Origin of the sequence: Xanthomonas cannabis (genome assembly GCF_040616535.1) — a bacterium.
Taxonomy (GTDB): domain Bacteria; phylum Pseudomonadota; class Gammaproteobacteria; order Xanthomonadales; family Xanthomonadaceae; genus Xanthomonas; species Xanthomonas cannabis.
Genome location: NZ_CP136580.1, coordinates 4,141,166 through 4,197,052 on the forward strand (window position 1 = coordinate 4,141,166; position 55,887 = coordinate 4,197,052).

Annotated in this window: 56 protein-coding genes (1 of these 56 running past the window's edge); 31 read left to right on the plus strand and 25 right to left on the minus strand. The window is 66.6% G+C overall.

Annotated features, from left to right (window positions below; genetic code table 11):
- The first annotated feature begins 121 nt into the window (after positions 1-121).
- Entirely contained in the window at positions 122-1,531 is a 1,410-nt protein-coding gene (locus tag RZV17_RS17455) for a cytochrome ubiquinol oxidase subunit I (RefSeq protein ID WP_166749369.1), read from the plus strand.
- Positions 1,522-2,544 carry a cytochrome d ubiquinol oxidase subunit II gene (gene cydB, locus RZV17_RS17460; protein WP_355605276.1) on the plus strand — a complete coding sequence of 341 codons (1,023 nt, stop codon included), beginning with the start codon at positions 1,522-1,524 and terminating at the stop codon, positions 2,542-2,544. The genes RZV17_RS17455 and cydB overlap by 10 nt, the downstream gene beginning before the upstream one ends.
- 138 nt (positions 2,545-2,682) lie before the next feature.
- Here cydB and RZV17_RS17465 read toward each other — a convergent pair whose 3' ends face one another.
- The gene (locus RZV17_RS17465) at positions 2,683-2,868 is read right to left on the minus strand and encodes a hypothetical protein (RefSeq protein WP_039405975.1); all 186 of its coding nucleotides are present in this window, start codon (positions 2,866-2,868) and stop codon (positions 2,683-2,685) included.
- Positions 2,869-3,017: 149 nt separating this feature from the next.
- On the minus strand, positions 3,018-3,659 hold the full coding sequence (locus RZV17_RS17470; RefSeq protein ID WP_123137669.1) for a DUF6766 family protein: 642 nt from the start codon (positions 3,657-3,659) through the stop codon (positions 3,018-3,020).
- Between the two features lie 232 nt (positions 3,660-3,891).
- On the opposite strand from RZV17_RS17470, the gene RZV17_RS17475 reads away from it, so the two are divergent.
- The 6 genes from RZV17_RS17475 to RZV17_RS17500 all read left to right on the plus strand — a co-directional run bounded on the left by RZV17_RS17475 (position 3,892) and on the right by RZV17_RS17500 (position 11,852).
- Complete coding sequence (locus tag RZV17_RS17475) at positions 3,892-4,758, plus strand: SDR family oxidoreductase (protein ID WP_039405849.1); 867 nt, start codon at positions 3,892-3,894, stop codon at positions 4,756-4,758.
- A 493-nt stretch (positions 4,759-5,251) separates the two neighbouring features.
- A complete protein-coding gene (gene galE, locus RZV17_RS17480; protein ID WP_184367924.1) occupies positions 5,252-6,433 on the plus strand; it encodes a UDP-glucose 4-epimerase GalE in 1,182 nt (393 codons plus the stop codon).
- A 34-nt stretch (positions 6,434-6,467) separates the two neighbouring features.
- Positions 6,468-7,652: a glycosyltransferase family 1 protein gene (locus RZV17_RS17485; protein ID WP_123137671.1), complete on the plus strand. Its 1,185-nt coding sequence runs from the start codon at positions 6,468-6,470 to the stop codon at positions 7,650-7,652.
- The gene (glf, locus tag RZV17_RS17490) at positions 7,652-8,836 is read left to right on the plus strand and encodes a UDP-galactopyranose mutase (protein WP_355605281.1); all 1,185 of its coding nucleotides are present in this window, start codon (positions 7,652-7,654) and stop codon (positions 8,834-8,836) included. Before RZV17_RS17485 ends, glf begins: the two co-directional genes overlap by 1 nt.
- An 89-nt stretch (positions 8,837-8,925) precedes the next feature.
- Positions 8,926-10,077 (plus strand): beta-glucosidase, encoded by a 1,152-nt coding sequence (locus RZV17_RS17495; protein WP_355605284.1) that lies wholly within the window; start codon positions 8,926-8,928, stop codon positions 10,075-10,077.
- The gene (locus tag RZV17_RS17500) at positions 10,074-11,852 is read left to right on the plus strand and encodes an ABC transporter ATP-binding protein (protein ID WP_355605286.1); all 1,779 of its coding nucleotides are present in this window, start codon (positions 10,074-10,076) and stop codon (positions 11,850-11,852) included. The genes RZV17_RS17495 and RZV17_RS17500 overlap by 4 nt, the downstream gene beginning before the upstream one ends.
- A 105-nt stretch (positions 11,853-11,957) precedes the next feature.
- Here the strand turns inward: RZV17_RS17500 and RZV17_RS17505 are convergent, their stop codons facing one another.
- Together RZV17_RS17505 and RZV17_RS17510 are read right to left on the minus strand one after the other, a co-directional pair.
- Positions 11,958-12,140 (minus strand): DUF3606 domain-containing protein, encoded by a 183-nt coding sequence (locus tag RZV17_RS17505; RefSeq protein ID WP_039405862.1) that lies wholly within the window; start codon positions 12,138-12,140, stop codon positions 11,958-11,960.
- A 42-nt stretch (positions 12,141-12,182) separates the two neighbouring features.
- Positions 12,183-12,800, minus strand: coding sequence for a DUF4142 domain-containing protein (locus RZV17_RS17510; RefSeq protein ID WP_355605290.1), 618 nt, complete (start codon positions 12,798-12,800; stop codon positions 12,183-12,185).
- 255 nt (positions 12,801-13,055) lie between these two features.
- Between RZV17_RS17510 and RZV17_RS17515 the strand changes: the two genes are divergently transcribed.
- Positions 13,056-14,219 carry a zinc-dependent alcohol dehydrogenase gene (locus RZV17_RS17515; RefSeq protein WP_039564011.1) on the plus strand — a complete coding sequence of 388 codons (1,164 nt, stop codon included), beginning with the start codon at positions 13,056-13,058 and terminating at the stop codon, positions 14,217-14,219.
- Positions 14,220-14,394: 175 nt separating this feature from the next.
- Here RZV17_RS17515 and RZV17_RS17520 read toward each other — a convergent pair whose 3' ends face one another.
- Positions 14,395-14,562 carry a hypothetical protein gene (locus RZV17_RS17520; RefSeq protein WP_068835607.1) on the minus strand — a complete coding sequence of 56 codons (168 nt, stop codon included), beginning with the start codon at positions 14,560-14,562 and terminating at the stop codon, positions 14,395-14,397.
- Positions 14,563-14,915: 353 nt separating this feature from the next.
- Here RZV17_RS17520 and RZV17_RS17525 point away from each other — a divergent pair, with 353 nt between their 5' ends.
- Together RZV17_RS17525 and RZV17_RS17530 are read left to right on the plus strand one after the other, a co-directional pair.
- Complete coding sequence (locus tag RZV17_RS17525; RefSeq protein ID WP_228314837.1) at positions 14,916-15,263, plus strand: YkgJ family cysteine cluster protein; 348 nt, start codon at positions 14,916-14,918, stop codon at positions 15,261-15,263.
- A 9-nt stretch (positions 15,264-15,272) separates the two neighbouring features.
- A complete protein-coding gene (locus tag RZV17_RS17530; RefSeq protein WP_355605294.1) occupies positions 15,273-15,488 on the plus strand; it encodes a hypothetical protein in 216 nt (71 codons plus the stop codon).
- 374 nt (positions 15,489-15,862) lie between these two features.
- On the opposite strand, the gene RZV17_RS17535 is transcribed toward RZV17_RS17530, so the two are convergent.
- The 3 genes from RZV17_RS17535 to RZV17_RS17545 all read right to left on the minus strand — a co-directional run bounded on the left by RZV17_RS17535 (position 15,863) and on the right by RZV17_RS17545 (position 17,779).
- Complete coding sequence (locus tag RZV17_RS17535) at positions 15,863-16,180, minus strand: hypothetical protein (protein ID WP_355605297.1); 318 nt, start codon at positions 16,178-16,180, stop codon at positions 15,863-15,865.
- Between the two features lie 288 nt (positions 16,181-16,468).
- Positions 16,469-16,681, minus strand: a complete 213-nt coding sequence (locus tag RZV17_RS17540; RefSeq protein ID WP_039405875.1) for a hypothetical protein — start codon at positions 16,679-16,681, stop codon at positions 16,469-16,471.
- Between the two features lie 165 nt (positions 16,682-16,846).
- Complete coding sequence (locus tag RZV17_RS17545) at positions 16,847-17,779, minus strand: LysR family transcriptional regulator (protein WP_228314835.1); 933 nt, start codon at positions 17,777-17,779, stop codon at positions 16,847-16,849.
- A gap of 103 nt (positions 17,780-17,882) precedes the next feature.
- On the opposite strand from RZV17_RS17545, the gene RZV17_RS17550 reads away from it, so the two are divergent.
- The 5 genes from RZV17_RS17550 (at position 17,883) to RZV17_RS17570 (ending at position 24,068) form a co-directional block, all read left to right on the plus strand.
- Positions 17,883-19,145: an MFS transporter gene (locus RZV17_RS17550; RefSeq protein ID WP_355605301.1), complete on the plus strand. Its 1,263-nt coding sequence runs from the start codon at positions 17,883-17,885 to the stop codon at positions 19,143-19,145.
- 187 nt (positions 19,146-19,332) lie between these two features.
- Entirely contained in the window at positions 19,333-20,070 is a 738-nt protein-coding gene (locus tag RZV17_RS17555; protein WP_039405885.1) for a DUF3348 domain-containing protein, read from the plus strand.
- Positions 20,071-20,080: 10 nt separating this feature from the next.
- Positions 20,081-22,738 (plus strand): DUF802 domain-containing protein, encoded by a 2,658-nt coding sequence (locus tag RZV17_RS17560; RefSeq protein WP_355605304.1) that lies wholly within the window; start codon positions 20,081-20,083, stop codon positions 22,736-22,738.
- Positions 22,735-23,409, plus strand: a complete 675-nt coding sequence (locus tag RZV17_RS17565; protein WP_355605307.1) for an OmpA family protein — start codon at positions 22,735-22,737, stop codon at positions 23,407-23,409. Before RZV17_RS17560 ends, RZV17_RS17565 begins: the two co-directional genes overlap by 4 nt.
- Complete coding sequence (locus RZV17_RS17570) at positions 23,406-24,068, plus strand: DUF2894 domain-containing protein (RefSeq protein WP_355605310.1); 663 nt, start codon at positions 23,406-23,408, stop codon at positions 24,066-24,068. Before RZV17_RS17565 ends, RZV17_RS17570 begins: the two co-directional genes overlap by 4 nt.
- A gap of 158 nt (positions 24,069-24,226) precedes the next feature.
- Here the strand turns inward: RZV17_RS17570 and RZV17_RS17575 are convergent, their stop codons facing one another.
- The 3 genes from RZV17_RS17575 to RZV17_RS17585 are packed head-to-tail and all read right to left on the minus strand — an operon-like array spanning position 24,227 to position 27,682.
- Positions 24,227-25,495 (minus strand): DUF3526 domain-containing protein, encoded by a 1,269-nt coding sequence (locus RZV17_RS17575; protein ID WP_355605313.1) that lies wholly within the window; start codon positions 25,493-25,495, stop codon positions 24,227-24,229.
- Positions 25,495-26,931: a DUF3526 domain-containing protein gene (locus RZV17_RS17580; protein WP_355605316.1), complete on the minus strand. Its 1,437-nt coding sequence runs from the start codon at positions 26,929-26,931 to the stop codon at positions 25,495-25,497. Before RZV17_RS17580 ends, RZV17_RS17575 begins: the two co-directional genes overlap by 1 nt.
- Before the next feature lie 10 nt (positions 26,932-26,941).
- Positions 26,942-27,682 (minus strand): ATP-binding cassette domain-containing protein, encoded by a 741-nt coding sequence (locus RZV17_RS17585; protein WP_166752294.1) that lies wholly within the window; start codon positions 27,680-27,682, stop codon positions 26,942-26,944.
- A gap of 216 nt (positions 27,683-27,898) precedes the next feature.
- Between RZV17_RS17585 and RZV17_RS17590 the strand changes: the two genes are divergently transcribed.
- Complete coding sequence (locus RZV17_RS17590; protein WP_355605320.1) at positions 27,899-29,767, plus strand: M14 family metallopeptidase; 1,869 nt, start codon at positions 27,899-27,901, stop codon at positions 29,765-29,767.
- Positions 29,768-29,788: 21 nt separating this feature from the next.
- Here the strand turns inward: RZV17_RS17590 and RZV17_RS17595 are convergent, their stop codons facing one another.
- Entirely contained in the window at positions 29,789-30,733 is a 945-nt protein-coding gene (locus RZV17_RS17595; RefSeq protein WP_355609467.1) for a LysR substrate-binding domain-containing protein, read from the minus strand.
- Positions 30,734-30,839: 106 nt separating this feature from the next.
- Between RZV17_RS17595 and RZV17_RS17600 the strand changes: the two genes are divergently transcribed.
- The gene (locus RZV17_RS17600) at positions 30,840-31,253 is read left to right on the plus strand and encodes a Rid family hydrolase (RefSeq protein WP_039405908.1); all 414 of its coding nucleotides are present in this window, start codon (positions 30,840-30,842) and stop codon (positions 31,251-31,253) included.
- A 152-nt stretch (positions 31,254-31,405) separates the two neighbouring features.
- Here RZV17_RS17600 and RZV17_RS17605 read toward each other — a convergent pair whose 3' ends face one another.
- A complete protein-coding gene (locus RZV17_RS17605) occupies positions 31,406-31,561 on the minus strand; it encodes a hypothetical protein (RefSeq protein WP_355605324.1) in 156 nt (51 codons plus the stop codon).
- A 166-nt stretch (positions 31,562-31,727) separates the two neighbouring features.
- Here RZV17_RS17605 and RZV17_RS17610 point away from each other — a divergent pair, with 166 nt between their 5' ends.
- The 4 genes from RZV17_RS17610 to RZV17_RS17625 all read left to right on the plus strand — a co-directional run bounded on the left by RZV17_RS17610 (position 31,728) and on the right by RZV17_RS17625 (position 36,734).
- A complete protein-coding gene (locus RZV17_RS17610; RefSeq protein WP_355605327.1) occupies positions 31,728-32,897 on the plus strand; it encodes a hypothetical protein in 1,170 nt (389 codons plus the stop codon).
- Between the two features lie 10 nt (positions 32,898-32,907).
- The gene (locus RZV17_RS17615) at positions 32,908-33,336 is read left to right on the plus strand and encodes a substrate-binding domain-containing protein (RefSeq protein ID WP_039405919.1); all 429 of its coding nucleotides are present in this window, start codon (positions 32,908-32,910) and stop codon (positions 33,334-33,336) included.
- Positions 33,333-35,468 carry a methyl-accepting chemotaxis protein gene (locus RZV17_RS17620; protein ID WP_104579520.1) on the plus strand — a complete coding sequence of 712 codons (2,136 nt, stop codon included), beginning with the start codon at positions 33,333-33,335 and terminating at the stop codon, positions 35,466-35,468. Before RZV17_RS17615 ends, RZV17_RS17620 begins: the two co-directional genes overlap by 4 nt.
- A 528-nt stretch (positions 35,469-35,996) precedes the next feature.
- The gene (locus tag RZV17_RS17625) at positions 35,997-36,734 is read left to right on the plus strand and encodes a DNA/RNA non-specific endonuclease (protein ID WP_184367957.1); all 738 of its coding nucleotides are present in this window, start codon (positions 35,997-35,999) and stop codon (positions 36,732-36,734) included.
- A gap of 51 nt (positions 36,735-36,785) precedes the next feature.
- On the opposite strand, the gene RZV17_RS17630 is transcribed toward RZV17_RS17625, so the two are convergent.
- The 3 genes from RZV17_RS17630 to RZV17_RS17640 all read right to left on the minus strand — a co-directional run bounded on the left by RZV17_RS17630 (position 36,786) and on the right by RZV17_RS17640 (position 37,853).
- Complete coding sequence (locus RZV17_RS17630; RefSeq protein ID WP_355605331.1) at positions 36,786-37,118, minus strand: hypothetical protein; 333 nt, start codon at positions 37,116-37,118, stop codon at positions 36,786-36,788.
- A gap of 38 nt (positions 37,119-37,156) precedes the next feature.
- Positions 37,157-37,387: a DUF1653 domain-containing protein gene (locus tag RZV17_RS17635; protein WP_047694715.1), complete on the minus strand. Its 231-nt coding sequence runs from the start codon at positions 37,385-37,387 to the stop codon at positions 37,157-37,159.
- 295 nt (positions 37,388-37,682) lie between these two features.
- Complete coding sequence (locus RZV17_RS17640; RefSeq protein WP_068838522.1) at positions 37,683-37,853, minus strand: hypothetical protein; 171 nt, start codon at positions 37,851-37,853, stop codon at positions 37,683-37,685.
- A 319-nt stretch (positions 37,854-38,172) separates the two neighbouring features.
- Here RZV17_RS17640 and RZV17_RS17645 point away from each other — a divergent pair, with 319 nt between their 5' ends.
- The gene (locus RZV17_RS17645) at positions 38,173-38,388 is read left to right on the plus strand and encodes a hypothetical protein (protein ID WP_166752299.1); all 216 of its coding nucleotides are present in this window, start codon (positions 38,173-38,175) and stop codon (positions 38,386-38,388) included.
- Between the two features lie 56 nt (positions 38,389-38,444).
- Here RZV17_RS17645 and map read toward each other — a convergent pair whose 3' ends face one another.
- The 6 genes from map to RZV17_RS17675 form a co-directional block, all read right to left on the minus strand.
- On the minus strand, positions 38,445-39,221 hold the full coding sequence (gene map, locus RZV17_RS17650; protein ID WP_184375462.1) for a type I methionyl aminopeptidase: 777 nt from the start codon (positions 39,219-39,221) through the stop codon (positions 38,445-38,447).
- Complete coding sequence (locus tag RZV17_RS17655) at positions 39,218-39,445, minus strand: ParD-like family protein (protein WP_039405934.1); 228 nt, start codon at positions 39,443-39,445, stop codon at positions 39,218-39,220. Before RZV17_RS17655 ends, map begins: the two co-directional genes overlap by 4 nt.
- A gap of 189 nt (positions 39,446-39,634) precedes the next feature.
- Positions 39,635-40,168, minus strand: a complete 534-nt coding sequence (locus RZV17_RS17660; protein ID WP_355605335.1) for a hypothetical protein — start codon at positions 40,166-40,168, stop codon at positions 39,635-39,637.
- Positions 40,114-40,713: a chemotaxis protein CheB gene (locus RZV17_RS17665; protein ID WP_355605338.1), complete on the minus strand. Its 600-nt coding sequence runs from the start codon at positions 40,711-40,713 to the stop codon at positions 40,114-40,116. The genes RZV17_RS17660 and RZV17_RS17665 overlap by 55 nt, the downstream gene beginning before the upstream one ends.
- Before the next feature lie 417 nt (positions 40,714-41,130).
- Complete coding sequence (locus RZV17_RS17670; protein WP_355605341.1) at positions 41,131-41,700, minus strand: hypothetical protein; 570 nt, start codon at positions 41,698-41,700, stop codon at positions 41,131-41,133.
- 313 nt (positions 41,701-42,013) lie between these two features.
- Positions 42,014-42,937 (minus strand): LysR family transcriptional regulator ArgP, encoded by a 924-nt coding sequence (locus RZV17_RS17675; protein WP_166752302.1) that lies wholly within the window; start codon positions 42,935-42,937, stop codon positions 42,014-42,016.
- A 104-nt stretch (positions 42,938-43,041) separates the two neighbouring features.
- On the opposite strand from RZV17_RS17675, the gene RZV17_RS17680 reads away from it, so the two are divergent.
- The 5 genes from RZV17_RS17680 (at position 43,042) to RZV17_RS17700 (ending at position 48,934) form a co-directional block, all read left to right on the plus strand.
- Entirely contained in the window at positions 43,042-43,656 is a 615-nt protein-coding gene (locus tag RZV17_RS17680) for a LysE/ArgO family amino acid transporter (protein ID WP_355609470.1), read from the plus strand.
- A gap of 158 nt (positions 43,657-43,814) precedes the next feature.
- Positions 43,815-44,765, plus strand: coding sequence for a GGDEF domain-containing protein (locus tag RZV17_RS17685; protein WP_355605345.1), 951 nt, complete (start codon positions 43,815-43,817; stop codon positions 44,763-44,765).
- A gap of 299 nt (positions 44,766-45,064) precedes the next feature.
- Positions 45,065-45,223: a hypothetical protein gene (locus tag RZV17_RS17690; protein WP_166744162.1), complete on the plus strand. Its 159-nt coding sequence runs from the start codon at positions 45,065-45,067 to the stop codon at positions 45,221-45,223.
- A gap of 365 nt (positions 45,224-45,588) precedes the next feature.
- Positions 45,589-47,841, plus strand: coding sequence for a methyl-accepting chemotaxis protein (locus tag RZV17_RS17695; RefSeq protein ID WP_355609473.1), 2,253 nt, complete (start codon positions 45,589-45,591; stop codon positions 47,839-47,841).
- A gap of 541 nt (positions 47,842-48,382) precedes the next feature.
- Positions 48,383-48,934 (plus strand): type II CAAX endopeptidase family protein, encoded by a 552-nt coding sequence (locus RZV17_RS17700; protein ID WP_355609477.1) that lies wholly within the window; start codon positions 48,383-48,385, stop codon positions 48,932-48,934.
- Positions 48,935-49,130: 196 nt separating this feature from the next.
- Here the strand turns inward: RZV17_RS17700 and RZV17_RS17705 are convergent, their stop codons facing one another.
- Positions 49,131-50,930, minus strand: coding sequence for a methyl-accepting chemotaxis protein (locus tag RZV17_RS17705; RefSeq protein WP_355605349.1), 1,800 nt, complete (start codon positions 50,928-50,930; stop codon positions 49,131-49,133).
- Between RZV17_RS17705 and RZV17_RS17710 the strand changes: the two genes are divergently transcribed.
- Positions 50,929-51,777, plus strand: coding sequence for a YoaK family protein (locus RZV17_RS17710; RefSeq protein ID WP_355605352.1), 849 nt, complete (start codon positions 50,929-50,931; stop codon positions 51,775-51,777). The two genes, RZV17_RS17705 and RZV17_RS17710, sit on opposite strands and share 2 nt — an antisense overlap.
- 92 nt (positions 51,778-51,869) lie before the next feature.
- Here the strand turns inward: RZV17_RS17710 and RZV17_RS17715 are convergent, their stop codons facing one another.
- Both RZV17_RS17715 and RZV17_RS17720 read right to left on the minus strand, forming a co-directional pair.
- Positions 51,870-52,514, minus strand: a complete 645-nt coding sequence (locus RZV17_RS17715) for a response regulator transcription factor (protein ID WP_039405954.1) — start codon at positions 52,512-52,514, stop codon at positions 51,870-51,872.
- On the minus strand, positions 52,507-53,946 hold the full coding sequence (locus tag RZV17_RS17720) for a PAS domain-containing sensor histidine kinase (protein WP_123137678.1): 1,440 nt from the start codon (positions 53,944-53,946) through the stop codon (positions 52,507-52,509). Before RZV17_RS17720 ends, RZV17_RS17715 begins: the two co-directional genes overlap by 8 nt.
- A gap of 212 nt (positions 53,947-54,158) precedes the next feature.
- Here RZV17_RS17720 and RZV17_RS17725 point away from each other — a divergent pair, with 212 nt between their 5' ends.
- Together RZV17_RS17725 and RZV17_RS17730 are read left to right on the plus strand one after the other, a co-directional pair.
- On the plus strand, positions 54,159-55,067 hold the full coding sequence (locus RZV17_RS17725) for a bestrophin family protein (protein WP_047694694.1): 909 nt from the start codon (positions 54,159-54,161) through the stop codon (positions 55,065-55,067).
- A 14-nt stretch (positions 55,068-55,081) separates the two neighbouring features.
- Positions 55,082-55,887: the 5' portion of a universal stress protein gene (locus RZV17_RS17730; RefSeq protein ID WP_047694692.1), read on the plus strand. It continues 109 nt past the right edge of the window; 806 of the gene's 915 nt are visible here — the first part of the coding sequence; its start codon is at positions 55,082-55,084; the stop codon falls past the right edge of the window.

The window sequence follows — 55,887 nt, forward strand, 5'->3', positions numbered from 1 at the left end:
GCGCGCGGCGCCCCATGCAGGCGGCACCGACATGCCCCGGTGTCATCTCGCGCCCGCCCTGACCACCACGCCGTGACCACCGTGACCACGCTCACGCGCACCCGGCACTAGGGAGACCCCCGTGGAAGCGCTGCTGCTATCCCGTATCCAGTTTGCTTTTGTCATCTCGTTTCACGTGCTGTTCCCCGCGTTCACCATCGGGCTGGCCAATCTGCTCGGGTTTCTGGAGTGGCGCTGGCTGCGCACGCACGATGCGCTCTGGAAGCGGCTGTATTTCTTCTGGCTGCGCATCTTCGCGGTGTCCTTCGGCATGGGTGTGGTCAGCGGCATCGTGATGGCCTTCCAGTTCGGGGCGAACTGGCCCGAACTCAGCCGCATCGCCGGCAGTGTGATCGGGCCGCTGCTGAGCTACGAGGTGCTGACCGCGTTCTTCCTGGAGGCCAGCTTCCTGGGCGTGATGCTGTTCGGCTGGGGACGCGTCTCGGAGAAGCTGCACTTCTTTGCCACCTGCATGGTGGCGATCGGCACGCTGGTGTCCACGTTCTGGATCCTGGCGTCCAACAGCTGGCTGCATACACCGCAGGGCTACGCGATGGTCAACGGCATCGTGCAGCCGGTGCGCTGGATGCAGATCATCTTCAACCCCTCGTTTCCGTATCGCCTGGCGCACATGGCGCTGGGCTCGTTCATCACCACCTGCTTCGTGGTGGGCGGCGTGGGAGCGTATTACCTGCGTCGGGGCCTGCATGTGGACGCCGCGGCGCGCATGTTGCGGCTGGCGGTGGCGTTTGCGGCGATCGTGTTGCCGATCCAGGTGCTGGTCGGCGACCAGCATGGCTTGAACACGCTCCAACACCAGCCGTTGAAGGTGGCAGCGATGGAAGCGCACTGGCAGCGGCAGGCCGACGGCGCCGGCGTCCCGCTGGTGGTGTTTGCCGTGCCCGATGCCGAGGCCGAGCGCAACGACTACGAGGTGGCGATTCCGCGGCTGGGCAGCGTGATCCTGACCCACACGACCGATGGCGACATCACGCCGTTGACCTCGGTACCGCGCGATCAGCGACCGCCGGTGGCGCCGGTGTTCTTCGCCTTCCGCATCATGGTGGGGTTGGGGATGGCGATGTTGTTGCTGGCCTGGGTGTCTGCGCTTGCCTGGTGGCGCGGGCGCTTGCATGCCAGGGCCCTGGTGCTGGCCTGGAACGTTATGCTGCCGGCCGGTTTCATCGCGCTGGTGGCCGGTTGGTTCGTCACCGAGATCGGGCGGCAACCGTGGGTGATCTATGGGCTGCTACGCACCGCCGACGCGGTGGGTGCGCAGTCCACCGCCACCGTGGCGGTGTCGTTGCTGGTGTATGTGCTGGGCTACGCCTTCGTGTTCGGGTTCGGCATCTTCTATCTGGTCAAGCTGGTGCGTGCGGGCCCGCAAGCCAGCCGCGACGGCCCGGATGTGGCCGGCGGCGAGCACACGCCGGCGCGCCCGCTGTCGGCAGCAGATACCGCATTGGAACAGGAGAACACTCCATGGAACTGAGCTACTGGTTGCCGGTGGTGTGGTTTGGCGTGATCGGCTTTGGGGTGCTGATGTACGTGGTGCTGGATGGCTTCGTCCTGGGGCTGGGCATGCTGGCACCGTTCGCACGCGACGAGCAAGAGGTGGATCTGATGATGAACACCGCCGCGCCGATCTGGGATGGCAACGAAACCTGGCTGGTGCTTGGCGGGGCCGGATTGTTCGCCGCCTTTCCGGCGGCCTACGCGGTGATCCTGTCCGGGCTATACCTGCCGGTGTTGCTGATGGTGATGGCACTGGTGTTTCGTGGCGTGGCGTTCGAGTTCCGCTTCAAGGCGCAGCGCTCGCGCCGGCTGTGGACGCTGTCCTTCATCGGCGGCTCGATCCTCACCGCCTTCGCACAGGGCATCATCCTGGGCGCGCTGGTGGAAGGCATGCCGCTGGACAACGGCCGCTACACGGCCGGGGTATTCGGCTGGTTCAGCCCGTTCACCATTCTCACCGGTGCGGCGCTGGTGTTCGGCTACGCCCTGCTCGGCAGCACCTGGCTGATCCTCAAGACCGACGGCCGCACCCACACCCTGGCACGGCAACTCACCAAGCCGCTGGTCGGCGTGGTAGTGACATTCGTGGTGCTGGTCAGCGCCTGGCTGCCGTTCCTGAGCTCGCACGTGATGGCACGCTGGTTCGCGCATGGCAACTTCTGGTGGCTGTCACCGATTCCGGTGGTCACCGCAGCGGTGGCGCTGGCGTTGTGGCGCAGCAGCGACCGCTCACGCCATGACGCGGTGCCTTTCCTGCTCACGCTGGCCATCTTCGTCCTGGGCTTCATCGGGCTGGTGCTGGGCATGTGGCCGTATCTGGTACCACCGAGCTACACCATCTGGCAGGCGGCCGCGCCCACGTCGTCGCAGATGTTCCCCATGGTCGGGCTGATTGTGCTGCTGCCGCTGGTGCTGGGCTATACGGTGTGGTCGTACCGCGTGTTCCGCGGCAAGATCGCGGCCGATGTGGGGTATCACCACCATCACTAAATGTGGCCGCTGAGTGTCGCCGCTGAGTGCGGCCGCAGTGCATCGATCCTGGTACCGCAGGCATGGCGCCGGGCAATGCGCCCAAAACGCACGGTGCCCGCTTCTGCGGGCACCGTGCATGCTGCGCGCTGTGCGGTGTCAGCGCTTTTCCGAGCCGTCCGGACGTTCGTAATCGTGCTCTGGGTCGGCCTTGTTCACATCCGGGTCCTCGTCGGGCATGTCGTGCACCTTCCACTCCACGTTCTCGTTGCGCTTTTCTTGCGGCGTAAACGGCTTGCTCTGATCATCGTCAGGGCCCCACGGCTTTTTCGGTTCGCTACCCATGTTCGTCTCCTGCGCGTTCGTCGTGGCCCCAACCTAGGCAGGCGCGCATTGCATCGCGGTGAACGCCGCCGGGTGACGGCGTGAAGTGATGTGTATCGATACCAATGGCCGCGCCTGCCTGGCGGCGCCCTGCGAGGGTTTCGTTGCGGTTACCCGCCGGTCTGGGAATGCGGTGCCTGCACCGGTTTGGATTGCGGCGAATCCTTCTGCCGCAGCCAGATGGTCAACACCACCAGCGAGAACACCGCCAGGAACTCGCTCTGCCAGTTCTGCATCGACTCGAACCAGAAGCCGGCGTCGGTGAAATGCGCGAACACGCTGATCGGCGGCAAGCCTTTTTGCGCACGCTCCAGCAGTTCCAGCCGCCAGCTGCCGATTAGATGCAGCACAAAACTCATCAGAAACAGCGCGCCGAACGCAATCGCCAGCGAATGCTCGTACAGCCGTCGCCACACGCCGCCTGCACGTACTGGCCATGGGGTGGTGCCGGGTTTGATCTCGGTACGCTCCTCGTCGGGATCGAGCGGACGCGATTCGGCCGACCCGACCTGACGCAGCTTGACGGTCAGCAGCACGTACATGCCCATCTGCAGGAATTCGCTCTCCCAGTTCTCGAACAACGCAGACATGAAGTGCGGGCTGTGCAGATAGGCCGCCAGCTGCAAGGTGGGCAGCCCCTGTTCGCGTAGTTCCGCGTTATAGGCATGCAGACCGGCGTAGATCTGGCATCCGATAAAGAACAGCGTCAACGCAAGCAGACACAACGACAGCCCGTTACGGCGAAAGAACATGGGTGACCTCCTGCAGATGCGCGCAGTATCGAGTGCTGCCGGCAAAAGCGCATGAAGGTTTGGTCAAGCACCACCAGTGCGTTGCGCAGTGGGGACCGATGGCGTGAATACAGCGGCGCGCGTGTGGCTGCCAGCACACGCGCCGCTGACATCGCCTCACCCGGATGTTTACGTCTGTGTGTCCACACTGGCCGTCAACCCGAGCTTCCACCGCAACCGTCAGGAGACGACCATGCCCGTACCCAACTATCCGCGCCCGCCCTTCAAGCCGCAGCCGCAGAGCTTCCCCGGCCGCACCGAACAGATGGACCCGCGTCCGGACCATGGCGAAGACAGTTATGTCGGTCACGGGCAACTCAAGGGCAAGCGTGCCCTGATCACCGGTGGCGACAGCGGCATCGGCGCGGCGGTGGCCATTGCCTACGCCCGCGAAGGTGCAGACGTGGCAATCGCGTTTCTGCCCGATGAGCAGGAAGATGCCGCCAAGATCGGCGCGCTGATCGAGAAGGCCGGCGTCAAGGCGCTACTGGTCGGTTGTGACATCAGCGACCCGAGCCAGGCGGCAGCGTTGATCGACAAGGTCAACAGCACCTTCGGCGGGCTGGACATCCTGGTCAACAACGCCGGCTACCAGAAGTATTTCGAAACCTTCGAGGACATCACGCTGGACGAATGGCGCAAGACCTTCGACACCAATGTGCATGCCGTGTTCAACCTGGTGCGCCTGTCTGCGCCGTTGATGACCGACGGTGGCTCCATCATCAACACCGCGTCGGTGCAGTCCAAGAAACCCACGCCGAACATCCTGCCCTACGCCGCCACCAAGGGGGCGCTGGCCAACCTCACCATCGGCCTGGCCGGCGTGCTGGCGGAGAAGAACATCCGCGTCAACGCGGTACTGCCGGGGCCGATCTGGACCCCATTCATTCCCTCTGGCATGGACGATGAGTCGGTGGAGAATTTCGGCTCGCAAACACCGATGGGCCGGCCCGGTCAGCCGGTGGAACTGGCATCGGCCTATGTGATGCTGGCGTCCGACACGGCCAGCTATACCTCCGGCACCTTGCTGACCATCGCCGGTGGCGCCGTCACGCTCTGACGCCTGCGCGTTGCAGAGCCCGCATCACCGATGAGGTGATGCGGGCTTTTTTGTGTCTGCAGAGAGTCATTCCACCCGGTCGCGGTTGCTCGCAACGTCGTGCCAAGCACAGGGCGCGCGCGATCACGCCGGCCCTTATCGACCACACAACCGGTGTGCAGCGCCGGCTTGCGCGACCTGCACTGCATCGGCCGGTCGCGTAGCACGGGCGATCGTCAACGCACCGTGCAGATGAGGTTCCGGTCGACATCGCACTCGCGTGGCACACACCCACCGCTGCGACGGTTCTCACGCCCGGCGGCCTACCGTAGGTGGCGTTGGACCGTGATGCACACACCCCTTCCTCTTGCCCAGACCTGCCCGCCGATGTGCGTGGCACAGGTGCTCTGCACGGCTGGCGCGACATCACGCAACACGCATCGAGACATGCGAGGTGGTGCATCCGCGCCATAGGCAGGCCAGCGCATCCGCGCTCCCCACAAGGCAGACAACTATGAGAATTCTGGTCACCGGCGGCACCGGCTATATCGGCTCGCATACCTGCGTCGAACTGGCACGGCGTGGTCATGAGGTGTGCATCGTCGACAACCTCAGCAATTCGTCCGAGCGCGTGCTCGACCATCTGCAGCACCTGATGGGCTATCGGCCGGAATTCCACTGCATGGATGTGCGTGCGCCGGAGCTGGCCGAGCTGATGCGCAGCAAACGCATCGAGGCGGTGCTGCATTTTGCCGCGCTCAAGGCGGTGGGCGAATCGGTCCGCGAACCCTTGCTGTACTTCAACAACAACGTGACCGGCACGCTGGCGCTGCTGCGCGCGATGCGCACCGCCAAGGTGGCCAACCTGGTGTTCAGTTCGTCGGCGACGGTGTACGGCGACGCCAATACCAGCCCGATCGAGGAAAGCGCACCGCTGAAGGCGATCAACCCGTATGGCCGCACCAAGCTGATGATGGAAGAGATGATCGGCGACCTGAGTGCGGCCTGGCCGGAATTCAACGCCGCGCTGCTGCGCTACTTCAACCCGGTCGGCGCGCATCCCAGCGGCTACCTCGGCGAGGATCCGCGCGGGGTGCCGAACAATCTGATGCCCTACATCGCGCAGGTAGCGGTCGGTCGTCGCGACGCCTTGCAGGTCTTCGGCGACGACTACCCCACCAACGACGGCACCGGTGTACGCGACTACCTGCACGTGATGGACCTGGCCCGCGCACACGTGGATGCCATCGACTACCTGCAGCGCGAGCGCACGGGCCTGGTGGTGAACCTGGGCACCGGGCGCGGCTACAGCGTGCGCGAGGTGGCGGCCGCATTCGAGCGCGCCTGTGGCCGGCGCATTCCGCTGTGCATCGCGCCGCGCCGCGAGGGCGATGTGGCGGTGTACTTCGCCAGTACCGCACTGGCCAACCGGCTGCTGGGCTGGACCGCCGAGTACGACCTGGACCGCATGTGCCGCGACACCTGGCGTTGGCAGTCGATGCATCCGCAGGGCTACGCCAACTCGCGTCTTGCGCGACAACGCACGCCGTCTGCCATGCCGTCCGCATCGCCCGGGCGCGATGCCGCGCGTGAGCTGGCGGCCCCGGCATGCCGTGCCTTGCCCGCGCCGGACACGCGCCGCCGCAGCGAGCCGTCACGCGCGCTGGTCCTTGCCGACGGCCTGTCGCGCGCATGAGGCGCAGTCACTTCTTTCCTAGCGAGGGCATTTCATGAGTTGGGCAGGTCAGTTTCAATACGCTATCGGCAAGACACGTCGTGCCGTCGCTTCCGACAGCGCACCGCAGTTCGATCCAGGCCGGCCGACGCTGTTATGTCTGTCGCACCTGCGCTGGAGTTTTGTCTACCAGCGCCCCCAGCATCTGATGTCGCGCTTTGCGCACGATGCCAACGTGCTGTTCTGGGAAGAACCCATTGCCTGCGACGAGCCCACCCCATGGCTGCAGGTACGTGGCGAGGACGGCGGCGTGCACGTGCTGGTACCGCGCCTGCCGGCCGGCTGCGAGGGCGAGGCGGCGGTACGTGTGCAACGCCAGTTGCTGGATGGCTACCTGGCCGAACTGGGCGTTGCCGATCTGTTGCTGTGGTACTACACGCCGATGAGCCTGGGCTTCAGCGCGCATCTGCAGCCGCGCATCACCGTGTACGACTGCATGGATGAGCTGTCGGCGTTCCGCGGTGCGCCACCGGAGCTGGTCGAACGCGAACGCACGCTGTTGCAACGTGCGGACGTGGTGTTTACCGGCGGCTACAGCATCTGGGAGGCCAAACGCGCACTGCATGGCAACGCGCATGCCTTTCCCAGCAGCGTGGACGTGGCGCATTTTGCCGCCGCACGCGCGCCGCAAACCGAGCCCGCCGATCAGGCCGGCATCGCACATCCGCGGCTCGGCTTTTACGGGGTGATCGACGAGCGCTTCGATGTCGCGCTGCTGCGCAGCCTGGCTGCGCAGCGCCCGCACTGGCAGCTGGTGATGATCGGCCCGGTGGTCAAGATCGACCCCTCCGAGCTGCCGCGCGCAGACAACATCCATTACCTGGGCGGCAAGACCTATGACGAACTGCCTGCGTATCTGTCCGGCTGGGACGTGGCGCTGATGCCCTTTGCGATGAACGCGTCCACGCGCTTCATCAGCCCGACCAAGACGCCCGAATACCTGGCCGGTGGCTGCCCGGTGGTGTCCACGCCCATCCACGACGTGGTACGCACCTATGGCGATACCGGCGTGGTGCGCATTGCCGACACGGCCGACGCCTTCATTGCCGCCTGCGAGGCCGCATTGCAGGACAGCGCCGACACCGAGCGCCTGTACGAGACCGCCGACCAGGTGCTGGGCGACATGTCCTGGGACCACACCTACGCATTGATGAAGGAGACACTCTCTTGGAACCAGTGATGCCTCACGGCAGCGCCACCCTCCACGGCACGCCACCGCGCACCCGGGCGCGGCGCGGCTTCGATTACCTGATCGTCGGTGCGGGCTTTGCCGGCAGCGTGCTCGCCGAACGCCTGGCCGCCGGGCTGGGCAAGCGCGTGCTGGTGGTCGACAAGCGCCCGCATATCGGCGGCAACGCCTACGATTTTCATGACGATGCCGGCGTGCTGATCCATCGCTATGGCCCGCACATCTTCCACACCAATGCACAGCGCATCGTCGATTACCTGTCCAACTTCACCCAGTGGCGCCCGTACGAACATCGCGTGCTCGCGCAGGTGGGCGAGCAACAGGTGCCGATTCCGATCAACATGACCACGCTCAACCGCCTGTATGGCCTGCAGCTCACCAGCGAGGACGAGGCGGCGGCATTTCTGGCCAGCCGCGCCGAGCCGGTGGCGGACATCCGGACCAGCGAGGACGTGGTGATCAACCAGGTGGGGCGCGAGCTGTACGAGACGTTCTTCCGTGGCTATACGCGCAAGCAATGGGGCCTGGACCCATCGCAGCTGGACAAGTCGGTGACTGCGCGCGTGCCGACGCGCACCAATGACGACGACCGCTATTTCACCGACACCTTTCAGCAGATGCCGCTGCACGGCTATACGCGCATGTTCGAGCGCATGCTCGATCACCCCAACATCAAGGTGATGCTCAATACCGATTTCCGCGAAATCCGCGACGAGCTGGAGTACGACCAGCTGGTGTACAGCGGGCCGGTGGACGAATACTTCGACTATTGCTACGGCAAGCTGCCGTACCGCTCGCTGCGCTTCGAACACAGCACGGTGGAGCAGGAGCGGTTCCAGGGGGTGGCGACGGTCAATTATCCGGCCGAGGATGTGGCCTACACCCGCATCACCGAATACAAGCATCTCACCGGCCAGCAGCATCCCAGCACCAGCCTCACCCACGAATACCCGTCGGCCGAGGGCGACCCGTATTATCCGATCCCGCGTGCCGAGAACGCCGAGCTGTACCGCCGCTACGAGCGGCTGGCAGCGGAAACGCCCGATGTCACCTTCCTGGGGCGCCTGGGCACCTACAAGTACTACAACATGGATCAGGTGGTGGGCCAGGCGCTGGCGGTGTACAAGCGCATCGAAGAACGCGAGCAGCACGCGCCGGCCGCGCTGGCGGTCTGATCGGTTCCCCCTGCCCTGCAGCAGTCCCGCTGCAGGGCCGTTATCGACGCGATGCCGCCACCAGCGGTGCGCGTGCAGCAGGATGGTAGATGCACACCCCCACAGTGTTCGACAGTTTCTTCATGGCGGGCTTCGAGTGTTCGAGCCACCGCCGTCGCGACGGCCGCCGGCTGGATCTGCTGGCCGGCACGCGGCACGACCGCTGGGCGGCCAACGACTATGCCGCCGTCGGCGCGCACGGTCTGCGCACCGCACGCGACGGCCTGCGCTGGCATCTGATCGAGCAGCGTCCCGGCCACTACGACTGGTCCAGCTTCCTGCCGATGCTGCATGCCGCGCAGGCCACCGGCACCCAGGTCATCTGGGACCTGTGCCATTACGGCTGGCCGGACGATGTGGACATCTGGACCCCGCAGTTCGTCGAGCGCTTTGCGCGGTTTGCCGCGGCAGCCGCGCAATGCATCAGGAACGAAACCGATGCGGTGCCGTTCTATGCGCCGCTCAACGAGATCTCGTTCTGGGCGTGGAATGGGGGCGATCACGCGCGCATGCATCCGATGGCACGTGGGCGCGGGTTCGAGCTCAAGCACCAGCTGGTGCGCGCCACCATCGCGGCGATCGATGCAGTGCGCCAGGTCGAGCCGCGCGCACGCTTCGTGCAGGTGGATCCGGCCATCCATGTGGCCGCCCCCAACGACCGCCCCGGCCCGCGCCGCGAAGCCGAACGCCTGCGCCTGGCGCAATTCGAGGCCTGGGACATGGTCTGCGGCCGGCAATGGCCGGGGCTGGGCGGTGCGCCGGAGTATCTGGACATCATCGGCGTCAATTACTACTCCGATAACCAGTGGTACCCCGGTGGCACGCCGATCCTGCGCAGTTCGCCGGATCACCGCGCGTTCTCGGCCATCCTGGGCGAACTCTGGCAGCGCTACCAACGCCCGATGATCGTGGCCGAAACCGGCGCCGAGGCCGACCAACGCGCCCCCTGGCTTGCGCATGTCTGCGACGAAGTGGCGCTGGCCCTGCAGCATGGCGTGGCCATGGAAGGGATCTGCCTGTATCCGGTGCTGGACTACCCGGGCTGGGACAACTACCGGCATTGCCCCACCGGCCTGCTCGGCTACGCCGATGAGCACGGCCAGCGCCCCGTCGATGCCCGCCTGGCGGCGCAGCTCAGGCGCGAACACGACCGCTTCGGCCTGCGTGCACCGCAGTTCCCGCTCGCGGACATGGCCACGTGAGCACATCCACGCAGCCGGACCTGTTGCCGGATACGCCGGCGCGCTTCCTGTGGCACTACATCTGCCAACGTCCCTGGCACTTCGGCGGCCTGCTGGTGCTGATCATCGGTGCGGCCGGTTGCGCGGTGACGGTGCAATACGGCATGAAGATGCTGGTCGATGCAATGGCCACCGAGCAGCGCGAGCACGCCGACGTGTGGCTGCCGCTGGGCTTGTTCATCGGCCTGATTGCAGTGGAAAACCTGTTCTGGCGGCTGGGCGGCTGGCTGGGGTGCCGCACCGTGGTGGCCAGCGTGGTGGATATCCGGGTAGACCTGTTCCGCCACCTCACCGGCCACCCGATGCGCTATTTCACCGAGCACTTTGCCGGCGCGCTGGGCAACCGCATCTCCGCACTTGGCGGGGCGGCCGGGCAGATCTACGGCGGGCTGGCCTGGAAGATCCTGCCGCCCATCGTGGATTTCATCGGAGCCGTCGTGTTGCTGTTCACCGTGGACTGGCGCATGGCGGCTACCTTGATCGGCTTTGTTGCGCTGGTGGCGGCCATCATCACCAGCTTCGGCATCCGCGGGCGTGCCAAGCATCAGCGGTTTGCCGCGCAGGCCGCGCGGGTGGGCGGCGAGCTGGTGGATGCGGTGTCCAATGTCTGGACCATCAAGGCGTTTGCCGCACGCGACCGCGAAAGCGCGCGGTTGGCCGAACAGATCGGCCACGAAGCGGTCGCGCATCGGCGCAGCTGGATGTACGTGGAAAAAGCCCGCGTGATCCACGACATCTGCCTGTCGCTGATGGCCGGCGGCATGCTGCTGTGGGCGATCAGCATGTGGCGCGGCGGCGCGGTCAGTGCCGGCGACGTGGTGCTGGTCAGCGCATTGACCTTCCGCATCCTGCACGGCTCGCGCGACCTGGCGCTCACCCTGGTGGACACCACCCAGCAGCTGGGCGCGATCGCCGACACCTTGCAGATCATCCTGCAGCCGCATGCCATCGTCGATACGGATGCGCCGCTGGCACTGGCCGAAGGCGATGTGCGTTTCGAACAGGTGCGCTTTGCCTATCCCGAGCGCGAGGCAGTGCTGGATGGGCTGGACCTGCATATTCCCGCCGGCCAGAAGGTGGGCATCGTCGGTCCGTCCGGTGCCGGTAAATCCACCCTGATCGCGTTGATCCAGCGTCTGGACGATGTGGAATCCGGCCGTGTGCTGATCGACGGACAGGATATCCGCGGCGTCAGCCAGGACAGCCTGCGCGAAAAGATCGCGGTGGTGCCGCAGGAAACGGCGCTGTTCAACCGCAGCATCGGCGACAACATCCGCTATGGCCGTCCCGACGCCAGCGACGCGGAGGTCCACCAGGCCGCGCGGCATGCGTTCTGCGATGGCTTCATCCGTCAGCTGCCGGAGGGCTACGACACCCAGGTCGGCGAGCGCGGGGTGATGCTCTCCGGCGGGCAGCGCCAGCGGCTGGGCATTGCACGCGCATTTCTGAAGGATGCGCCGATCCTGATCCTCGACGAGGCCACCTCGGCGCTGGATACCGAGTCGGAAGCGGAAATCCAGGCGGCGCTGGATCACCTGATGCGCGACCGCACCGTACTGGCAGTGGCGCACCGCCTGTCCACCGTGATCGGCTTCGACCGCATCGTGGTGTTACAGGACGGCCGCGTGGTGGAAGACGGCGCACCGGCAGCGCTGCGTGGGCGTGGCGGTGTGTTCGATGGCCTCTGGCAGCGGCAGGCTGCCGGCTTCGAACAACCCCTGTCCGCAGCGACCTAGTGCGCACTGTGGCAACGATTGCAGGCTGCTGCAGGGTGCTATCCCACTGAACATCGCACACACGACAGGCAGCCGAGGCTGCCTGTCGTGTGTGCATCGCTCCGCTCAGTGCGGTGGTCGGTAGTCGCGTAGCTGGGTGGTGACGTTGCCGATTTCCTGCACCGCTTTCTTGAGGTCGTCTTCGGACATCCCCAATTCGCGCGCCCAATACTGCAACTCCCATTCCTCGCTGATGCTGACCGTGTGCATGTCGGTGGGTTGCCGGTTTGCGTCCTGTGGTTCGCCCATGGCGATCTTCGCTCTCGATCCTGCAGAAGGTCGGGGCCCGTCTCAGTGCGGCGGGGTCTGCTTGGTGCTCAGGGTCTTGGCATGGTCCAGATGCTCGGCGATGGTCTCGCGTGCACGCTGCAGTTCCTTGCCCAGGTCGCTGGAACCAGGCTCGCTGCTCAGCTGCGCATCGAGTAGCGCCAACGCCTGCTCGTGGCTGCTGATGGCGGTCTGCAGGTACTGCTTTTCGAACGCCTGGCCATGCAGCGATTCCAGCTGGTCGCGTGCTGCCTTGGAACGCACGGCCGCCGCCTGCCCCAGGCTGCCGCTGCGATCGGGTGCGAACCGGCTGAGATCGGTCAGTGCGGCACTGTGCGCTTCGTCCATCTTGCGCGCAAAGTCCAGCACTTCGCCTTCCACGCCCTTGACTACGGCCAGCTGCGCCAGCGTGCGCTCCTGTTCGTTGAAGATGGCCAGTGCGCCCAGCGCCTGCTTGCGGTCGCGCGCATCGCCCACGCTGTCGCGCAACGGGTCGCCGTGCGGCGGCGTTGCGCCAATGGCGGCCTGCCCACTCTGCCGATCCTGCTGTGCGCCTTCATTCGCCTGGCCCTGGCGGCGTTGCCACGCCTTGTAGGCCACATAGCCCACGGCACCGGCGGTTACCATCTTGAAAAGTCCCATGCATGTCTCCTTGAGTGGTCGCCGTCTGGCGATCGTTGATTGTCGGTTTGCCCACTGCAGACGGGCTCGCGTGCAGTACGGCGTGGACATCCAGCGTGCGAGCGCGTGGGTTATCCAGCCGTGACTTGCACATCAACGGCGCGTGGCCGCGGGCCGTCGTGCACACCATGCCCACGCACCGTGCTGACGTCCTTAACGCGCGTGCCCGAACACTGTTGTGCGTTGCCGCAACCTACGGCTCAACAGGAGATCGATATGCTTGCCCTCAACTATCACGGCTCACGCGATGTGCGGGTCGAAACCGTGCCGGACCCGGTGCTGGTGGAACGCGATGACCTGATCCTGCGCGTCACCGCCACTGCCATCTGCGGATCGGATCTGCATCTGTACCGCGGCAAGATTCCGGATCTGCGGCATGGCGACATCCTTGGCCACGAATTCATGGGCATCGTCGAAGACGTCGGCCCGGACGTGACCGCTGTCAAACGCGGCGACCGGGTGGTGATTCCGTTCGTGGTGGCCTGCGGGCAATGTTTCCATTGCATGCTGCAGGAATTTTCTGCCTGCGAAACCACCAATACCGGCAAGGGCGCCGCGCTCAACCACAAGGACATGCGCCCGCCTGCGGCCTTGTTCGGTTTCAGCCATCTGTACGGCGGGCTCTCCGGCGGCCAGGCCGAATATGTGCGCGTCCCCAAGGCCAATGTGGGGCCGCTGGTGGTGCCCGATGCACTGCACGACGAGCAGGTGCTGTTCCTGTCCGACATCCTGCCCACCGGCTACCAGGCTGTGGTCGATGCCGGGGTCAAGCAAGGCTCCACGGTGGCGATCTTCGGTGCCGGCCCGGTCGGCCTGATGGCCGCGGCATGCTGCCGCATGCTCGGCGCCGAGCGCATCTTCATGGTCGACCGGCATGCCTATCGCCTGGATTTCGCGTCCAAGGCCTATGGTGTGATTCCGATCAATTTCGATGAGATCGACGACCCGGCCGATGTGATCGTGTCGCAGACCGATGGCCGCGGCGTGGATGCCAGTATCGAAGCGGTCGGCTTCGAGGCCGAGGGCAGTGCGCTGGAAACCACGCTCACCAACTTGAAGCTCGAGGGCAGCAGCGGCGTGGCGATCCGCCAGTGCATCGCCGCCACCCGGCGCTGCGGCGTGGTCAGCGTGCCGGGTGTGTACGCCGGTTTCATCCACGCCTTCATGTTCGGCGACGCATTCGACAAGGGACTGAGCTTCAAGATGGGCCAGACCCACGTGCAGAAGCACATGCCGCATCTGCTCGAACGCATCGGCAATGGCGATCTCAAGCCCAGCGCCATCATCTCCCACCGCATGCCGCTGGCTGATGCAGCGCGCGGCTATGAGGTGTTCGACAAGAAGCAGGACGATTGCCGCAAGGTGGTGTTGACGCCGTAAACCTCGGCCAGGCGGACAAACAAAGGCGCGGTCACCGACCGCGCCTTTGTTGTTTTCGCTCCTCACCTGGTGCCGTGCGATGCGGCGTAAGACTCGCTACGCAAACATCGGCACACCTGCATGCTGGGCGATGCGCACACGCCGCATCGCGCAAGCGACGTCTGTGTGCAGTCGCTCAGTCCAGCGGTTTTGCAGGCACGAACGGCGATACCGGATCACTGGCCGGGAAGGTTTCTTCCACCGCCTCGTCCTGCAGCGCGTCCTGCTTCTTCTTGTCGCTGTGGTCCTGATCGTGGCCTGTGGCCTGATCGTGTGCGGACGGAATCTGATTGGATGGGCTCATAGCTGTCTCCTGTGACGTGTATCGGTACTGCCCACGCTACGGCGCCGCAGCGATGGCACAGGTGAAAACCGTCTTCGCATGGGCGCGACAAAGGCAACCGTTGGCAACGCCGCCGCAGTGTGCGTTTCGGCTTCCGCGTGACAGGACGGCATGACCAGCACGAACGGGCGGCAACGGTGCATCGCCAATATATTTGCCGAGATCGCGATGGACGCAGCAATCCCCAATGTGCGGCACGCTGGATGGGGCGATGTGTCCCTGACGTTGCGTTCTTACCCGGCGTCGCTGCCGCCTGACATGCGCGGCACCAGGCGCAGGTTCACATCCTGGCGCGCCCAAGGTGTATGGTGCCAGTGCGCCTGACGCCCGGCGCCGCCCTCATTCTCTCTGGCCTCCCCATCAAGAATCTCTGCGAACGCTGCGACGCCGTCTGTTGCCGGCTCACCGTCATGGTCGATCCATCCGACCGCATCCCCAACCACCTGACCAGCGTGACACCGGAAGGTTGGCACGTGATGGCGCGCGATGAAGAAGGGTGGTGTGTGGCGATCGATGCGGCGCGGATGTGCTGCTCGATCTACGACACGCGACCGGCCATCTGCCGGCGTTTCGTCATGTCCGGCCCGTATTGCCGCGACGTGCGTGCCACCTACGACGATCAGCGCCGGCGGGGCATCCCCTTGACGCTCTACAACGCATGAGGATTCGCGATGAATAACTCCCGCCGCCAGTCGATGACCGTCAGCAATCAACCGGGCAAGCCGCGCCTGTCCGAACAGCGCCTGGCCGCCGATCTGGAAGCCTTCCAGCAGTCCGGCGGTGCGATCGAACGCCTGGGCGACACCCCGCTGCGGCGCGAAAAGACGCGCGATGCGTCGGCGGCGACACCGGCGACACCGGTCAAGTCGGGCGCTGACGTGGAATAAAGTTGCGTCGGGGCATAGGCAGTGGGCATTTCGCTGCGCTGCACGGAATGGAACTGCGTTGGAGCACAGGCGGTGGACACCTCGCCACGCTGCGCTGTGGCTCTGACGCTAGGGTCTGCTTGAGGTGCCACTGACTTGTCCTGCGAATGGGTATCGCGCCGTAACCGGTGCACGTGCGCGTTGCAGGTGGAAGGCGTGAACACAGGCATGTCGGTAAGGCCGCCATTGTTGCCCCCGAATGCCTCACCAGGCGCGCCAGCGCAATGTCGGGCGTCCGAAGCGCGGCATGACAGACATGCATCGCGCCCTCGAAGCGCAGGCTGCGCGTGCCGGTCCATCACGTCACGCCATCACCCCTGGTCGATCAGCGGTCCTTACGCAAGCGCAGCGTCTGCACAGCCGCTGTTTACATCGCCGCCGCGCGACACAGCCACCTGCTGCCGCCGCGTCGCCAGGTAATGCCGCCACCGCGTATTCAATGCATCACACAGCTGCTCGGCTGCCAGCGACTCGTGTGCACTGGCCAGATTGAACTCACGGTGCCAGTGGATGCCCGTCTGCCCGCCCGGCCAGGGTGCCATCCGGTAGCCTTGCGGCAGCGCAAGCTCGGGGAGCGTGGCGCCGCACAGCATCTGCCCGTCATGCGGCCCGCCAACCAGATGCACCCGCACGCCTTCTCCTGCCTCATTCACAACCAAGCTCCTCAACGAGGTGCCGGAGGTCCGCATCCGGCACGGGTGTTGGGGGCGCCATTGCGGGGGACTGCAACACCTCCGTGTGCAGCCTCACACTCAGCGCATCGCCCGATGGCGCCCCGATCGGCACTGCGTGATCGAACCAGACCACGTGATGCCATCGACGCCACTACGATAGAAACGGGCGCAGCAGACGTGCGTGAACACGGCAGAAAAATTCAGTGATGGCCTGCCCGGATCAGTCGATCAAGTGGCACAACGCAGGCGACGCGCGGCGCCAAGCGGTTACAGCAACTGCGCGTGATCGATCGCGCCCAGCCCTTGTGCCAGGGAGGCCATTTCGTTGGCCAGGTCGATCAGGTTGCCGCCAGCCTGCGCCGCGATGCCCATGATGCGTTGGTACGCATCCCAGAAGTCCGGGCCGCTGCCGTAGGCAGCATGGAACCCTTGCAGCTCCAAGACCAGCAGATCGGACACCTGCATGTCGGAGTGGTCCATTGCGTCACCTCGCTGGGGAATTCCCCGGCCCGCAGCTTATACCCGTTCATTTGACAGAACCGGGTCAGCCAGACGACCGGGCGGGCAGCGCTGAATCGGTCAGGCAGCGCGGCCGACGCCACCGTCGTAGCGGAACCTCCCATGCGCCACGCCATCGGCCGCGGCTCAGGTATGCATGCGTGCCGCTCGGGTGGCGCCGCGCAGTCCCTGCTCCAGACATTCCAGCAAGCGGCTCACCTTGGGCAGCAACTGCCGTGCGCGCATCCACACCAGATGCAGCGGCAGGCCATCGGTATCGCACTGCGGCAGCACCGTGACCAGACTGCCGCGCTGCAGATGGTCATCGATCAGCCAGGTCGGCAATTGGGCGATGCCCAGGCCGGCGGCCACCGCATCCACCTGTGCCTCGGCATTGCCCAACACCACGCGTCCGTGCATCGGCCGTTGCTCCACCGGCCCTTCGCCGTGGCGTAGCAGCCAGGGGCTGCTGCTGCCATCGGCCTTGGCGTAGATCACCGCCGCGTGGTTCACCACCTCGTCGATGCGCTGCGGCGTGCCGCGCTGCGCCAGGTACTGCGGGGCCGCGCAGAACACGTAGGTTTCGTGGCCGAGATAGCGGTGGCCCAGGCTGCCGGGCCACTGCTCCGGCCCGCCGATCCGCACGGCCACGTCGATGCCCTCCTCGGCCATGTCGACGAAGCGGTCGGTAAACGACAGGCTCGGCTGCAGGCCTGGATGCTGCTGAAAGAACGGCAACAGCACCGGCAGCACCTTGCGCCGGCCAAAGCTCACCGGCACATCCAGCCGCAACCGGCCGGTGGGCGCCTGGCCCTCGGCGCGCAGCACGTGCTCGGCCTCCTCCAGTTCGTCGAGCACCTTGACGCACACCCGATAGAACGCCGCGCCGGCATCGGTCAGCTCCAGCCGCCGGGTGGTCCGTGCGAACAGGCGCACGCCCAGGCGCGCCTCCAGCCGGGCAATCGCCTTGCCGACCGCTGAGCTGGTCAGGCTGAGGCGCTCGGCAGCGGCGGTGAAGCTACCGGCGTCGGCAGCGCCGACGAAGACGTCGATGCCCTTGACGCGTTCGGAAGGATGCATGTTGACCTATTAAAGAAATTGAATCCGTAATGTACGGAAAATACTCCCGATATACGACTTCAGTTCTTTCTTACCATGGCCACCCCTCATTCCGGCCGATGCAATGCCCGCTCTCCATTCCCTTCCAGCGACCAGCCCCGCCGCCACCGGGCGCAGCGGGCTGGCGATCTTCATCCTGGCGTTTGCCGCATTCGTGATCGTCACCACCGAGTACCTGATCGTCGGTCTGTTGCCCGGTCTGGCGCGCGACATGGGCATCTCGATCTCCGCTGCCGGCCAGCTGGTGACGTTGTTCGCCTTCACGGTGATGCTGTCCGGCCCGCCGCTGACCGCCTGGCTGTCGCACCTGGACCGCAGGCGCCTGTTCGTGGCGATCCTGCTGGTGTTCGCGGTGTCCAACGCCGTGGCTGCGCTGGCGCCCAACATCTGGGTGCTGGCGGTCGCGCGCTTTCTCCCGGCGCTGGCATTGCCGGTGTTCTGGGGCACCGCCAGCGACACCGCCGGGCAACTGGCCGGCCCGCAACAGGCCGGGCAAGCGGTGTCGCGGGTGTATCTGGGCATTTCGGCGGCGCTGCTGTTCGGCATTCCGCTGGGCACGGTGGCGGCCAACAGCATCGGCTGGCGCGGCGCGTTCTGGAGTCTGGCGGCGCTGTCGCTGGCGATGGCCGCCGCGTTGGCGCTGTGGATGCCGACGGTGGCGCGCACCGAACGGGTCAACCTGCGCCAGCAGGCCGGGATCTTCACCGAGCGCTTCTTCCTGGCTAATGTGGCGTTGTCGGTGGTGGTGTTCACCGCCATGTTCACCGCCTACACCTATCTGGCCGACCTGCTCGAACGCAACGTGGGCGTGCCGGCGGCAAACGTCGGCTGGTGGCTGATGGGGTTCGGTGCGGTCGGCCTGATCGGCAATTGGTTGGGTGGCCGGGTGGTGGACCGCTCACCGCTGCGCGCCACGGCGGTGTTCCTGCTGTTGCTCGCGTTGGGCATGGCGTTGTGCGTGCCGGTGGCCGGCACCGGCGTGCTGCTCTGTCTGACTCTGGCGGTCTGGGGCATTGCGTATACCGCGCTGTTTCCGATCAGCCAGGTGCGGGTGATGCAGTCGGTCGGCCATTCGCAGGCATTGGCCGGCACCACCAACGTGTCGGCTGCCAATGCCGGCATCGGCGTCGGCGCCATCATCGGTGGGCTGGCGATTCCGGCCTGGGGGCTGGGCAGCATCGGCTACGTCGCCGCGGCGGTCGCCGCGCTGGGGGTGGTGCTGATTCCGTTGGTGCACCGCGCCGGCGGTGAGTGGCGCGCCTGTGGCAAGGCTGTGCCCGGGCCATCAGGTGGCACGCGCGCCCCATGGCAGCGGGTGACGCGCTGATCGGCGCAGGTGGCGCATGTGCCCCGCCACCTGCGCGCCCGGCGACCTGGAGCTGCCCCGCAGCGCCCCCTGACAGCACTGCACGCCAGCCCCCGCTGAATGCCGCCAGCCCAGGCAGCGCGGGCCTGGGCGCGGCGGCTGTGGCGCGCGCATTCCCGTGTAAAATGCGCGGTCTTTGACCGGAACAATGGCGAAAGCTGCTCCACGGGCGCCCCTCTCGGGCCCGGCGTTCATTCGCCTGCTCGCACGCCTCAGCGATGTCCGCGTCGCCCAGTCCAACCACGCGCTGGCCGACCGGCTGAGCCAATGGATCGACTGGACGCGTGCAGTGGCCGTGTCCAAGGCGCTGGATGGCAAGCTGCCCGACACCGATGACCTGCCCGAGCCGCGCCCGCTCGATGCCGACGCCTGCGCCCGCGTGCGTGCCGGTCTGGCAACCAGCAGCGTGGCCGATCTGGATGCGCTGGTGGCACGCCTGCGCACCGAAGCACGTGCTGCCACCGAGGCGGGCGCGGCGCCGCCGGTGCCCGACTATGCCCCGTTCCGGCAGCATTACCTGGCCATGCAGCGCGCCATGCGCACCGCCACCGGCGATCTGCGCGGGCGGCTGCGCGACCTGCTGACGCTGGTCTCCAGTGAAATGGCACGGCTGGCCGAAGTGGATGCGGTGATGGAGCTGACCCTGAGCCCGCGCGAGCAGACCCTGTTGAACACCGTGCCCAGCCTGCTCGGCGCGCATTTCGAACGCCTGCGCCATGCCGCGCAGGCGCATCACCCGCCAGGCGATGACCAGGCCGCCGCGCGCGCGGTGTCCGATGGCTGGCTGGATGTTTTTCGCAAGGACATGCAGAGCGTGTTGCTCGCCGAACTGGATGTTCGTTTTCACCCGATCGAAGGCCTGCTTGCAGCGCTTCGTACCCGCTAACTGGGACGTCATGTTCAAAACTCTTGTACACGTGTGTGTGTTTCTCGTCGGCCTGTTGGCGGTTTGCTGGGTCGGGTTCGGCTATCTGGGCTCCAATCCGTTGGGCGCCTGCATCGCCGCGGTGATCGGTGCCTGCTATCTGGCCGGTGCGCTGGAGCTGTATCGCTATCGCCAGGCCAGCGCCACGCTGGACACCGCGGTGTCCGGGCTGAGCGCCGCGCCGTCGGCACTGGATGCATGGCTGGCGCAGCTGCACCCGAGCCTGCGCAATGCGGTGCGTCTGCGCATCCAGGGCGCGCGCGTGGCGTTGCCGGCGCCCGTGCTGACCCCGTACCTGGTGGGCCTGCTGGTGCTGCTGGGCATGCTCGGCACCCTGCTCGGCATGATGGCCACGCTCAAGGGCACCGGCTTTGCATTGCAGAGCGCCACCGACCTGCAGGCCATCCGCGGCTCGCTGGCCGCACCGGTGGAAGGCCTGGCGTTTGCATTCGGCACCTCCATCGCCGGCGTCGCCAGCTCGGCCATGCTGGGCCTGTTGTCGGCGCTGTGCCGGCGCGAGCGCCTGCAGGCGGTGCAGCGGCTGGACCTGAAGATCGCCGCCGAACTGCACCCGCATTCGGAAGCGCACCAGCGTGGTGAAGTGTTCAAGCTGCAGCAGCAGCAGAGCGCGCTGATGCCGGCACTGATCGACCGGATGCAAGCGCTGATGAGCAGCATCGAGCAGCACAGCATCGCGGCCGACCAACGCCTGGCCGCGCACCAGGCCGACTTCCATGCCAGAACCGAGGCGGCGTACACGCGGCTGGCCACGTCGATGGAACAGTCGCTGCAGGCCGGCGTTGCCGACAGCGCGCGCGCGGTCGGCGCGGCATTGCAGCCGGCGATGGAAGCCACCATGGCCGGCATTGCGCGCGACACCGCCGCACTGCACGAACGCCTGAGCCAGGCCGTGCAGCAGCAGCTGGACGGCATCAGCAGCGGCTTCGATCGCAGTGCGAGCAGTGCCGCCAGCCACTGGGTCAGCGCGCTTGCCGCGCAGGAACAGGCGCAGCGCGCGCTCCACACCCAGCTGCAGGACACCCTGGAGCAGGTCGCCCACCACAGCACCGCCGTGCAGGAAGGCGTGAGCACGGCCGTGCAGCAGCAGTTGCACGGGCTCAGTGCCGGCTTCCAGGACAGCGCACGCACCGCCGCCGACCAGTGGCAGGCCGCCCTGGCCGCGCAGGAGCGCGCGCAGCAGGCACTCACGGAACAAATGCAGTCACTGCTGGCGCAGGTCGATGAGCGCAGCAGCGCCGTGCAGGACAGCGTCACCCGCGCGGTGCAGCAGCAACTGAGCGCACTCGACGATGGCCTTGCACGCAGCCATGCCGCCACCGCCGCGCACTGGGCCACGGTGCTTGCCGAACAACAGCGCGCCACCCAATCGCTCAGCACCCAGTTGCAGGCCACGCTGGAACAGCTGGCCCGTCAGACCAGCGCCCTGCAGGACGGCGTGCAGCAGGCCGTGCAGCAGCAGCTGGAGGGCTTGAACAGCGGGTTCGAGACCAGCACGGCCGCGGCCGCGGCCGGCTGGACCGCTGCGGTGGCCGAGCAGCAGCGCAGCAACCACGCGCTCACGCAGGACCTGCAACATGCCTTGACCGAGTTCGCCAGTACCTTCCAGGCGCGCTCCGGCGCCCTGGTCGATGCGGTGGCCACGCGCATGGACCAGTCCAGCAGCGAGGCCGCCACCGCGTGGACGGACGCACTGGCACAGCAGCAGCAGGCCAGCGCTGCGCTGGCCACCCAGCACCAGGCCGCACTGGCCGCCGCCACCGCCAGCTTCGACGCACAGGCCGCATCGCTGGTGGGCACCTTGCAGCACGCGCATGGCGATCTGCAGGCCGCGCTGGAAGCGCGCGATGCGCAGCGTCTTGCCCTGTGGAGCGAGCGCTTCACCGCGATGAGCGCCACGCTCACCGCGCAATGGGAACAGACCGGCGAGCGCGTCACCCGGCAACAGCAGGCCATCTGCGACACCCTGGCCAGCACCGCCAGCGAGTTGTCCACGCAGGCGCAGGCGCAGGCCAGCGCCACCATCAGCGAGGTCTCGCGCCTGATGCAGATCGCCGCCGAAGCGCCCAAGGCCGCCGCCGACGTGGTGGCCGAGCTGCGCCAGAACCTGTCGGAGAGCATGGTGCGCGACACCGCCATGCTGGAAGAACGCACCCGCCTGCTGGCCACGCTGGACACCTTGCTCGACGCGGTCAATCACGCTTCCACCGAACAACGCCAGGCCGTGGACGCGCTGGTCACCACCTCGGCAGACCTGCTGCACCGGGTGGGCACCCAGCTCACCGAGCAGATCGGCAGCGAAACCGGCAAGCTCGGCGCAGTGGCCGCGCATGTCAGCGGCAGCGCAGTGGAAGTGGCCAGCCTGGGCGAAGCCTTCGGCGTGGCGGTGCAGCTGTTCAGCGGCGCCACCGGCGAGCTCAACGAGCGCCTGCAGCACGTAGCCACCGCACTGGATGCCTCGCTCGCGCGCAGCGATGACCAGCTGGCGTACTACGTGGCACAGGCGCGTGAGGTGGTGGACCTCAGCATGCTGTCGCAGAAGCAGATCATCGAAGAACTGCGTCAGCTCGATGGCCGCCGCAGCGATGCCGGCGCAGCGGAGCCGGCATGAGCGACGAGATCGAAAGCGACGGCGAGTCCGGCACGCCGATCTGGGCCGCCTTCGGCGACCTGATGTCGGTGCTGCTGGGCGCGTTCGTGCTGATCCTGGTCGGCGTGATCGGCGTGCAGCTGCAGCTGTCCAGCCGCCTGGACCAGGAGGTCAGGCAGCGCCAGGCCGAAGCGCAGCGCCGCAAGACGCTGGAACAGGCGCTGGCCGCGCCGCTGGCCGCCGGCCGCGTGACGCTGGTGGATGGCCGCATCGGCATTCGCGGCAACGTGCTGTTTGCGTTCAACTCCGATGAATTGCAGCCGGACGGCCGCGAGGTCCTGAAGTCGCTTGCCGCCCCGTTGGCGCAGTACCTGCGCGCCCGCGAAGAGATCCTGATGGTCAGCGGCTTCACCGACGACCGCCCGGTACTGGGCGGCAACCGCCGCTATGCCGACAACTGGGAACTGTCCGCGCAGCGCGCGCTCACCGTGACCCGCGCGCTGATCGCCGACGGTGTGCCGGCCGCCTCGGTGTTCGCCGCCGCGTTCGGCGCGCAGCAACCGGTGGATTCCAACGCCGACGAAGCGCGCCGCGCCAGGAACCGCCGCGTGGAAATCGCACCGATCGCACGCCCGGCGGCCGCGCGTGCGCCCTCGTCCGCAGCGCCGGCACCGGCATCGGCCACGCGATGACCACCTCGGCGACATCCGCCTACGCGCGGCTGGCGCGCTGGCGCAATGAGGGTGCCGACCAGCTCGACCCGGTGCGCTTCCATCTGATGCAGGCATTGGCCGCACGCGCGCAGACGCAGACCGATGCGGTGCGTGCGGTGCTGGAAGACAGGCTGGATGCATTGGTCGATGCGTATGCGGCCACGCTGAAGGATGCGGCGCGTCGTCGCGCCACCAGCCCTGCCGATCCAGGTGCCTTGCAACGCAGTGCCCTGCGCGCGGTGACCGACCAGCTGGCAGGCCATGCCGCCTTGATGGAAGTGGACAGCAGAAAGACCGCGGCGCCCGATGCGCAGCTGTTCCCGGAACTGCCGGCGCTGGACGATTTCCGCCGTACCTGGACCACCGTGCGCACTGCCAGCCAGGTGCGGCAGTCGCTGCAGGATGCGCCCAAGGACGCCGGCCCGCTCAATTCCAGCGTGCTGGTGCACCGCTGCATCACCCTGATGCGCGAACGCTCGCCCGGCTATCTGCAGCACTTCCTCGGCTATGTGGATGCGCTGTCGTGGCTGGAGCAGATGCAAAGCGGCGGCGTGCTGGCCGATGACGCCGCCGCGCCGCTGCCAGCGCCCAGGAAGCGCAGCCGCAGCGGCACCACCAAGCGGCGCAGCCCGGCGTAAGTTAGTGCGCGGTGCGGCAACCCGTGGTGGGCGATCCGCTTGCTCATCGAGCACGGCCGGGTGTTCATCCTGGGCGCACTGCGCGCCATCTTGCGCATGCAGCCTGCGGCAGGCTCCGCCAACACCGCGCTGCACAGCGCGTGCAACGCGGCATGGCCCTACGACGCCGGCTCGGCGATGGCATCGAAGCGCGGCGCGCGCTCGAAGTCCGCGCGCGTAAACGGGCGGTCGCGGAACAGGTAACCGTAGTAGAACGTGCGCAACCGCTGATGGTAGGCACGGATGCGGTCCTGATAGGCCAGTTGTGCACGCAGGTCGGTCTGCGCCAGCCGCGTCAACGCGGCCTGCAGCGCCACCGGCGGCAACACCATGGCAGCACGCTGCGCGAGCGCTTCGCGGCGCACCAGCCCCTGGCGGTACGCGGCCACCTGCGTGGCCACCTGCTGGTCGCCGTTTTCGTGGAAGGCGAAATACCACTTGTAGTGGAAGGCGTCGGTCAACGGCGCCGAATCGGCCCACTGCGGGTTGCGCGCGTAGAAGCGCTGCATGGTGGCCTGGCGCGGAATATCCCAGGCGTGGTTGACCGCCTCGCGCTGCAATCGTGCGATCTCGGTGCCCTGGGTGACCGGTACCGCCTCGTTGATCGCCACATGCGCCAGCGCCGGTGCCACCAGGGCCAGCAGCACCCAGCAGGTGGCCAGTGCCGTGGCATGCGCGGCGGGGCGCCAGCGCAGGCGGCCCACCACCACCGCCAGCAGTACCCAGAACAGCAGGTACGCGCAGGTCAGCGCCAGCACGGCCAGTTGCTGCAGCAGCGGTACGCCGTTGACGCCGGCGGCAATGACGAACGGCACGGCCAGGCACAGCAGTACCGCCAATGCACGCACCGTCACTCGTCGCATCCACACCCTGGCGCCGGCACCCGGCAGCGCCGCCAGCATGCGCGCGCGCCCGGCCTCGCGCTCGCCGGAACGCAGGTCGAACAGCAGCGCAATCACGAACAGCGGCAGCAGGAACACCAGCACGAACGCGTAGTCGAAGCGGCCGGCCAGCGCCAGCTCGGGGTTGTAACTGTCGCCATCGTAGATCTGCGCCTCCAGCCCCAGCGCGCGCACGCGCAGGATGTACGGCGCCACATCGCGCATGCCCACCGCAGCGAGTGCCAGTGGCGCGGGGCTATCCCAGGTCGGGTGAAAACTGTAGTAGGCCGCGCTGCCGGCATCGTTGCTGCGCGTGACATAGGCGGCCACCGCCGCGGTGTCTTCCTGCTGCAGCGCTGCAATGCGTGCGATGTTGGCGCGCTGCGCAGCGATGACGTGCTGCCCGGACAGCAGGCTGCACACGGTCAACAACGCAAGCAGCACCAGGCCGGACGCTGCAGCGCGCGCGCGCAGCAGCAACAGCAGTTCGTATTTCCACAACAGCATCAGCGCGTCACTCCCACACGTCGGCCGGCGACGACCAGCAGGCACAGCGCCACCAGCAACCACACCCCGATCAGTCCCAGCGGGATGCGCGTCGCGCCGATCACCTCATCGGTGGACGCCGGCACGAACGCGAATACCGGAATCGCCTGCCAGTGCGCTGCGGAAATGCGCTTGCGCCGGTCGGCACCGGCATCCTGCGCGGTGTCGTCGGCCATGCGCACCGCATCGGCCTGCAACTGGTTGAGCTGTTGCACCAGCGTGTAGCGATAGCGCTCGGCCTGCGCCAGAAAGTGCGCGTGCGCGCGCAGATCGGTGCGAGCCAACGCCATCGACACCTCGCGCAGCGCCACCGTCGGGCTCAGCACCGCGAAGCCGCGCACCAGCAGGTTCTGGTCCTGCTGGATGCGGGCATCGCGCGCGGCGTAGCGTTCGAACAGGCTGGCGCTGAGCCGCTCGCCTTCCAGTGCGAGCAGGCCCTTGTAATTGACCGGCAGGTCTTCCACGCGCTGGACACCGTAGCGGCGCAGCACCTGCTGCTTGAACTGCGCAAAGTGCGGGTCATCCGGGTTATGGCTGTCGCCGAGCGTGCGCAGATCGCGCTGGATGGCCACATCGGTTTCCAGCCGCGTGGGCAGCCGGTACGCCGCACTGGCCACATCCGGCGCCACCCGCGGCACCAGCACGGCCAGCCACACCCACAGCGCCAGCGACACCAGCAGCGCATCCCGGCCGCGCCGGCACAGCATCGAGACCGCCAGCACCAACGCGCACCACAGCAGCAGATACGCCGCATACGCCAGCACCAGCAGCGCCACCGGCCCGGCCTGGCCGGGCACCAGGGCACTCGGTATCAGGCCGACCAGCGCCGGCAGCAGGCAGGCCCCGGCCACCGCAGCCAATGCCAGATATTTGCCGCCAAGCACTTGCCGGCGCGTGGCGCCCTGCAACAGCAACACGCGCAGCGTGCCGGCCTCCTGTTCGCGCGCCACCGCGCCATAGCCCAGGAACACCAGCAGCAACGGCGCCAGTACCTGCAACACGAACGCCGGGCTCAGTTGGCCAAACCGCACCAGCAACGAGCTCTGACGCACGTCGCCGAAGTTGGCGGTGTTCTGGCGATGGCCTTCCAGGAACATGCTGTTGCCGGTGAAGGCGTCCACGCCCGCATCGAAGGCGGCCAGCGCCGGCAACGGGCGATAGATGAAGTGGCCGTAATGCACCACGCGATGCGGATGCCGGTCCGGCTGGGCCTCGAAGGCCTGCTGCGCGGCCTGTTGCTGACGCGCGCGGAACTCGGTGACCTGGCGCTGGTGATGCGCGGCAGTCAGCGTGGCCGCCAGCGTCAGCAGCATCAGCAACACCACGCCGATGGCGGCGGAGCGATTGCGTGCCATGAAGCGCAGTTCTTCGCGGGCGACCAACCACACCGCCCTCATGCGCGGCGGCTCATGCAGCGTGATCCTGCGGACGCGCAAAGCGCGCATGCAGGGAGCGCACATCGAACCCGCTGTCGCCGACGCCGATCTGCTCGGCAATGCGCCCGTCTTCGAGAAAACCGATGCGGTCTGCAACGTCGACCGCGCCAAGCAGATCGTGCGTGACCATCAACACCGCACCGCCACGTTCGCGCACGCCGCCGACCAGGCGGTTGAAGTCGGCAATGGCGCGTGGGTCCAGCCCGGAGGTGGGCTCATCCAGCAGCAGCACCGGCACCTGGCGCAAGCTGGCGACGGCGATGGCCACCTTCTGGCGCATGCCCTTGGAGAACCCGGCCAGGCGCTGCGCCCAGGCCTCGCGCTGCAGGCCTGCGGCGGCAAATGCCTGGCCGATCTCGGCGTGGGCGCAGCGCTGCCCAGCCAGCGCGAGCAGGTAGTCGGCGTTTTCCATGGCACTGAGATGCTCATAGAGCGCCACGTTTTCCGGCAGATAGGCCAGCCGCGCACGTGCCTTGCCGGGCGCGGACACCGGGTCGACACCATCCACCAGCAGCGTTCCCGATGCTGGTTTCACAAAGCCCAGCAAGGCAGACAAGGTCGAGGACTTGCCGGCACCGTTGCCACCGAGCAAGGCGTAGACGCTGCCGGCGGCGACCTGAAGCGTGAGGCCTTGCAGCACGGCACGTCCGCGGTAGGCGACGTGCAGGTTGTCGATCGAGATCGCCGGCGCTGGCTGTGGAGATGGGGACATCGTGCCGATCATGGTTAAAATGATACGTTATCACATTGCCGACTCAGGCCTGAGATGCCCGGCCGCACGCGACGCCCGCATGGCCTTGCGCAGGCTGCAGCGGACCGTCGCGACCAGTGCCGCGCCCGTCACTCGACACTGGCGGCAGACCGCACGGCCACCGCCTTCATCAGCCCCATCACTGTCACCACCTCCACACGAGATTGCGCACGCCACATGAGTTCCGATCCACGCACCTGCCCCGACTTCACGCACGCCGGTCACCGCGTCGCCTCGCCGGGCTCCCCGCGCCCCGGCTTTCACCGCGCGACACGTGCCGCCTCTGCCTGCCTGCTCGCGGCCGCATGTCTTGCTGCAGCGCCGCTTGGCGCACAGCCACTGGAAACCACTGCCCTGTTGCCGCCGGTGCGCACCTGGCATGGGGCGAGCGAGGCGTTGATCGCCGGTCCAGCCGATCCGTGGATCACGCCGGCCGAGCGCAGCGATTTCGTCAGCACGCCCAGCTACGAAGAAACGCGCGCGTGGTTGCAGCGCCTGGTCGCGGCCTCGCCGCTGCTGTCGCTGGAAGTATTCGGCAAGACCAGCGAAGGGCGCGACCTGCTGCTGGTGCGCGCGCGCAAGGGCAAGCCGGGCAAACCGGTGGTGCTGGCGCAGGCCGGCATCCATGGCGGCGAGATCGATGGCAAGGACGCCGGGCTGATGCTGCTGCGCGACATCGCCCAACGCGGCAAGGACGATCTACTGGATGCGGTGGACTTCGTGTTCGTGCCCATCCTCAACAGCGACGGCCACGAACAACGCGGCCCACTGGTCGGCGCCGCATTGCGTGGCCCGCAACAGATGGGCTGGAACACCACCACGCGCGGCATCAACCTCAATCGCGATTATCTCAACCTGGAGGCGCCGGAGACGCGCGCGATGGTCACGTTGCTGCACACGCTTGACCCCGCGCTGTACATCGACCTGCATGTCAGCGGCGGGCTCGATCATCAGTACGACATCACCTTTACCTTCGCCGGTTGGGGCACGTATGCACGTTCGCGCGCCACTGCCGGCTGGCTGCAGCAACGCTTCACGCCGGCCGTCAACGCCGCGCTGCGCAACCAGGGCCACACACCTGCGATCTACCCCAGCCTGATCGACGAAGATGCGCCGCGCTCGGGCCTGCGCTATTCGCCGGAAGGCCCGCGTTATTCCACCGGCTACGGCGATTTCGCCGGCATTCCCACCGTGCTGGTGGAAAACCACCGGCTGAAGTCGTACCGGCAGCGCGTGCTCGGCGACTACGTCCTGCTCGAAGAAGCACTGCGCCTGGTCGGTCGCGATGCAAACAAGATCGCTGCCGCCAAGCGGGCCGATCGTGCCGCACGTCCGCAGGAATTGATGGTGGCCTGGGAACGCCTGCCGCAGCCGATCGACCACATCGCGTTCAAGGGCGTGACCTATGCCCGCGCCCTGTCGCCGGTCTCCGGCCGCCAGGAATTGCGCTGGGAAGGCCGCGATGAAACCTGGACGATGCCGGTGATCGGTTACCGCCAGACGCAGGCGGTGCAGTATCCGGTGGCCTGGTGGATTCCCCCCGGCTACGACGACGTGCTTGCGTTGCTCGACACGCATGGCATCCAGTACGAACGTCTGCAGCAGCCGCGCCAGCATACGGTGCAGCAGATTCGCATCACCAACACCAATACCAGTACCGACGCCACCAGCAAGCAGGTCGCGCACACAGACAGCGTGGACGAGCTCTTTCCTGCCGGCAGCATCCGCGTGCCCGCCGATCAACCGATGCGCATGTTGGCCGCCGCATTGCTGGAGCCGCTCAGCAGCGATTCCCTGCTGGCCAGCGGACGGTTCCGCAACGCCGGCAGCCCCGACAGCGGGCTATACGGCGCCGAGCTGGTGGACTTTACCGAACGCCTGTTGCGCAGCGACGCCGCATTACGCCGCGAATTCGAGCACAAGCTGGCCAGCGATGCTGCGTTCCGCGCAGATGGCGATGCGCGACTGCAGTGGATCTACGCACGCTCACCCTACGCGGCGATCACTGGCTGGCGGTATCCGGTGCGGCGCGAAGTGACGCAATAGCGCCGCGCTTATGCGCAGCGCTTATCGCAGAGCGGCCGCCATCGGCGGCGCATGCTCGGCCATCAGCGCAATCACCCAATCGATGAACACCCGCAATTTTGCGCTGACGTGGCGGTTGGGCGGGAACGCAATCGACAAGGGCATCGGCTCCAGTTGCCAGTCTGCAAAGACCGGGACCAGCTCGCCGCTGGCGACATGCGCGTTGGCCATGTACACCGGCAGCCACAGCACCCCCATTCCCGCCAGCCCGGCGGCGAGATACGCATTGCCATCGTCGGCGGCCACAACGTGCCGCCCGTGCACGCGCACTGCGTCGTCGCCCCGCTGCATCACATAGGGAACCGTCGTGGTAGTGCCCCAGCGCATGAAGCCGACGCAGCGATGCCGGGTGTTTTCCAGCTCGGACGGGTGGGTGGGCATGCCCAGCCGCTGCAGATACGCGGGCGCGGCGTAGACGCCGGCCTGCAGGTCGGCCACGTGGCGCGCGATCAACGACTGGTCGGTGATGGTGCCCCCACGTATCACGCAATCCACGTTCTCGCCGATCAGGTCCACGCGACGGTCGCTGACGCCCATGTCCAGCTGGATATCCGGATAGCGCGCATGAAAGGCCGGCACCGCCGGCATCAGGATCAGCCGCGCCAACGGGCTGGGCACATCCACGCGCAGGCGCCCGCGCGGCAGTGTCGAGGCATCGGACAGGCTGGTTTCCGCGTCGTCCATGTCGGCCAGCAGACGCACCACGCGGTCGTAGTAGGCCGCGCCATCGGCGGTCACCTGCACCCGGCGCGTGGTGCGGTGGAGCAGGGTCACCCGCAGGCGCGCTTCGAGCTGCTGCACCAGCTGGGTGACGCTGGCCCGGCTCATGTGCAGCGTGTCTGCGGCCTTGGTGAAACTGCCGGCCTCTACCACCCGCGCAAACGCCTGCATCGCATCGAACCGATCCATCGCCACTCCCGCACCCAGATTGTTTGGATTCTACAAACAGTGTTGGTCAAGGCTGCGGATTTATCGCACGCGGCCACGCGTTTAGGGTGGAGCTCCGTTCTGTCGCACTTCGAAGGAGACCTCCATGGCCACACGTGACGTTGTTTTACCGCCGGGCCGCCACGCCTTGTATGAGCGCCATCGCTATTCGCCGGCGGTACGTGCCGATGGCCTGCTCTTCGTCGCCGGCCAGGTCGGCAGCCGCGAAGACGGCTCGCCCGAGCCCGACCTGGACGCGGAGATCGCGCGCGCCTTCAGCAATCTCGACGCCATCCTCAGCGCGGCCGGCTGCACCTCGCAGGACGTGGTGGATGTCACCTTGTTCATGGTCGATCCCGAGGTGGTGTTCGACGCTGCCTGGAACCGGTGGGCCGATTACTGGGGCCCGGCCCCCTACCCCACCGTCACCGCCGTGGGGGTGACCTGGCTGGCCGGCTTCCGGTTCGAGATCAAGGTGGTCGTCAAGTTGCCGGCGACCGATCACGCGTCGGCTGCCTGATCCCGGCGTGGGCTCCCACGCCATGATGGCAACGAGCTGACGGCCGTCGAGCGCCAGGCGGGTGACCGCGACGATGCCAGCGACGCGGATGACTCCCGGTGGTTGGCCACCACACGACAACGCCACGCCCACGCGTGGCGTTGTCGTATGCGTCAGGCCAGCACGCGCGGTAGCCCCATACGCCCGCGATCTTCAACTCCTGCGCCATCGGCTGCGCTCAACATCGAAACGGTGCCGGACAAAAACGTCCATCCACCCGTGGCGATTGGGTAATCCAGGCATTCCGATAGCGCCGGGCTATCGTTCATTTCCGTAATGTCTCCGGCGAATTAACCGTTTCTTAAATTCGTAAAAAACTCGCTAAAGCGATGCCATAGGCGGCCGCTACCGGGGATCAGCGCCACGAGACGCGCATCACCGTTCTGCCCGCTGCGCTCCTGGCGCGGCGTCCATCATCTTCCTAGCGAGACCGCAATGAACCTGACCGTCAAACTGCTCAGTGGCGCCATCGCCCTGGCCTCGTCGACCTGCGCCTACGCGCAGGAGGACTCGATGTTTTCCTTCAGCGGCTTCGGCACGCTGGGCGTGGTGCACTCGACGGAGGATCAGGCCGACTTCACGCCCGACATCCAGACCGTGGAAGGCGTGGGCGCAAGCCACTCCACCTCCGCCCGCCCGGACTCGCGCATCGCCGGCCAGGTCAATGCCAACTTCACCGACAACTTCACCGGCGTGCTGCAGGTGACCAGCGAATACGCCGAGCGCGCCGACTACGCGCCCAAGGTGACACTGGCCCACGTGAAGTACCAGTTCGGCCCGCAGTTCGCCGCCCGCCTGGGCCGCATCACCGCGCCGCTGTACATGCTCTCCGAATACCAGCGCGTGGGCTACGCCACCCCGTGGGTGCGCCCGCCGTATGAGGTCTACAACTACCTGCTGCCGATGGACGGCGTCGAAGGCGTGTACACCGTCAACGTTGGCGAAAGCGTGGTCAGCGTGCAGGGCTTCTACGGCCGCATCGATTCCAAGAAGGCCGACGTGCACGCCATGCGTGGTCTGGCGCTGGGCCTGGAATCGGGTGCATCGACCTTCCGTGCGGCCTACATCGTGGGCACCACCGACTTCGATTCGCCGTCGCTGGACCGCCTGTTCACCGCCTACCAGCGTATCAATCCGGCGCTGGCCAATCGCCTGACCACCTACGATGTGGATGGCAGCTTCGCCAGCGTGGGCTACGCCTACGACCCGGGCAACTGGTTCCTGCGCACCGAAGTGATCCAGGCCGATTACTCGCCCTCGCTCAACGGCAAGACCACCTCCGGTTACCTCAGCGTCGGCGGCCGGTTCGGCACGCTGACCCCGTCGGTCACCTTCGGCAGCGTCGATCGCAAGGCCTCGAGCATCGCCCCGGGCCAGGACCCGGTCGGCATCATGACCCGTGCGCTGGCGCAGGCCGAAAGCGGCCGGCATAGCGTCACCGCCTCGCTGCGTTGGGATGCGCGCGAGAGCATGGCGTTCAAGCTGCAGGCCAGCCATATCAACAACAACGCCGGCTCGTTCGGCTCGTTGAACAACATCCAGCCGGGCTTCCGTCCGGGCGGCAGCTACAACCTGCTGTCGGCGTCCGTCGACTTCGTGTTCTAAGAGAGCCCCCATGAAACTTTCCAAGTATTCCGCAGGCTGCGCGCTTGCGCTGTTGTCGCTGGTTGCGTTCTCGGCCAACGCCGACGTGGTGGTGGTGATGGCGGCCAAGGGCGGCCCGGACAGCCTGAGCGCGGCGCAGGTCTCGCAGATCTTCCTCGCCAAGTCCAACAGCTTGCCCGGCGGCGGCGCAGCGGTGCCGATCGACCAGGAAGAAGGCGCCGCCACGCGCGATGAGTTCTACAAGAAGGTCGCCTCGCGCGATGCGGCGCAGCTGAAGTCGTACTGGTCGCAGCTGATGTTCACCGGCAAGGCGCAACGTCCCAAGCGCGTCAGCGGCGACGACGCGGTCAAGAAGGCCGTGGCGGCCACGCCCGGCGCGATCGGCTACATCAGTGCCGCAGCCGTGGACGCCAGCGTCAAGGTCGTCCTGAAGCCGTGACCCGCCACCTGCTCGAGAGCCCTCTCATGAGACGCATTCTGTCGCTACCGTTGTTCTGGAAAATCCTGATGCCGGCAGCGGTGGCAATCATTTGCCTATCGGGCTATGTGGCTTTCAGCACGCTGGTGTTCCATCGCAACAACGACCGCCTGGAAGCGGTGCGCGACGTGCATTTCCCGATGCTCGACGCGATGACGCGCAACGTGGCCGCGCTGGACAAGCTCATCAGCGGGCTCAATGGCGCGGCCGCCGCAGGCGATGCGGACATGTTGGCGGCCACCAAACCGGTGGCCGACGACATCCACAGCTCCTACGTGAAACTGCAAAAATCCGACCCGGCCAACGCGCAGGAACTCGCACGCCTGGGCAAGCAGTTCGATCAGTACTACAGCCTGGCGCATGGCGTGGCCGCGGCGTTCGTGGAGCAACGTGAACCCGATGCCGCGCAGATGAGCGCCATGGCGCCGGCGCTGGAGACCTATCGCACCACCCTCACCGCCATGCAGAAGCGCGCCGATGCGCGCTTTCGCGGCACCGTGCAGGAAGCGGTGGACAGTTCGGTCACCGCCAGCATGACCGGCCTGCTGCTGGGCCTGGTCGGCGCGGTGGTGTGCATCGCGTTCGGCTGGATCGTGGCGCGTGCCATCACCCAGCCGCTCAACCGCGCGGTGGGCATTGCGCATGCGGTGTCGTCGGGCCGGCTGGACAACGCCATCTCGATCGACCGCAATGACGAGGTCGGCCAGCTGTTGCAGGCCATGGACAGCATGCAGCGCCAGCTGCGTCGCGTGATCCAGGCGCAGACCGACATGGGCGACAAGCACGAGGCCGGCATCGTCAGCCACCGCATCGCCGAGCAGGAGTTCCCCGGCGAGTTCGGCACCATGGTGCGCGCCAGCAACACGCTGGTGTCCAGCCATATCGCGGTCACCATGCAGATCGTGGCATTGACCGAGCGCTATGCGGCCGGCGACCTGTCGCAGCAACTGGAGGCATTGCCGGGCGAGAAGGCGGTGATCAGCCAGTCGATCAACGACGTGCGGGCCAGCCTGCTGTCGATCAATGGCGAGATCAAGCGCCTGGCGGCGGCCGCGGCGGCGGGCGACTTCAGCGCGCGTGGCGACGAGACCGCGTTCGAGTACGACTTCCGCCAGATCGTGGTGGACCTCAACCACCTGATGGGCACCTCCGACAAGAGCCTGGGTGCGTTGTCGCAGGTGCTGCAGGCGATTGCCAACGGCGACCTGACCACGCGCATGCACGGCAACTTCGCCGGTGTGTTCGCGCGCATGCGCGACGATGCCAATACCACCGTGGAGCGCCTGACCGACATCGTCGCGCGCATCCAGCAGTCGTCGGCGGAAATCGATACCGCTGCCGGCGAGATTGCCGCCGGCAATCAGGACCTGTCGCGGCGCACCGAGCAACAGGCGGCCAACCTGGAAGAAACCGCTGCCTCGATGGAAGAGCTCACCTCCACCGTCAAGCAGAATGCCGAACACGCGCATCAGGCCAACGAACTGGCACGTAGCGCCGCCGGCGTGGCGTCGAAGGGTGGCGAGGTGGTGAGCCAGGTGGTGGGCACCATGAGCGGCATCGAAGCGTCGTCCAAGAAGATCGCCGAGATCATCTCCGTCATCGATGGCATTGCCTTCCAGACCAACATCCTGGCCCTGAACGCGGCGGTGGAAGCGGCGCGCGCCGGCGAACAGGGCCGTGGCTTCGCGGTGGTGGCCAGCGAAGTGCGCACGCTGGCACAGCGTTCCTCCGGCGCCGCCAAGGAGATCAAGGAATTGATCGACGCCTCGGTGGGCAAGGTGGCCGAAGGCTCGGCGCTGGTGCACAAGGCCGGCACCACCATGACCGAAATCGTGGCCAGCGTGAATCGCGTCACCGACATCATGGGGCAGATCACCGCAGCCTCCAGCGAGCAGTCGGCCGGCATCGAGCAGGTCAATCAGACCGTCATCCAGATGGACGAAACCACGCAGCAGAACGCGGCATTGGTAGAAGAGGCCATGGCCGCCGCCCGCGCGATGGAAAAGCAGTCCAGCACCCTCACCCAGCTGGTGTCGTTGTTCCAGCTGGACGCGGCAACCCAACAAGAACGTGCGCTCGAAGAAGTCGCATAGCAGATCGCGATCCGCCGTGCGGATCGTTTCGCTGGATCGTCAACGACCCCCTGCTGCATCGATGCAGCAGGGGGTTTTTTTGTGCGCTGGATGACGACCGCGCGGGCGACCGCAGCGACCGGGGCTGCGTAGCCTGGGAGAGCCGTTTGGCAAGTGCGTAGCGCAGGCGCGGCAGGCAGGCGCGGCGACGAAGCACGACGCCGGTTAGGACCTACGGCATTCGACGTGACACGACGTAACCCGCATGCGCGGCAGCTGCACAATGACCGGCAGCATCGCGCCGATGTACCCATCCCGGTACATCGCTGGATGCCAAGTGCGTCACAGCCTGGCACTGCGGCGCGCCTGGCGCAGGTGTGTTGTCACGTTCGTCACACGCAAGCAACATTGGCATGCGATAGCTGTCGCGCTCGCTAGGGGACGGGCGAGCCATTGACCTCTCTCAGCGCACTGCGCATCACGTCGGTCTGCTCCTGGCACATCGGCGGCGGCGTCGTGCGTCCGACCGATTCGAAGGAGATTTGCCGCATGCGTTTCAGGACCCTGTTTGCCGTCGTGCTTCTTACCGCGTTCAGTGCCGTTGCCCAGGCACAGGTCGTCACGCTCAACAAAGGCGGTTACACGCTGCGTTACGACTGTACCAACCACACCACGCTGCGCTACGAATACGTGCTGCAGGCCGATACCGGCTCGGCCGCGCGCCCGTCCGGCTTCAATCTGGACACCGAGCTGCCCAGCGGCTGCGCCGGCCAGACCTCCACCGCCTCCTACGCCAGCGTGCGCAGCGGCTACGACCGCGGCCATCTGGTGACTTCCAACCACATGGACTACAACGCCACCTACATCCGTCGCGCCAACCTGATGTCCAACATCGTGCCGCAGGTGGCCAGCTTCAACCAGGGCATCTGGGTGCGCGCCGAAAACGTCGCCGAGTGCTACCGCGATATCGCCAGTGTGCAGGTCTACGGCGGGGTGATCTACAGCGACACCAGCAACGACTACTTCCTGACCAGCCACGGCATCCGCACCCCGGACTTCTTCTGGAAGACCATCATCACCGCCAACCCGGGCGGCGGCACGCGCGCCATCAGCTGGCTGATTCCCAATCGCGAAAATCTCGGCTCGCTGGACAACTACATCGTCAGCATCGACGAACTCGAAGACCTGTACGGCGCCAGCACCATCGGCATCACCGCGCCGGCCGCCGTCAAGGCCATGCTGCCTGCCACCACCTGGCCGCAGCCGAGCAACTGCGACCTGGGCTGAGCCGCCCTGCATCCACGCCACTGCACCCAGCCCGGCACGCGCCGGGTTGGGTCATACGCCATCGCGTGCGGCAAACCATGCGGCGTAGGGCGTATTCCTGACCAGATGCCGATTGAGATCGTCGGCACCGTCGGTCCACCACACCGGGCCGCGTTCTCCCAGGGCCACCTTGGCGGCATCGACCTGGCGACGTGCCGCCGTCAGGGCGTGTGCATCGTCAGCGCGTTTGGCCGCCTTGACCGCGCGCCGCGCATCCATCAACTCGCTCACCAGCGCCGCACGTGCCTCTTCGCCTAGATGCGGATTGGCCGTCCGCCAGAGCCGGCCACGCACGATGAGGTAGCGCCCGTCCGGTGTGACCAGCGGCACGTCGGTCGTGCTCATTGCGGTGGTGTCCGAGACACGGCAGTCGGCATGCCTGCTCAGGCAACCGGTGCGAAGCGCGGGCGCATGGCGCCATCCACGTTCACCTGTTCCAGAAACATCGCATACGGCCTGACCCACAGGCCAACGTCGTTGTCCAACGGCCGGTACAGCACCAGCGGTTCCAGCGTCTCGCTGCTACGCACCACACCAAGCACCTCGTAGCGGCCGCCCTTGAAGTGGCGATATTCGCCCAGTGCAATGGTCGGTAGCGGTGGCAGTGTCTGCATGGTCGTCAGCGCAAGCGAGGGCTGTGGAGTGTAGGCCGGGTAGCGGCTGCTGACGAGCCGGCGGGCGCGCATGCGCCAATCGTCGTGCACCCGCAGCATGCGCTGCATCGCCAGGCGACGCCGCAGCGGTGCCGCATCTTCGTTCCAGTGGCCCAACGAAGTCATGACGGCCGTGGCACCGGCACACACACCACCGGGCAGGCATCCACGTCACCTGCAGGCGTGCGCACCCGGACCGGGCACGCACGCGGCTCCGGATGCCGCGACGCGGCACCTGGAGTGGCGTCTGCGGTGCCTATTCGTCTTCGTCCGCGTCGACGTCGTCTTCGATGCCATCGTCGTCGTCGATCTCGCTGTCCTGCGCAGGGCCATCCTGCAGCAGGTCTTCGTTCTTGCCCGGCGCCTTGACGCCATTGGGCGGGGTGGGGTCGTCGATCCGTGTCGCGCCGCTGTCTTGGGTACGCATGCTGCTCTCCTGCGGCAGAAGGCCGCGCAGCCACCTTCCCCCCGCCGCCGTGATGTGGACGTGTGCCGTGCGCATGCGCAGCGCGCAGGCACGCATGGCCGTCACAACGCAGCCGCCCGGTAACCAGCGCCATCAGGCGATGCCCGCACATCCGGCCGGCGCACGCACCCGACCGGTCACAGCCGCAGCCGCGCGCCACGCAACGCGTCGGCAGGCCACACGCGTCTGCGGCTGAACTGCGTCATCGCGCCGCAGGCCCGCCCTGCATCTGCGCGCCAGCTGCCTGCGTAGAGAGAGGACACCCATCGAGATACCAACCATGCCGAGCCTGCGCCGTGATCTGGAAGACCTGCTCGCCGCCTGGAAGGCGGAAGCACGCACCTTTGATGCCTGCGACATGCCCGCCTCTGCCCTGGCCTTGCGCGACTGCCATCGCCGGCTCTCGGCATTGCTGGGCAGCCACAGCGCGCACCCGCCAACAGCCGACGTGGCCGTGGCTGCCCACGCGCATCCAATCGCCACCACCACGCTGTAATCAGGCGCGGCGGGTGGCGCCGGCCGAGGCGACCTGCCCTGGCGCGGTCGGCAGTCTCACCCCACCGCGCACAGCGGTGTTTCGCCGGGCCGTAACGTCAACACACGCACACCGGTGCGCGTGACCGCCACGGTATGTTCAAACTGCGCCGACAGCTTGCCGTCGCGCGTGTACACCGGCCACTGGTCCGGCTGCGAGCGGATCGCCGCGCGTCCCTGATTGATCATCGGCTCGATGGTGAACACCATGCCCTCCTGCAGGGGCAGGCCGGTGCCCGGGCGGCTGTCATGCAGGATCTGCGGCTCTTCGTGCATCTGCCGACCGATGCCGTGCCCGCAGTAGTCCTTGACCACGCTGTAGCCGTGTCCGCGCGCATGCCGGGCAATGGCATGCCCGATATCACCCACGTGCGCGCCCGGCCGCACCGCGGCAATGCCCTTCCACATCGCCCGGTACGCTGTGTGCACCAGCCGCCTGGCGGCATAAGACACCTCGCCCACCAGATAAGTGGTGCTGGAATCGGCGATGAATCCGTGCTTTTCCAGCGTGATATCCAGGTTGACGATCTGCCCGCTGCGCAACACGTCATCGGCCGATGGCACACCATGGCAGACCACGTCGTCGATCGACGCATTGAGCACGTACTCGAAGCCGTACTGGCCCTTGCTGGCGGGCCGCGCGCCCAGCTCCTGCACGATCATGCGTTCGACCAAGGCATTGAGTTCCAGCGTGCTGCGTCCTTCCAGCGGCACCTGGTCCAGCGCATGAAACACCTGCGCCAGCAGCTGGCCGGCCGTGGCCATCGCTGCGACCTCTTCCGGCTGCTTGATCATGCCCGTCCAGGCTTCAAAACCTGCGGCTTCAAGGCCTGTGGCCGCACCCCTGCCGCGCGTAACTCCTGCGCCACGATGTCCTGGAACGACATCGCCGGATGCATCTCGCACAGCATGCCGACCTTGATCCAGAAATTGGCCTGCGCATTGATCGACCGGCTGCTCACCGTACAGGCGCGGCGCAGTTGGTCATGCAGATCGTCGTCGATATTGACGATGCCCATCGGTAAGCTCCTGATCGCGAATATACGCAACGTATATGAAACATATATTCGCAGCAAGCAGCCGCTAGCGAGCGTCGCTTCGGCCGCGCGCCCTTGCATCAGACAGGACACTGCACAAACCCCGCATCGCCACACGCCACCTGCTGCGCGTCACTCCGGTGGGCACAACCCACCTGTCGCGATGGACGCTCATCGTCGCGATGGGCGTTCATCATCGAGCGTGCCCATGACTTCTTTGTCGGCAACCGCCTCACGCTGGCGTGTCTGGTAGTTGTCCGCGGCCACTGCCGGCTTCAACGAACCCAGCAGCACGCCGCGCAACAGGTCCGCATAGCTGCGGTATTCGGCCGCTCGGTCGGCATACATTGCCGCCACCGCGGGTTGGCGCCGGCCATCCTTGCTGGCCAACCGCGTCACCAGATCGACACGCTCCTCGATCACGCGCAACGCCACCCGCAAGGCCTCGTCCACCGCGCCTTCCTTTTCCATTTCCAGCGCCTGCGCAGAATACGCATGCCCCACCTGGCACCTGAAACGCAGCCCGCCGTCACCTGCGATCTGGCTCAGCACGCCGCCACAGGCCGGGCAACTCATCGTGGAGGGGGATGCGATCTGTGCGATCAATGCTCTCGTCGACGGCCGGCCGAGCGCGATATCCACCTCCAGCGTCAGCGCACCCAGATCGGCCTGGTTTGGCGACGGGCGCTGCTGCAGCAATTGCACGATGGCCTCTGCCAATCCCGCGCCGCAGGCAATGTGCGATCGGGCCTCAGCCGCTGCAGGGCGGCACGCGGCATTTCATCGGCATCGGCGTCGGCCGGATCCTGCACGATCACCGCACCACCGCAGGCCTGGATCGCCTCCAGCCCGGCGGCGCCGTCGCCCAGCATGCCGGACAGCAATACCCCCACCACGCGCGGGCCAAACGCGAGCGCGGCCGACCGGAACAACGCATCGATGGCCGGACGCGACATGTTCTCGCGCGGCCCCACACCCAGGGCGAGGCGCTCACCGTTGAGCATCAAATGCCGATCCGGCACCGCCACATAGATGTGCCCTGGCAGCAGCGCCTGCCCGTCTTCGGCCACGTGTACGGCGAACTGCGGTGCGGCGCGACGCACCATGCTGCCCATGCCATCGCCGCGCGCAGACAGATGCATGACGATCAGGATCGACGCGGGCAGATCGTGCGGCAGCCCGCCCAGAAACGCGCGCAACGCCGCGCCACTGCCCGCAGAGCCGCCGATGACCACGATATCGCGTTGCATTGCAGACCTCTCTCCCAAACCTGAGGTCACCAACCTGCACGCGCGGCCGTGCATGGTTCGTTAGATGCACGGCCACCGCAGATGAGCGCCTGTGCAACACCATGACCTGGCAGCGCGTTGCAGCACGCGCAGTGCACTGGCATACCGCGCGCATGCGTGGTTCACACGCATGACATCGCTTGATCTCCTGCGGCGCGACATCGCAAGGGAAGCGAGGGCCGCCCGGTCCGGACAGGCGGCAGCCTGCGCAGGCGCAGTCCGTTGGCGAAGCGATCACCAAGGATGGCCCGGACGTGCATGCGGATCGATGGCACCGGTGCTGCTGCAGTCCTGCACGGCAGCACCAACGGCACAGCCGCTGCACGTCCCACCTTCAACCGGCAGGCCTGGAACGGCGACGATCGCTCGGGGACCTGATCAGTCGCGCACGGCACCGCCCTGGACCTGCGGTTGGCGCCGGCGCGTCTTACCAATCAGCCGCCGCAGCGCCGGCCACAGCGCAAAATGAGCAATTGCAGAGACGCTGGCGATCGCCACAAAGACGATGCAGGGCAGCACCGCGCCAAACACGAAGGTCATGCCCAACACGAAGCCGAACAGATATTCGGCACGGTACGCGCGGACCACCACTGCGCACAGCAGCAGCGTCACCAGCACACCGAACGCGACCGATTCGTTGCCGAGCACGAAGGCGACCGATAGCGACCCGCCAGCCACCCACGCGCCAACCGCGCCTGCCACCGCGTAGCGGAACACCGCACCATCGCCAGCGGCCCGGCGTGCCACCACGCTGACGGCAAGCCAGCCCACCAGCGGCAGGCTGAGCAGCCCCCACCAGTTGGAGATGGCAGGCAGGTCTGCGCGGTTCAGCAGGTGATGGCTACGCACGCCGCCGTGGCTGTGCTCCCACGCCAGTTGCGCGATGGCGACCAGCACACCCAGCAACGGCATGCCCCAACGCCACCAAGATCTGTCCCGCTGTGCCATCCGTGCTCTCCTGGTGGTGGTCGTTGCGCGCCCTGCGTCGTCATGCGCTGACGCACGACCACTTTGCCGCAGCCGTCGGCGCGCCACGTGTGCCGGGCGGCACCATGACTTCTGGACGTGATCATCGGCGCAATCGTGCACGCGGGTTCACCACACGCACCGGCAAACGCTGCCGTGCGACTGCACACCGGCACCGGCCTCATGACGCAGGTATGTGGAGGGAGCGGTAGCCATGCACGACATCCATGTCGATGTCGGCAGTGTCGTGCTGATGCGCAGAGCATGCATGTGGATATCGTCCGGAAGGATCGGCTCAACGGCGCACGATGGAACTGCGTGCCTTTTTCGAATGCATCACCGTGGCGGCGGCATCGCGGATGGCGCTGGTGATGTGCTGGAGCGTGCTGGACCTGACCGCCGAATACTGCCAGTACAGCGGCACATCGATATGACGCGTGGGCGAGATCAACACGACATCCCCGGCATCCACGGCGGGTAATGCCAGTGCATCCGGCGCAAGACACCAGCCCATCCCGCTGGCAGCGGCACGGACGAAGCCGGTGGATGTGGGCAGGTAATGAATCGGTGGCTGCAGCCTGGCGCGCGTCACATGGCGGATGAATCGTGCCTGCAGGTCGTCCTTGCGGTTGAAGGCCAGCAATGGCGCCCGCGCCAGCGACGCGGCCGACACGCCGTCAGCGAAGTGCCGGCCTGCAAATGCCGGCGAAGCGATCGCCACGTACCGCATCACGCCCAGCGCATGCACGTTGCAGCCCTGGATGGGGCGAGGCTCGGATGTCACCGCGCCGAGCACCGTGCCGTCGCGCAGCAGGCGCAGCGTGTGGTCCTGATCATCCACCCGCACATCCAGCAGATAGCCATGCGCGGCGTGCAGCCCGGCAATGGCCGGGATCACCCAGGTGACCAGCGAATCGCCATTGACCGCGATTGCAACGGACTGGGTGCCACGGCGCTTCTCCGAGCGCGCAAACACGTCCTCGACTTCGGACTCCAGCGCCTGCAACGGGCGCACGCGGCGCAACAACTGCTCGCCCGCTGCAGTGGGGCGGCAAGGCGCGTCTCGCACGATCAAGATCTGGCCCAGCCGGTCTTCGAGCGCCTTGATCCGCTGCGAAACCGCCGACTGGGTAATGGACATGTGTCGCGCCGCCGCCTCGAAACTGCCCTCATCCAGAACCGCCGAAAAGGCCGCAAGCTGTGGATGCATGAGGATCATCGGGGCGCTCCATTAGAGACGCTAATGCTGTAGAAGAATGGATCGTTTGTCTAATGCGCGGCCTGCGCCAATGCTGGCACCTGTCATTGAGATCGGTGCCCCACATGTCCATCACTGCCCTGCTGGCCGGCTTCCTCGCCGGCGCCGGCCTCATCATCGCGATCGGCGCCCAGAACGCCTTCGTCCTGCGACAGGGGTTGAAGCAGCAGTACGTTGCACGCGTAGTGGCGATCTGTGCCCTGGGCGACATCCTGCTGATCGTGCTTGGCGTTGCCGGCATCGGTGCACTGGTCCACCGCTATGGCGGGTTGCTGGACGTGCTGCGGGTGGGCGGCGCCTGTTTCCTGGCGGCCTATGGCGTGCTCGCCGCCAGGCGTGCCTGGCGCGGATCGGGCGGCCTGTCCGCAGCACCCGAAGCGCAAGGCGGCCCGTATCGCGTGCTGCTGACCTGCGCGGCGTTTACGTTTTTGAATCCACACGTCTACCTGGACACGATGGTGCTGTTGGGCAGCATTTCCACCCGTTATGCCGGCCAGCACCGCTGGTTCTTCGCGCTGGGCGCCTGCCTGGCGAGCGTGACCTGGTTCACCGCACTCGGCTTCGGTGCAAGGTTACTGAGGCCGGTCTTCCGCGCCCCACGGGCCTGGCGCGTCCTCGATGCAGGGATCGCCGTGTTCATGATCGGACTGAGCGTTGCCCTGCTCACTCGCCCGCTGTGAATGCGCAGCGCATGGTGCACACGACGACACCGCCAGCGATCGGGCGTTCGGGCAGTTCCCGCGCACTGACGCCTGCTCGGTTCATAAAGTCGAGGGTGCATCCGCTATAGCTCCGATCGATCCTGCCGCTATGGGTTGAATCAATGGAGCAAGCCTGCATGGCCAACGAACTCACAACCCAGGTGCCCTTCGCTGGCCTGGACGACACTGCCGGGGAACTGCTGCAGCGCCTTGCGGAGCTGACACCGCTGAAAACCTGGGTGCTTGCAGAAATCAAGAACGACCATTGGATCATCCGGGCCTGCACGGACGCGTCCTTCGGCCTGGCGGTGGATCAGTTCTTGAGTTGGCCCGAATCGGTCTGCCGCAGCATGATGGTCATGGGCGGGCCGCAGTTCGCACCGGATCTGCAGAAGTTCGAGCACCTGGCGCAGTCGCCGGTGGCCAGCAGACTCGGCATTGCAAGTTACCTGGGCGTTCCCATCCGCATCCCCGGCAGGGTGGAGGGCATGTTGTGCGGCCTGGACGATCGCGTCGTGGAGGGAAAGGTCGAGCATCTCCTGCCGCTGGTCGAGACCTTCGGGCGCGTCCTGGCCGGCTCCTGGGCCCAGCACCTCGGGGCGTTACCGCAGGCCACGGCAGATGCCGCGGCCGTGGACGACACACAGACGCTGGCCGGCCTCTACGACCTCGGCGCCTTCCGTGAGCTGCTTCAGGCAGCGGCGGATCACCGCCATCGCACCGAACAGGGCGGCGTCCTGTTGTTCGATCTGGATACCAGCAGCTCGGGAAACCCGCTCGGCTCCGAGCAGGACGTCATGGCGGCCATCGGCGTGCTGAAACAGGCCACCCGGCCGCAAGACAGTCTGGCGCGGCTGGCGCACGGGGAGTTCGCGCTGTTCCTGCCGGGCAGCAGCGAATCCGGCCTGCTGTCGGTGGCACGACGCATCCAGTCGTCGCTGCGCTCCAAGGGCCTGAGCGCCAAGTGGGGAGCAAGCTGGTTCAAGGAGATGGGGCAGCTCAACAACATCGACCACCTCATCAAGGTCGGGCCGCTGCTGCCATCCAGCCCGGTCGGCGACGCGCCAGCCGTGGCGCCGCTCAACTGACGCGCAACGTTCCAGCATGCGCCAGGCACTGCGATGTCGAGCGCCCAACGTGGATCGATAAGGGCCCCTGCAAGCGGGCTCACCCACGCCGACAGAACCTTCATCCCCTCCCTTCGATACTGCGGCCTTGTCGCGCTCGCTACCGGGCGCTCATCCGCTGACGCTGCTGCATGGTCAGCAGCGGCCGCTGTCTTCAAGAGGGCTTGCTTTTGGATACCCCGACTGTCCGGGACGTGGGCGAGTATCTGCTCACCGCCCACGTCTGCCCACTGCATGGAAAGTTCGTGCCGGAGCTTCTGGTGTCCCGGCCCGGCGGCATCACCCTGCGTCGCCATTGCCTGCCCGGTGCCGCGTTTGCGGACCGCGACACGGCCTATGACTATGCCCGGCAGTCGATGGCCTTGTGCCAGGTGTCGAGTACGGGCCTGGTGACCCTGTCGAACGTCAGCCTGGCCTGACGCTCCGACAACGGTGGGCTGCGACCAAGCGCCGGGAGTGCGCCTGTCCATACGAGCGGCGTGAGCCCTGTACGCCAGCGATGGCGGCCAACGCATTGTGCGCGCTCGAAAGAAATCAGCAGGCGACCACCTCCCCCATCGATATGGGACGACGGGCCAGGATCATCTCCGGCCGCGATTGCGCAGCCGCTGTCGCTGATCAAGAGTTCCTGCCGACAGCCGCTAATCCGTGTAGCCACCGGTACCAGTGCCAACCGGTGAAGCCGAACGCTGATGAGCCTCGCACCGGAGCGGACGACGCCTTCGGATGGTCAGTTGGTGATCGTTGTTCCGACACGCAGATCCACCACTCACCAAGGTCCACCATGCTCGCTACCATCAAGCGCAAGTTCCTGCTGGCATTGCTGGGGACATTGATCCCAAGCATCCTGCTCTGCCTCTTCCTGCTGCATAGCCTGCATGGTTCGAAGGACCGGGTGGGCACGCTCTACAACCGGGATTTCACCGGTTCGGCCCTGGCGAGCAGCATCGATGGCCAGCTGACCCGCGTCGACATCAATATCCTGCGCATGATCGCCATCGGCACGCCGGACACGATCGCCCAGTGGAAGCAGGAGAACGAAACGCGCTTCACCCAGGTGGACTCCAACATCGCACAGCTCAAGCGCCTGCTGAGCAATGAAAGCGACCACACTGCGCAGCTGCAGAAGATCACCGCCAGCTACGCCTTGATGCACGATGGCATGCGGCGTCAGGTCGAGCTGATCGAAGCCGGCGACATTCCGGCCGGCGCAGAGGTCAATCGCACCCAGGTCAAGGACAACGCCAACGCCACCTTCGCCGGGCTCTCCACCTTGCGCGACGAGCTGGGCAGGTCCGCCAAGCTCCGTTACGAGCAGCAGCAGGAAGCCAACACGCGCGCAATGATCCTCTCGGCCATTGCGTTGGCCCTGATCGCGGTGGGTGGCATCAGCGCTGCGCTGGTGTTGGGAAACACCATCTCCCGTGCCATCCGGCGCGCGGTCGGCGAGGTCGAAAAACTCTCCAATGGCGTCCTCGACGCAGATGCCGGCCCCAAGGCGACCGGCAAGGACGAGACCGTGCAACTGGCCAATGCCGTTGACCGCATTCGTGACCGGCTGAAGGGCGTCATCGCAGCACAGGTGGAAATGGCACGTCAGCACGATGCCGGCCAGATCAGCTACCGCATGGATGAAAGCGCGTTCCCGGGCCAATACGGCCACATGGTGCGCGATGCCAATGCATTGGCAAACTCGCATGTGCAGGTCATGACGCGCCTGGCCCAGATCACCGGCCGCTATGCAGTCGGCGACCTGTCCGAAGACATGGACCGGCTGCCTGGCGAGAAGGCAGTGCTGACCGAGACCATGGATCAGGTCAAGCGCAACCTGACCGCCATCAATCACGAAATCAGCCACCTGGCCGCGGCAGCGGCGGCCGGCGACTTTGGCGTGCGTGGCGACACCGCGCGCTTCCAGCACGACTTCCGCACCATGGTCGAGCGCTTGAATGCCCTGATGTCCACCGCAGACGGAAATCTGCAGTCGTTGTCGGCCCTGCTGAAGTCCATCGCCGCCGGCGATCTCACCGCGCGGATGACGGGTACCTTCCAGGGCGTGTTTGCGCAGATGCGCGACGACGCCAACACCACCGCGGCGCAGCTTGCAGAGATCGTCGGGCGCATCCAGCAGTCGGCCGGCGCCATCAACTCGGCCGCAAGCGAGATCGCGGCGGGCAATCAGGATCTGTCGCAACGCACCGAGCAACAGGCGGCCAATCTCGAAGAGACGGCCGCATCGATGGAAGAGCTGACCTCCACCGTGCGCCAGAACGCCGAGCACGCACGCCAGGCCAACCAGCTGGCGATCAGCGCCGCAGGGGTGGCATCACAGGGCGGCGAGATCGTCAGCAAAGTGGTCGGCACCATGGCCGGTATCGAAGCCTCGTCGAAGAAGATCGCAGACATCATCAGCGTCATCGACGGCATCTCCTTCCAGACCAACATCCTGGCGTTGAATGCCGCCGTGGAAGCTGCGCGTGCCGGCGAACAGGGGCGCGGATTCGCGGTGGTGGCATCGGAAGTGCGCACCCTGGCGCAGCGTTCCACCGCTGCCGCCAAGGAGATCAAGACACTGATTGATGACTCCGTGCAGCGCGTGGCCGAAGGCTCGACGCTGGTGCACTCTGCCGGGGCGACCATGTCCGACATCGTTGCCGGCGTGCAGCGGGTGACCGACATCATGGGTGAAATCTCTGCCGCCTCGCAGGAACAATCCAAGGGGATCGAGCAGGTCAACCTCACCGTCACCCAGATGGACGAAACCACCCAGCAGAACGCTGCGCTGGTGGAAGAAGCCACCGCGGCTGCCCGCGCGATGGAGGAGCAGTCTGTCCAGCTGACCGAGGCCGTTGCAGTGTTCAAGGTCGATGGCGGCGTGACCAGGCCAGCGCGCGCACTGGCGGCGGTGGCACCGGCGCGCAAGGCCGGCAGTGGCAAGGCAAAAACGACCGCCCCCGCCACCTCCAACCGACACGTGATCAAACAGGCGCATGTGGCGGTGGCTGCATCCGATGGCGGCAACTGGCAGGAGTTCTAGGGCCGGCGCGCATGCGTGGGCCGCGCCCGGGTCGCGACCGGTGCGGCCCGACTCGATCACATGATGCTGCTGGCCATTGGACCAATACACGGAAGCGCGGGCCCGGTATGCAGCTTGCGGCTGCTCATCGCTGCAGGGCTCCGGACAATCAGGTAGTGACAATCGGTTTTTCGTATCGTCTGGCGCATCCCCAGGCGCCTGATCTGCAAGCGCCGCTCTGGTCAGACAGCGGCCGTGCAACGTCCAGCCGCGATGACAGCATCTGGATGCACTGCAATCACCACTCGACGCACCGGGCGAAGCAATCCCGCTGACGGGGCGAACGGTACGACCATCACTTCTGGCATGCGACGCGCACGCCGTGTCGCCGCTAACGTCGATGACACCGTTCAACGTGTCATCAGGCATGCATCATCCAGATCCATCACATCCTGCCGTGCAACCGGGCCTTGCCGTGCTGCGGCATCCTCTTTCGCGGCTTGTCATGGTTGCGGCCATCCTGTTCCTGGCGCACTTTCCTTGGCTGCCGTTTCCGTGGCGGATGCCTCTGGTCGGTGTCGCTGGTCTTGCGCTGGTCTGGGTCGAAACGCGCTCGGCGCGTGCGTGCGGACTGGCGCCAACCGCGTTTCGCGCCGTGCTGGGTTGGACACTGTTGCTGGTGGCGTTGGTCATCGGACTGATCAATCCGGTGGTGCAGCCACTCATCGATACGTTGACCGCAACCCGGACCGACTACAGCGCCTACGGCGCGCTTCGCGGCAACATGGCGGCGGCCGTCCAGCTGGCCGGTAGCGCCTGGCTCAGTGCCGCAGTGGGCGAAGAACTGGTCTTTCGCGCGTTCCTGCTGCACCAGCTCGATCAGATGCTGGGCCGCCATCGCGGCGGGCGGCTGCTTGCGGCGCTGGCCGCAGGCGTGGTGTTTGGCCTGATGCACGCCGCGCAAGGCATCTCCGGCGTGCTGCTGACAGGAATCGTCGGCACGTTGCTGGGCGTTGTCTATCTGCGCTCCGGGCGCAACCTCTATGCGCTGGTAATGGCGCATGGACTCATCGACACCTGGGGAATCGCCACCTTGTATCTGGGATGGTATTAACGCCATGCGTCGCAAACAGACGGGTGGCGACGCCACGGCGGTGACCTGCGCGCTGGCGGCGTGAGAGCCATTGGATACGACATGTACAACTACAAGGCTTGGCACGGCGTGACCGAGCCTTGCCATGACGTGCCACGCAGATGACACCGGCGACGATGCGCGCAACCCACGCACATCGCCGCAATCGCTCACTCGATCAGCCCACCAGCGCCAGCGCCAGCGCCGGCTTGGCAGCGGTGCCGCGCCCACGGTCTGCCACGCTCTGCACCAGCAGCGAGGCCTGGTCTTCCAGCGCGCGTGCCGACGCGGCCATGGTGTCCACCAGCGACGCGTTCTGCTGGGTGGCGGTATCCATCTGGATGATGCCCTGGTTGATCTGCTCGATACCGGCGCTCTGCTCGGCGCTGGCATTGGCGATGTCGCCCATGATCTGGTTGACCCGGCTCACCGACGCGAGCAGCTCCTGCATGGTCTGGCCGGCCACCGCCACCTGCTCGGCGCCCTGCTTCACCTTTGCGCCGGAGTCGGCGATCAGGTCGCGGATCTCCTTGGCGGCATTGGTGCAGCGTTGCGCCAGGCTACGCACTTCCGAGGCCACCACGGCAAACCCGCGGCCCTGCTCTCCCGCCCGTGCCGCTTCGACTGCTGCGTTGAGGGCGAGGATGTTGGTCTGGAAGGCGATGCCGTCGATGACGGTGATGATCTCGCCGATCTTGCGTGATGACGCCTCGATCTGCGTCATCGTGGCGACCACGCCATTGACCAGCTCACCGCCCTGCTGCGCCGTGCTGGCCGCGCCGCTGGTCAGCGTGTTGGCCTGGCGCGCGCCTTCGGCATTCTTGCGCACGATGCTGGTCATCTCCTCCATCGAGCTGGCCGTCTCTTCCAGTGCGGCGGCCTGCTGCTCGGTGCGGCGGGACAGGTTGTCGTTGCTCTGCACGATCTCGCCCGCGGCCTGACTCAGGGTCTGCGCCACTTCGCCCAGCTGGCGTCCGGACTGGATATCCATCAACGCGCCCACCGCACGCAGCGGCGTGCCGTCGGCCGCGCGCTTGGTCAGGCCACGCGCCCGGAACCAGCGGTACTGGCCATTCTTCAGCTGCAGGCGGTATTCGATATCGAAGCCGGTGCGGCCGCTACGGTCGTTCAGATGCGCCGCGAATGCATTGAGCGAGCGCGCCTTGTCTTCCGGATGTAGCCGCGAGGCCCAACTGTCGAGCACATTGGGAAACTCCTGCTCATTCTCGAATCCGAGCAGGTTACGGAACTGCGGCGACCACCAGAATTCGTTGCTGGGGTTGATCGGATCACCGGCGATCACGCTCATGTCCCACAAACCGTCGCTGAGCATCTGCGAGCCCAGCTCGAAGCGCGTCAGGGTGATATCCAGGAAGCGGTCGCGCTTGCGCCGCTCGGTGATGTCGGTAATGGAGCCGGCAACGCGTAACGGCGTGCCGTCTGCATCGCGCGCGGTCGTACCGAAGGCGCGGAACCACCGGTACTCGCCGGACTTCAGGCGGATGCGGTTTTCCACGTCGTACGGCGTGCGGCCGCTGCGGTCGGTCAGGTGCGCCGCAAAGGCGTCCAGCGTGCGCTGCAGATCCTCCGGATGCAGGCGCTGCACCCAGCTGTCGAGCACATTGGGAAAGTCCTGCTCGGACGTGAAGCCAAGCAGCCGGCGCATCTGCGGCGACCACCACACCGGGTTGTCCGCATGCCCCGGGTCACCAGCCACGATGCCGATGTCCCACAGGCCATCGGTGGTGCCGTCGGCGACCAGGTCAAAGCGCCCCTGCAGATGCTGCAGTGCCCGTGTGGCGTCTTGCGCCATTGCCTGCGCCTGCGCGCGTTCGCGCTGCAGGGTGGCCACCTGTTCGGACAAGCGCCTGGCCACGCCCTCGGGCACCACCGACGGCCATTGCGGAGCGCCTGCCTGCTGCAGCGTGTCCAGTGCGCGGCCCCATTGCTCGGTGTTGGGTGTCTTGGCAAACCACATGGCGGTCTCTTCGATTGCTGGGGAAATTCCGCTAGCGGCAGCAGCCGCGTGGTTCTTGAGCGGGTGGAGCGCCACGAGTGGGCTGTCAGTCAGTCTGGTAGCAGGTGCCGCCCGCAGCGCCCACGCTGGCAAGATAGGCGCCTGGGTCGAGGAGGAGCGGAACGTGGGACTGTATCTGCCGCGGCGCGTCTGGTTGGGGGCAACCGTGCTGGGATTCACCGCCGGCATCGTCAATGCCGCCGGCTATCTGGGATTCAAGCACCAGGCGCTGAGCCATCTGACCGGAACAGCGTCGCTTGGGGCGCTCGCCATGGGGGCCGGGCACTGGCGCCTGGCCGCGGAGCTGGCCGCGATCGTCACCAGCTTCGTGGGCGGCGGGCTGCTGGTCGGGCTGGTCCTGCGCGGGCGCGCCCTCTCGTGGCGTTACGTCGGCCTGCTCTGCGTGCAGGCCGCCTTGCTGCTCGCCGCATGCGCGCTTCTCGGCAGCGGCCAGGGCTGGGGTGGCTGCCTGGCGGCAGCGGCGTGCGGCCTGCAGAACGCGATGACCACCTTCTACAACGGCTCGGCGATCCGCACCACGCATCTCACCGGTTTTTTCACCGACCTGGGCTTGCTGCTGGGGCAAGGCCTGCGCGGCGATGCCCTACCATGGCGCAGGTTGTCATTGGGCAGCCTGGTGCTGGCCGCATTCGTCGCAGGCGGCGTCTTTACCGCCACGGCCTTCGGTCGCTTCGGCTTCCAGGTTCTCCTGGTTCCGGCAGCGGTGGTTGCCAGCCTTGCCGCCGGCCTGGCACTTCATCTCGCACGGCATGGCAGCGAAGAGCGCCCTGTGCCTGCATCCAAGTGAGCAACGTCGGCCTGCCCTGGCTGTCCGCGCCGGCAGACACGCTGCTCGAATCCGCACACGCGACAGCGCCTCGCGGCCGTGCAGCGGCACCGTTACACCAGGTCGCGGTAATCCTGCAGGATCACCATCACCAACTGGCTGCGCGAGCGCACGTCGAGCTTGTTGAACAATTGCTGGAAGGTCGCCTTGATCGCGCTTTCCGAGCTGCCCAGCTGACGTGCGATCAATTTGTTGGACTGCCCGCGCAACAGCCCCCGCAATACCTCACGCTCGCGATCGGTGAAACTGGGGCGGCTTTCCTGGGTGCCCTGCACCACCAGCGATTGCAGGTAGCGCTGGTCGATCAGCACCCGGCCCATCGCCACGGCATGGATGCTGTCGATGAGTTCATCGGTAGACACATCCTTGCGGCAGATGCCGGAGACGCCCAGGCGGATCAGGGCCAGCGCGTCGCGCTCGGGCAGGCCGGCCGTGACCACCAGCGTGGCCGGGCGGCGCGCCTGCTCGGCCTGGCGGCGCATGTAGTCCAGCGCGTTGTACTCGCCCATGTCGTAGTCCAGGATCACCACGTCCGGCGCCAGCGATGCGATCTGCACGATGGCCTGCGCCAGCGCGCCGGACTGGCCCACCACCTCGAAGCGCGCATCGGCGCCGAGCAGGCGCAGCAGCCCCTCGCGGAACAGCGTGTGGTCGTCCAGCAGGTACAGCCGGACCGGTGGGCGCGGCGCCTCATCCATCGGGCAGCTCCGCATGCGGCGCATGCGCCAGCGGCAGATGCAGCTCGAAACACGCGCCTTGCCCGCCGGGCGCGTAGCGCAGCAGGCCGCCCTGGTTGGCCATCAGCGCCCGCGAGATGTACAGCCCCAGCCCGGAGCCATCGCTGTCGCTGCGGAACGGCTGGAACAGGCGGGCAGGCTCGGCAATGCCCGGCCCGGTGTCGCGCACGCTCACCACCGCACGGCCCTGCTCCAGGCGCGCACTCACGATCAATTGACGGCGCTGCGGCGGCAGCCCCTGCACGGCGCGCAACGAATTGCGCGCCAGATTGAGCAGCACCTGCAGCAACGCATGGCGATCGCCCTGCAGCGACGGAAACTCGGCCGGGATCTGGATGATCAGCTGGCCGTCGATGTCCTCCCAATCGGAGCGGATGATCACGTCCAGCTCGCTGCACAGCGTCTGCAGCCGCGTTTCGTGCACCTCATCGGGCAGCTGCCGGCGCAGGTTGAACGACGCCAGCTCCATCAGCGCCGCCACCAGGCTGCGCAGTGCGGCCAGATCCGGGTCTGCACCGATGGCCGGATGTCGCGCCAGGTTGGAGGTGACCACGCCTGCAGCCGAACACAGGTTGCGGATCTCATGCGACACCGCACCGGCCAACAGCCGGTTGTTCTTCAACACATCGTCAAAATGCGCCGACTCGCGCGCGCGCACTTCCTCGCTGGTGTCGACCAGGATCGCGGCCAGATGGCGCTCCTGGCTGTCTTCGTAGACCGAGAACCAGGTGGTGGCCGGAAACCGGGTGCCGTCGCTGCGGCAGCCCCAGGTGCTGGCCGAGGTACGCATGCCATCCAGGTTGGCGCTCATGCTGAGCGCATCGTCGAGCAAGGGCAGGAACTCGCGCACCGCGCGGCCTTCCAGTCCACCGTCGTCGGCCATGTCCAGGATCTCGTGCGCGGCCCGGTTGGCGGCCACGATGCGGCCGTCGCCGGCCACGGTGAGCAGCGCTGCCGGGCTGCTTTCGGCCAGCAGCCGCAATTGCCGCTCCAGCCGTCGGCGCAGCCGCTGCTCGGCGCGCAGCTGCACGTAATGGGCCAGGATCACTCGCCGCGTGCGGCTGATCTCTGCCACCAGCAGGCCGCAGCCGGCATAGGCAATCGTGGCCATGAAAAACCGCAGCGCCTGTTCGACCAGGGTCTCCTCGGTCACGAACAACCCGCGCAGCACGGCGCAGGCAATTGCGGCAATGACGATGTCGCGGCGTGACAACACCGTGGCCGCCAACACCACCGGCAGGATGTACAGCAGCCCCAGCGAGACGCCCAGGTGCGAATACCACTCGGCCCACACCAGCGAGGCCAGCATCGCCAATGATGCCCACAGCGTCGGGCCGCGATTGAGTTTGACCACCTGCCCGCGCCACTTGAATGGCAGCCTCAGTCTGTCCATCGCCCACCGGTGCACTTGCGCTGCAAATTCGCTCCTCGCCACATTTTCAACGCCACAACATGCAGGCCTGGGGCGCAGATTTCACCCTATCGAAAGATAGCCCGGCCGCATCGTTCGGACCGCCTGCAACCCGTCCGATGCCGGCGCAAGGATGGCAGACACAACCGTGCAGGCCGGGTGTAATGCGGCCACCCCACCTTGGCTGCCCCTCCATGATCACCCGCGATACGTTTCCGTTGCGGCGCATCTGGCCCAAGACCTACAAGCGCCTGCTGGTGCTGCTGGCCTTCGACTGTGCCGTGGCCGTGCTGTACACCTTCTTCGACTGGCACTGGCTGTCCATCGAAGCGCTGCCGCTGGCACAACTGGGCTCGGCGCTCACCATTTTCCTGGCATTTCGCGCCAATGCGGCCTATGGCCGCTGGTGGGAGGCACGCCAGCTATGGGGCGCGCTGGTCAATACCTCGCGTGCCATCGCACGCCAGGCGTTGACCGCACTGGATGTGGACCCCGACGACCCGCGCCAGCGCGCACTGCGCGATGACATCGTCGTGCACCAGGTCGCCTTCGTCCATGCGTTGCGCTGCCATCTGCGCCGACAGAATCCCTTCCCCGAACTCACCGGCCTGCTGGGGCAGGCACGTGCCGACGCATTGCGCAGCTACGCCAACATCCCCAACGCGCTGACCCTGCGCCTGGGCCAGCAGCTGCAGCAGGCGCGCGACCACGGCATGCTCGACAGCCTGCGCTGGTCGTCGCTGGACGCCAACCTCACTGCGCTGGCCAATATCCAGGGCGCCTGCGAGCGCATCAAGAACACCCCGTTGCCGCGGCAGTTTTCATCGCTGCCCAGGACGCTGGTGAACATGTATTGCTGGCTGGTGCCGCTGGGCCTGATCGCCGGCATGGGCCTGGCCATGCCGATCGCCTCGGTACTGATCAGCTTCACCCTGATCGCCATCGACAGCGCCAGCAGCGCCATCGAAGACCCGTTCGAAAACACCGTGCACGACACCCCGATGACCGCACTGTCGCGCGGCATCGAGCTGACACTGCGCGAAATGCTGGGCCAGCGCGTGCCACTGCGCGAAGTGCGCGCCATCGACGGCTTCATCTACTGACCACGGAGAGTGCCATGCAGACCACGCCAACCCACCTGATCTTTGCGACCAACTTTTCCGAAACCTGCCACGCGGCCATTCCCACCGTGGCGCAACTGGTGGACCGCCTGCGCGCCCGCCTCACCATCCTGCACGTGCATGCCAAGGGCAAGCGCGCGCAGGCCCGGCAATCGCTGGACGCGTTCTTTGCCGAAGCCTCCAACTACCCGGGCTGCGAGCGCGCGCTTGCCAGCGGACCGGCCGCCGCCGGCATCGTCTCGTTCTGCCGCAGCCGCGACGACGCACTGCTGATCATGCCGCCGTCCGAACGCACTGGGCTGCCACGGCCGCTGCATGTCTCGCTGCGTGCACGCGTGCTCGAACGCGTCGCCACCCCCATGCTTACCCTTCCCTACGCAGACGCCATCCCGCGCGACGGCGCAGGCGGCGGCCATGTCGCCTGCTGGATCACCGGCCGCGAGACCAGTCTAGACACATTGCGCGATGCCGCCGCCATGGCGCGCCGTCGCGGCGCCGACCTGCACCTGCTGCACGTCATGCCGGACATCAGCGAAGGCCTGCTGGTGGACAGCCTGTTCAACGACAAGCCCCTGACCGAAGCCGCAGCCGTCAGCTGGCTCAGCGACCTGGTCCTGCAACTGCGCGATGACGACCTGCGCGTACGGCTGCATGTGGCCGTGGGCAACCCACGTCGCGAGATCGCCGGCCTGCTCAAACGCGCCTGTGCCGACGTGCTCGTCGTCGAACACGACGCTGTCGTCCGCCGCGGTGTCTGGCGCTCCTCGCTGCAGGCCACCCTGGCCAAGACCCCCTGCGTGCT

Bases quoted from the DNA above. Each gene is read 5' to 3' on its own strand.
- cydB (WP_355605276.1), top strand. From the start codon at position 1,522: ATGGAACTGAGCTACTGGTTGCCGGTGGTGTGGTTTGGCGTGATCGGC.
- RZV17_RS17465 (WP_039405975.1), bottom strand. From the start codon at position 2,868: ATGGGTAGCGAACCGAAAAAGCCGTGGGGCCCTGACGATGATCAGAGC.
- RZV17_RS17470 (WP_123137669.1), bottom strand. From the start codon at position 3,659: ATGTTCTTTCGCCGTAACGGGCTGTCGTTGTGTCTGCTTGCGTTGACG.
- RZV17_RS17475 (WP_039405849.1), top strand. From the start codon at position 3,892: ATGCCCGTACCCAACTATCCGCGCCCGCCCTTCAAGCCGCAGCCGCAG.
- galE (WP_184367924.1), top strand. From the start codon at position 5,252: ATGAGAATTCTGGTCACCGGCGGCACCGGCTATATCGGCTCGCATACC.
- RZV17_RS17485 (WP_123137671.1), top strand. From the start codon at position 6,468: ATGAGTTGGGCAGGTCAGTTTCAATACGCTATCGGCAAGACACGTCGT.
- glf (WP_355605281.1), top strand. From the start codon at position 7,652: ATGCCTCACGGCAGCGCCACCCTCCACGGCACGCCACCGCGCACCCGG.
- RZV17_RS17495 (WP_355605284.1), top strand. From the start codon at position 8,926: ATGCACACCCCCACAGTGTTCGACAGTTTCTTCATGGCGGGCTTCGAG.
- RZV17_RS17505 (WP_039405862.1), bottom strand. From the start codon at position 12,140: ATGGGCGAACCACAGGACGCAAACCGGCAACCCACCGACATGCACACG.
- RZV17_RS17510 (WP_355605290.1), bottom strand. From the start codon at position 12,800: ATGGGACTTTTCAAGATGGTAACCGCCGGTGCCGTGGGCTATGTGGCC.
- RZV17_RS17515 (WP_039564011.1), top strand. From the start codon at position 13,056: ATGCTTGCCCTCAACTATCACGGCTCACGCGATGTGCGGGTCGAAACC.
- RZV17_RS17520 (WP_068835607.1), bottom strand. From the start codon at position 14,562: ATGAGCCCATCCAATCAGATTCCGTCCGCACACGATCAGGCCACAGGC.
- RZV17_RS17530 (WP_355605294.1), top strand. From the start codon at position 15,273: ATGAATAACTCCCGCCGCCAGTCGATGACCGTCAGCAATCAACCGGGC.
- RZV17_RS17540 (WP_039405875.1), bottom strand. From the start codon at position 16,681: ATGGACCACTCCGACATGCAGGTGTCCGATCTGCTGGTCTTGGAGCTG.
- RZV17_RS17545 (WP_228314835.1), bottom strand. From the start codon at position 17,779: ATGCATCCTTCCGAACGCGTCAAGGGCATCGACGTCTTCGTCGGCGCT.
- RZV17_RS17550 (WP_355605301.1), top strand. From the start codon at position 17,883: ATGCCCGCTCTCCATTCCCTTCCAGCGACCAGCCCCGCCGCCACCGGG.
- RZV17_RS17555 (WP_039405885.1), top strand. From the start codon at position 19,333: ATGGCGAAAGCTGCTCCACGGGCGCCCCTCTCGGGCCCGGCGTTCATT.
- RZV17_RS17560 (WP_355605304.1), top strand. From the start codon at position 20,081: ATGTTCAAAACTCTTGTACACGTGTGTGTGTTTCTCGTCGGCCTGTTG.
- RZV17_RS17565 (WP_355605307.1), top strand. From the start codon at position 22,735: ATGAGCGACGAGATCGAAAGCGACGGCGAGTCCGGCACGCCGATCTGG.
- RZV17_RS17570 (WP_355605310.1), top strand. From the start codon at position 23,406: ATGACCACCTCGGCGACATCCGCCTACGCGCGGCTGGCGCGCTGGCGC.
- RZV17_RS17575 (WP_355605313.1), bottom strand. From the start codon at position 25,495: ATGCTGTTGTGGAAATACGAACTGCTGTTGCTGCTGCGCGCGCGCGCT.
- RZV17_RS17580 (WP_355605316.1), bottom strand. From the start codon at position 26,931: ATGAGGGCGGTGTGGTTGGTCGCCCGCGAAGAACTGCGCTTCATGGCA.
- RZV17_RS17585 (WP_166752294.1), bottom strand. From the start codon at position 27,682: ATGTCCCCATCTCCACAGCCAGCGCCGGCGATCTCGATCGACAACCTG.
- RZV17_RS17590 (WP_355605320.1), top strand. From the start codon at position 27,899: ATGAGTTCCGATCCACGCACCTGCCCCGACTTCACGCACGCCGGTCAC.
- RZV17_RS17600 (WP_039405908.1), top strand. From the start codon at position 30,840: ATGGCCACACGTGACGTTGTTTTACCGCCGGGCCGCCACGCCTTGTAT.
- RZV17_RS17605 (WP_355605324.1), bottom strand. From the start codon at position 31,561: ATGAACGATAGCCCGGCGCTATCGGAATGCCTGGATTACCCAATCGCC.
- RZV17_RS17610 (WP_355605327.1), top strand. From the start codon at position 31,728: ATGAACCTGACCGTCAAACTGCTCAGTGGCGCCATCGCCCTGGCCTCG.
- RZV17_RS17615 (WP_039405919.1), top strand. From the start codon at position 32,908: ATGAAACTTTCCAAGTATTCCGCAGGCTGCGCGCTTGCGCTGTTGTCG.
- RZV17_RS17625 (WP_184367957.1), top strand. From the start codon at position 35,997: ATGCGTTTCAGGACCCTGTTTGCCGTCGTGCTTCTTACCGCGTTCAGT.
- RZV17_RS17630 (WP_355605331.1), bottom strand. From the start codon at position 37,118: ATGAGCACGACCGACGTGCCGCTGGTCACACCGGACGGGCGCTACCTC.
- RZV17_RS17635 (WP_047694715.1), bottom strand. From the start codon at position 37,387: ATGCAGACACTGCCACCGCTACCGACCATTGCACTGGGCGAATATCGC.
- RZV17_RS17640 (WP_068838522.1), bottom strand. From the start codon at position 37,853: ATGCGTACCCAAGACAGCGGCGCGACACGGATCGACGACCCCACCCCG.
- RZV17_RS17645 (WP_166752299.1), top strand. From the start codon at position 38,173: ATGCCGAGCCTGCGCCGTGATCTGGAAGACCTGCTCGCCGCCTGGAAG.
- map (WP_184375462.1), bottom strand. From the start codon at position 39,221: ATGATCAAGCAGCCGGAAGAGGTCGCAGCGATGGCCACGGCCGGCCAG.
- RZV17_RS17655 (WP_039405934.1), bottom strand. From the start codon at position 39,445: ATGGGCATCGTCAATATCGACGACGATCTGCATGACCAACTGCGCCGC.
- RZV17_RS17665 (WP_355605338.1), bottom strand. From the start codon at position 40,713: ATGCAACGCGATATCGTGGTCATCGGCGGCTCTGCGGGCAGTGGCGCG.
- RZV17_RS17670 (WP_355605341.1), bottom strand. From the start codon at position 41,700: ATGGCACAGCGGGACAGATCTTGGTGGCGTTGGGGCATGCCGTTGCTG.
- RZV17_RS17675 (WP_166752302.1), bottom strand. From the start codon at position 42,937: ATGATCCTCATGCATCCACAGCTTGCGGCCTTTTCGGCGGTTCTGGAT.
- RZV17_RS17680 (WP_355609470.1), top strand. From the start codon at position 43,042: ATGTCCATCACTGCCCTGCTGGCCGGCTTCCTCGCCGGCGCCGGCCTC.
- RZV17_RS17685 (WP_355605345.1), top strand. From the start codon at position 43,815: ATGGCCAACGAACTCACAACCCAGGTGCCCTTCGCTGGCCTGGACGAC.
- RZV17_RS17695 (WP_355609473.1), top strand. From the start codon at position 45,589: ATGCTCGCTACCATCAAGCGCAAGTTCCTGCTGGCATTGCTGGGGACA.
- RZV17_RS17700 (WP_355609477.1), top strand. From the start codon at position 48,383: ATGCCTCTGGTCGGTGTCGCTGGTCTTGCGCTGGTCTGGGTCGAAACG.
- RZV17_RS17710 (WP_355605352.1), top strand. From the start codon at position 50,929: ATGGCGGTCTCTTCGATTGCTGGGGAAATTCCGCTAGCGGCAGCAGCC.
- RZV17_RS17705 (WP_355605349.1), bottom strand. From the start codon at position 50,930: ATGTGGTTTGCCAAGACACCCAACACCGAGCAATGGGGCCGCGCACTG.
- RZV17_RS17715 (WP_039405954.1), bottom strand. From the start codon at position 52,514: ATGGATGAGGCGCCGCGCCCACCGGTCCGGCTGTACCTGCTGGACGAC.
- RZV17_RS17720 (WP_123137678.1), bottom strand. From the start codon at position 53,946: ATGGACAGACTGAGGCTGCCATTCAAGTGGCGCGGGCAGGTGGTCAAA.
- RZV17_RS17725 (WP_047694694.1), top strand. From the start codon at position 54,159: ATGATCACCCGCGATACGTTTCCGTTGCGGCGCATCTGGCCCAAGACC.